At 69.1% G+C, this 55021-nt stretch carries 56 protein-coding genes and 1 tRNA gene (2 of these 57 only partly in view); 23 read left to right on the forward strand and 34 right to left on the reverse strand.

Translation table 11 applies throughout. The annotated features are described in order from the left end of the window. From ACF1A1_RS19765 to ACF1A1_RS19790, 6 genes are all read left to right on the forward strand, one after another. Positions 1-86: the 3' end of a glycoside hydrolase gene (locus ACF1A1_RS19765; RefSeq protein WP_392001375.1), read on the forward strand. The gene continues 1387 nt to the left of window position 1, outside the view; the window shows 86 of its 1473 coding nt (coding positions 1388-1473); its start codon lies beyond the left edge, outside the window; its stop codon occupies positions 84-86. A 378-nt stretch (positions 87-464) separates the two neighbouring features. Next, positions 465-731, forward strand: a complete 267-nt coding sequence (locus tag ACF1A1_RS19770; RefSeq protein WP_392001377.1) for a PadR family transcriptional regulator — start codon at positions 465-467, stop codon at positions 729-731. Between the two features lie 161 nt (positions 732-892). After that, positions 893-1594, forward strand: coding sequence for a hypothetical protein (locus tag ACF1A1_RS19775; RefSeq protein ID WP_392001379.1), 702 nt, complete (start codon positions 893-895; stop codon positions 1592-1594). Between the two features lie 66 nt (positions 1595-1660). Beyond that, entirely contained in the window at positions 1661-2671 is a 1011-nt protein-coding gene (locus ACF1A1_RS19780) for a YecA family protein (protein WP_392001381.1), read from the forward strand. A gap of 216 nt (positions 2672-2887) precedes the next feature. Then, entirely contained in the window at positions 2888-3301 is a 414-nt protein-coding gene (locus ACF1A1_RS19785; RefSeq protein WP_392001601.1) for a very short patch repair endonuclease, read from the forward strand. A 196-nt stretch (positions 3302-3497) separates the two neighbouring features. Beyond that, positions 3498-5507, forward strand: a complete 2010-nt coding sequence (locus tag ACF1A1_RS19790) for a DUF262 domain-containing protein (RefSeq protein WP_392001383.1) — start codon at positions 3498-3500, stop codon at positions 5505-5507. On the opposite strand, the gene ACF1A1_RS19795 is transcribed toward ACF1A1_RS19790, so the two are convergent. Genes ACF1A1_RS19795 through ACF1A1_RS19805 form a run of 3 tightly spaced genes read right to left on the reverse strand, consistent with a single transcriptional unit; the run spans position 5504 to position 9592 of the window. Next, the gene (locus ACF1A1_RS19795; RefSeq protein WP_392001384.1) at positions 5504-6355 is read right to left on the reverse strand and encodes a protein NO VEIN domain-containing protein; all 852 of its coding nucleotides are present in this window, start codon (positions 6353-6355) and stop codon (positions 5504-5506) included. The two genes, ACF1A1_RS19790 and ACF1A1_RS19795, sit on opposite strands and share 4 nt — an antisense overlap. Next, on the reverse strand, positions 6339-8183 hold the full coding sequence (locus ACF1A1_RS19800) for a DEAD/DEAH box helicase (protein WP_392001386.1): 1845 nt from the start codon (positions 8181-8183) through the stop codon (positions 6339-6341). The genes ACF1A1_RS19795 and ACF1A1_RS19800 overlap by 17 nt, the downstream gene beginning before the upstream one ends. Next, on the reverse strand, positions 8183-9592 hold the full coding sequence (locus ACF1A1_RS19805; RefSeq protein ID WP_392001388.1) for a transcriptional regulator: 1410 nt from the start codon (positions 9590-9592) through the stop codon (positions 8183-8185). The genes ACF1A1_RS19800 and ACF1A1_RS19805 overlap by 1 nt, the downstream gene beginning before the upstream one ends. 121 nt (positions 9593-9713) lie before the next feature. Between ACF1A1_RS19805 and ACF1A1_RS19810 the strand changes: the two genes are divergently transcribed. The 4 genes from ACF1A1_RS19810 to ACF1A1_RS19825 all read left to right on the forward strand — a co-directional run bounded on the left by ACF1A1_RS19810 (position 9714) and on the right by ACF1A1_RS19825 (position 13834). Further along, positions 9714-10403 (forward strand): hypothetical protein, encoded by a 690-nt coding sequence (locus ACF1A1_RS19810; RefSeq protein WP_392001389.1) that lies wholly within the window; start codon positions 9714-9716, stop codon positions 10401-10403. A gap of 235 nt (positions 10404-10638) precedes the next feature. Then, positions 10639-11979, forward strand: a complete 1341-nt coding sequence (locus tag ACF1A1_RS19815; RefSeq protein ID WP_392001391.1) for a DNA cytosine methyltransferase — start codon at positions 10639-10641, stop codon at positions 11977-11979. 756 nt (positions 11980-12735) lie between these two features. Next, positions 12736-13434: a hypothetical protein gene (locus ACF1A1_RS19820; RefSeq protein ID WP_392001392.1), complete on the forward strand. Its 699-nt coding sequence runs from the start codon at positions 12736-12738 to the stop codon at positions 13432-13434. Between the two features lie 220 nt (positions 13435-13654). Beyond that, positions 13655-13834 (forward strand): DUF397 domain-containing protein, encoded by a 180-nt coding sequence (locus ACF1A1_RS19825; RefSeq protein ID WP_392001394.1) that lies wholly within the window; start codon positions 13655-13657, stop codon positions 13832-13834. 51 nt (positions 13835-13885) lie between these two features. Here the strand turns inward: ACF1A1_RS19825 and ACF1A1_RS19830 are convergent, their stop codons facing one another. After that, the gene (locus tag ACF1A1_RS19830; RefSeq protein ID WP_392001395.1) at positions 13886-15058 is read right to left on the reverse strand and encodes a serine hydrolase domain-containing protein; all 1173 of its coding nucleotides are present in this window, start codon (positions 15056-15058) and stop codon (positions 13886-13888) included. A gap of 70 nt (positions 15059-15128) precedes the next feature. Further along, positions 15129-16472 (reverse strand): transcriptional regulator, encoded by a 1344-nt coding sequence (locus ACF1A1_RS19835; RefSeq protein WP_392001397.1) that lies wholly within the window; start codon positions 16470-16472, stop codon positions 15129-15131. A 227-nt stretch (positions 16473-16699) separates the two neighbouring features. Between ACF1A1_RS19835 and ACF1A1_RS19840 the strand changes: the two genes are divergently transcribed. From ACF1A1_RS19840 to ACF1A1_RS19850, 3 genes are all read left to right on the forward strand, one after another. Next, entirely contained in the window at positions 16700-16867 is a 168-nt protein-coding gene (locus ACF1A1_RS19840; RefSeq protein ID WP_392001399.1) for a hypothetical protein, read from the forward strand. Between the two features lie 81 nt (positions 16868-16948). Further along, complete coding sequence (locus ACF1A1_RS19845) at positions 16949-18145, forward strand: JmjC domain-containing protein (protein WP_392001401.1); 1197 nt, start codon at positions 16949-16951, stop codon at positions 18143-18145. Next, on the forward strand, positions 18079-18936 hold the full coding sequence (locus tag ACF1A1_RS19850) for an aldo/keto reductase (RefSeq protein ID WP_392001402.1): 858 nt from the start codon (positions 18079-18081) through the stop codon (positions 18934-18936). Before ACF1A1_RS19845 ends, ACF1A1_RS19850 begins: the two co-directional genes overlap by 67 nt. Here the strand turns inward: ACF1A1_RS19850 and ACF1A1_RS19855 are convergent. From ACF1A1_RS19855 to ACF1A1_RS19890, 8 genes are all read right to left on the reverse strand, one after another. Further along, positions 18924-19781 (reverse strand): hypothetical protein, encoded by an 858-nt coding sequence (locus tag ACF1A1_RS19855; RefSeq protein WP_392001403.1) that lies wholly within the window; start codon positions 19779-19781, stop codon positions 18924-18926. The two genes, ACF1A1_RS19850 and ACF1A1_RS19855, sit on opposite strands and share 13 nt — an antisense overlap. 188 nt (positions 19782-19969) lie before the next feature. After that, positions 19970-20806, reverse strand: a complete 837-nt coding sequence (locus tag ACF1A1_RS19860) for a GNAT family N-acetyltransferase (RefSeq protein WP_392001405.1) — start codon at positions 20804-20806, stop codon at positions 19970-19972. Next, a complete protein-coding gene (locus tag ACF1A1_RS19865) occupies positions 20803-21357 on the reverse strand; it encodes a hypothetical protein (protein ID WP_392001406.1) in 555 nt (184 codons plus the stop codon). Before ACF1A1_RS19865 ends, ACF1A1_RS19860 begins: the two co-directional genes overlap by 4 nt. Positions 21358-21409: 52 nt before the next feature. After that, positions 21410-22216: an alpha/beta fold hydrolase gene (locus ACF1A1_RS19870; protein WP_392001407.1), complete on the reverse strand. Its 807-nt coding sequence runs from the start codon at positions 22214-22216 to the stop codon at positions 21410-21412. Positions 22217-22354: 138 nt separating this feature from the next. Continuing rightward, positions 22355-22873: a DUF2267 domain-containing protein gene (locus tag ACF1A1_RS19875; RefSeq protein ID WP_392001408.1), complete on the reverse strand. Its 519-nt coding sequence runs from the start codon at positions 22871-22873 to the stop codon at positions 22355-22357. Between the two features lie 335 nt (positions 22874-23208). After that, positions 23209-23634, reverse strand: coding sequence for an Hsp20/alpha crystallin family protein (locus ACF1A1_RS19880; protein ID WP_392001409.1), 426 nt, complete (start codon positions 23632-23634; stop codon positions 23209-23211). Positions 23635-23890: 256 nt separating this feature from the next. Beyond that, a complete protein-coding gene (locus tag ACF1A1_RS19885; protein WP_392001411.1) occupies positions 23891-24691 on the reverse strand; it encodes a hypothetical protein in 801 nt (266 codons plus the stop codon). A gap of 173 nt (positions 24692-24864) precedes the next feature. Continuing rightward, positions 24865-25818, reverse strand: coding sequence for a GlxA family transcriptional regulator (locus ACF1A1_RS19890; RefSeq protein ID WP_392001412.1), 954 nt, complete (start codon positions 25816-25818; stop codon positions 24865-24867). Between the two features lie 319 nt (positions 25819-26137). Between ACF1A1_RS19890 and ACF1A1_RS19895 the strand changes: the two genes are divergently transcribed. Then, entirely contained in the window at positions 26138-26587 is a 450-nt protein-coding gene (locus ACF1A1_RS19895) for a hypothetical protein (RefSeq protein WP_392001413.1), read from the forward strand. 98 nt (positions 26588-26685) lie between these two features. After that, on the forward strand, positions 26686-28191 hold the full coding sequence (locus tag ACF1A1_RS19900; protein WP_392001414.1) for an alginate lyase family protein: 1506 nt from the start codon (positions 26686-26688) through the stop codon (positions 28189-28191). A gap of 130 nt (positions 28192-28321) precedes the next feature. On the opposite strand, the gene ACF1A1_RS19905 is transcribed toward ACF1A1_RS19900, so the two are convergent. Both ACF1A1_RS19905 and ACF1A1_RS19910 read right to left on the reverse strand, forming a co-directional pair. Then, complete coding sequence (locus ACF1A1_RS19905; protein WP_392001416.1) at positions 28322-29920, reverse strand: MFS transporter; 1599 nt, start codon at positions 29918-29920, stop codon at positions 28322-28324. 553 nt (positions 29921-30473) lie between these two features. Further along, positions 30474-31784 (reverse strand): DUF445 domain-containing protein, encoded by a 1311-nt coding sequence (locus tag ACF1A1_RS19910; protein ID WP_392001418.1) that lies wholly within the window; start codon positions 31782-31784, stop codon positions 30474-30476. Between the two features lie 178 nt (positions 31785-31962). Between ACF1A1_RS19910 and ACF1A1_RS19915 the strand changes: the two genes are divergently transcribed. Next, positions 31963-33321: an SGNH/GDSL hydrolase family protein gene (locus tag ACF1A1_RS19915; RefSeq protein WP_392001420.1), complete on the forward strand. Its 1359-nt coding sequence runs from the start codon at positions 31963-31965 to the stop codon at positions 33319-33321. A 31-nt stretch (positions 33322-33352) separates the two neighbouring features. Here the strand turns inward: ACF1A1_RS19915 and ACF1A1_RS19920 are convergent, their stop codons facing one another. Genes ACF1A1_RS19920 through ACF1A1_RS19935 form a run of 4 tightly spaced genes read right to left on the reverse strand, consistent with a single transcriptional unit; the run spans position 33353 to position 36824 of the window. Next, complete coding sequence (locus tag ACF1A1_RS19920; protein ID WP_392001422.1) at positions 33353-34126, reverse strand: DUF1707 domain-containing protein; 774 nt, start codon at positions 34124-34126, stop codon at positions 33353-33355. A gap of 10 nt (positions 34127-34136) precedes the next feature. Beyond that, positions 34137-35156, reverse strand: a complete 1020-nt coding sequence (locus tag ACF1A1_RS19925; protein WP_392001423.1) for an ATP-binding cassette domain-containing protein — start codon at positions 35154-35156, stop codon at positions 34137-34139. 8 nt (positions 35157-35164) lie between these two features. Beyond that, complete coding sequence (locus ACF1A1_RS19930) at positions 35165-36031, reverse strand: ABC transporter permease (RefSeq protein ID WP_392001425.1); 867 nt, start codon at positions 36029-36031, stop codon at positions 35165-35167. Further along, positions 36024-36824 (reverse strand): ABC transporter permease, encoded by an 801-nt coding sequence (locus ACF1A1_RS19935; RefSeq protein ID WP_392001426.1) that lies wholly within the window; start codon positions 36822-36824, stop codon positions 36024-36026. The genes ACF1A1_RS19930 and ACF1A1_RS19935 overlap by 8 nt, the downstream gene beginning before the upstream one ends. A 214-nt stretch (positions 36825-37038) precedes the next feature. Here ACF1A1_RS19935 and ACF1A1_RS19940 point away from each other — a divergent pair, with 214 nt between their 5' ends. Further along, positions 37039-39438, forward strand: coding sequence for a transglycosylase domain-containing protein (locus ACF1A1_RS19940; protein WP_392001427.1), 2400 nt, complete (start codon positions 37039-37041; stop codon positions 39436-39438). Between the two features lie 67 nt (positions 39439-39505). Here ACF1A1_RS19940 and ACF1A1_RS19945 read toward each other — a convergent pair whose 3' ends face one another. Continuing rightward, a complete protein-coding gene (locus tag ACF1A1_RS19945; RefSeq protein WP_202510315.1) occupies positions 39506-39808 on the reverse strand; it encodes a co-chaperone GroES in 303 nt (100 codons plus the stop codon). A 97-nt stretch (positions 39809-39905) separates the two neighbouring features. Then, positions 39906-40235, reverse strand: coding sequence for a DUF3618 domain-containing protein (locus ACF1A1_RS19950; RefSeq protein ID WP_392001429.1), 330 nt, complete (start codon positions 40233-40235; stop codon positions 39906-39908). A gap of 113 nt (positions 40236-40348) precedes the next feature. Here ACF1A1_RS19950 and bcp point away from each other — a divergent pair, with 113 nt between their 5' ends. After that, positions 40349-40816 carry a thioredoxin-dependent thiol peroxidase gene (bcp, locus tag ACF1A1_RS19955; RefSeq protein WP_392001431.1) on the forward strand — a complete coding sequence of 156 codons (468 nt, stop codon included), beginning with the start codon at positions 40349-40351 and terminating at the stop codon, positions 40814-40816. A 214-nt stretch (positions 40817-41030) separates the two neighbouring features. Further along, a tRNA-Leu gene (locus ACF1A1_RS19960) sits at positions 41031-41113 on the forward strand. Between the two features lie 47 nt (positions 41114-41160). Here the strand turns inward: ACF1A1_RS19960 and rdgB are convergent. From rdgB to ACF1A1_RS19980, 4 genes are all read right to left on the reverse strand, one after another. After that, complete coding sequence (rdgB, locus tag ACF1A1_RS19965) at positions 41161-41763, reverse strand: RdgB/HAM1 family non-canonical purine NTP pyrophosphatase (protein WP_392001432.1); 603 nt, start codon at positions 41761-41763, stop codon at positions 41161-41163. A gap of 34 nt (positions 41764-41797) precedes the next feature. Next, positions 41798-42199, reverse strand: a complete 402-nt coding sequence (locus ACF1A1_RS19970; RefSeq protein WP_392001434.1) for a hypothetical protein — start codon at positions 42197-42199, stop codon at positions 41798-41800. A gap of 150 nt (positions 42200-42349) precedes the next feature. Then, positions 42350-43087 (reverse strand): ribonuclease PH, encoded by a 738-nt coding sequence (rph, locus tag ACF1A1_RS19975; RefSeq protein ID WP_392001435.1) that lies wholly within the window; start codon positions 43085-43087, stop codon positions 42350-42352. A 90-nt stretch (positions 43088-43177) separates the two neighbouring features. Continuing rightward, on the reverse strand, positions 43178-43492 hold the full coding sequence (locus ACF1A1_RS19980; protein WP_392001437.1) for a glucose PTS transporter subunit EIIB: 315 nt from the start codon (positions 43490-43492) through the stop codon (positions 43178-43180). 98 nt (positions 43493-43590) lie between these two features. Between ACF1A1_RS19980 and ACF1A1_RS19985 the strand changes: the two genes are divergently transcribed. Together ACF1A1_RS19985 and ACF1A1_RS19990 are read left to right on the forward strand one after the other, a co-directional pair. Next, the gene (locus ACF1A1_RS19985; RefSeq protein ID WP_392001439.1) at positions 43591-44892 is read left to right on the forward strand and encodes a PTS transporter subunit EIIC; all 1302 of its coding nucleotides are present in this window, start codon (positions 43591-43593) and stop codon (positions 44890-44892) included. 152 nt (positions 44893-45044) lie between these two features. Further along, the gene (locus tag ACF1A1_RS19990; protein ID WP_392001440.1) at positions 45045-46298 is read left to right on the forward strand and encodes a PTS transporter subunit EIIC; all 1254 of its coding nucleotides are present in this window, start codon (positions 45045-45047) and stop codon (positions 46296-46298) included. Positions 46299-46380: 82 nt separating this feature from the next. Here ACF1A1_RS19990 and ACF1A1_RS19995 read toward each other — a convergent pair whose 3' ends face one another. Continuing rightward, positions 46381-47133: an MBL fold metallo-hydrolase gene (locus ACF1A1_RS19995; protein WP_392001442.1), complete on the reverse strand. Its 753-nt coding sequence runs from the start codon at positions 47131-47133 to the stop codon at positions 46381-46383. A 251-nt stretch (positions 47134-47384) separates the two neighbouring features. Between ACF1A1_RS19995 and ACF1A1_RS20000 the strand changes: the two genes are divergently transcribed. Beyond that, positions 47385-47843 carry a type II toxin-antitoxin system PemK/MazF family toxin gene (locus tag ACF1A1_RS20000; RefSeq protein WP_392001444.1) on the forward strand — a complete coding sequence of 153 codons (459 nt, stop codon included), beginning with the start codon at positions 47385-47387 and terminating at the stop codon, positions 47841-47843. A 4-nt stretch (positions 47844-47847) separates the two neighbouring features. Here ACF1A1_RS20000 and ACF1A1_RS20005 read toward each other — a convergent pair whose 3' ends face one another. The 8 genes from ACF1A1_RS20005 to clpS all read right to left on the reverse strand — a co-directional run bounded on the left by ACF1A1_RS20005 (position 47848) and on the right by clpS (position 53831). Continuing rightward, the gene (locus ACF1A1_RS20005; protein ID WP_392001445.1) at positions 47848-48798 is read right to left on the reverse strand and encodes a PLP-dependent cysteine synthase family protein; all 951 of its coding nucleotides are present in this window, start codon (positions 48796-48798) and stop codon (positions 47848-47850) included. A 17-nt stretch (positions 48799-48815) separates the two neighbouring features. Continuing rightward, positions 48816-49094: a MoaD/ThiS family protein gene (locus ACF1A1_RS20010; RefSeq protein WP_392001447.1), complete on the reverse strand. Its 279-nt coding sequence runs from the start codon at positions 49092-49094 to the stop codon at positions 48816-48818. 113 nt (positions 49095-49207) lie between these two features. After that, a complete protein-coding gene (locus ACF1A1_RS20015; protein ID WP_392001449.1) occupies positions 49208-49303 on the reverse strand; it encodes a putative leader peptide in 96 nt (31 codons plus the stop codon). A gap of 139 nt (positions 49304-49442) precedes the next feature. Further along, complete coding sequence (locus ACF1A1_RS20020) at positions 49443-50480, reverse strand: LacI family DNA-binding transcriptional regulator (RefSeq protein WP_392001450.1); 1038 nt, start codon at positions 50478-50480, stop codon at positions 49443-49445. Between the two features lie 23 nt (positions 50481-50503). Beyond that, positions 50504-50926 (reverse strand): Mov34/MPN/PAD-1 family protein, encoded by a 423-nt coding sequence (locus tag ACF1A1_RS20025; RefSeq protein WP_392001451.1) that lies wholly within the window; start codon positions 50924-50926, stop codon positions 50504-50506. Positions 50927-51062: 136 nt separating this feature from the next. Then, on the reverse strand, positions 51063-52487 hold the full coding sequence (locus ACF1A1_RS20030) for an amino acid permease (RefSeq protein ID WP_392001452.1): 1425 nt from the start codon (positions 52485-52487) through the stop codon (positions 51063-51065). A gap of 412 nt (positions 52488-52899) precedes the next feature. Next, on the reverse strand, positions 52900-53502 hold the full coding sequence (locus ACF1A1_RS20035) for a DUF2017 domain-containing protein (RefSeq protein WP_392001453.1): 603 nt from the start codon (positions 53500-53502) through the stop codon (positions 52900-52902). A gap of 11 nt (positions 53503-53513) precedes the next feature. Further along, entirely contained in the window at positions 53514-53831 is a 318-nt protein-coding gene (clpS, locus tag ACF1A1_RS20040) for an ATP-dependent Clp protease adapter ClpS (RefSeq protein ID WP_365462008.1), read from the reverse strand. A gap of 57 nt (positions 53832-53888) precedes the next feature. Between clpS and ACF1A1_RS20045 the strand changes: the two genes are divergently transcribed. Then, positions 53889-55021 carry the 5' portion of a nicotinate phosphoribosyltransferase gene (locus ACF1A1_RS20045; protein WP_392001455.1) on the forward strand. 214 nt of this gene lie beyond the right edge of the window, so 1133 of the gene's 1347 nt are visible here — the first part of the coding sequence; its start codon is at positions 53889-53891; its stop codon lies off the right edge, out of view.

Consider the following 55021-nt stretch of genomic DNA (forward strand, 5'->3'; position numbering starts at 1 on the left):
ACACCTTCCTGAGCGGAAAGTCGGTGGCGGTGCCGTTCGCGGCGAAGTCGGTGCAGACGTTGCAGGTGGACGGCGTGACGATCTGAGGGGCAGCGGGCAGCGGGCAGCGGTCACGGGTTGGGGGCGGGGGTCGGGGGCAGGGGTCGGCGGTCGGCGGTCGGCGGTCGGGGGCAGGGGTCGGCGGTCGGGTCGCGGGTTGTGGGGGCAGGAGTCAGCGGTCAGCCGTCTGCTCCCCCACGGGAAGCCGGTCAGGGGCCGGCCCTGCATGCCGTGCCGCGCACGGGCATGCAGGGCCCCGACACGGCTCCCGACACCGCCCCTCGCACCCCGCACCCCGCACCCCGCACCCCGCGGAGCGAACGCACCCGACTGTCGTACTCGACATACGCTCGGCAGGCTGCTTCACTCGTGACATGGCATCAATTCGCCTTACTCGACCCACACTTGAAGTGATCAAAGTGTTGGTGACGTCCACCGCCGACGATCCCGCGTGGGGCCTGAAGATCTGCGAACAGACGCACCTCGGGTCCGGGACCGTGTACCCGATCCTCGAGCGCCTGGTCGACGCCGGATGGGTCACGCGGTACGAGGAGACGGGCAAGCACCCTGGGCGGCCCAAGAGGTTCTATTACGAACTCACCGGCGTCGGCCGGCAGGCGGCCCGCCAGGCACAGGAGCGCAAGCCCCGATTCTTCGGGCTGCCGACGCGAGCCGAGGGGGGCAGGGCGTGAGCGCGGACGAGAGTCGCGAGAGGACCGCTGGTCCCGGTGGGCCTGCTCATCCTGATGACGTTGGTGGCCCTGATGACCTTGGTGGCCCTGATGACCCTGGTGGTGCTGGTGGCCCTGGTGGCCCTGGACTGCCGACGATCACCGCCGTACTGGCACCGGTCATGGCCGGCACAGCGGCAGCGATCTTCCTTCTCGTCGGCTACCTCCTGAAGATGTTCGACCCCGAATCCGTCCTGGCCCAGAACATGCTCACCACCGGCTGGCTGTTCGGTGCCTTTACGGCGGCCGCGATCATGCTCGCCGCCGCAGGTCTGTTGATCACCGCCCTGCGCCGAACCCCGCCGGAAGCGCAAACGGAAGGGGAAGCGGAAGCGGAACCGGGACCGGGGTCCCAGGTCTCCGGCCGGACGGTCCGCCCGAGCGGCAGGGCCGCCCACCGCACCCTGGACTTCGCCTCCTTCGTCGCCGGCGAGCGCAGGGCACACCTCCGGGAGGAGTGGGCCGCGATCCTCGCCGGAGATCCCGGAAACGGCGTCGTCCTGTCGCCGCGCCGCAGGATGCTCTACGCCCTCGGCTTCCTCCGGGCAGCCCTCCGCCTGCGTCTGCGGGACCTCACCGCACCCCTGTGGTGGCCGGTCGACTGGCTGCTGTCGGCAGAGTCACGGACGAACGGATTCATCGCGGCAACCGTCGGCGCCCAAGTCGTGTACATCCAGCACGAGGACGGTCTGCACGCCCTCCTCACCGAGGGCTGGGGCTGGTGCGCCGGGTGCGGCATCGCGCTCCGGCTCTTCTTCGCCTGGTTGCGCAGAGTGCGCGGTATCGAACTCGCCGCGACGCGCGGCGACGCCGACGACCGCTAGCTGCTGCGGGGTCGCTGACCTGCGTATACCTCTTCTTTGTCACCGCTCGGCAGTACGGTGTCACCTATGCGCCCCGACACGCCTGCCGAGAACGTCGACCACACCGCCGAAGCGGCACGCCTGGAGCGGACCGCCGGCCTGTATCCGGAGGACGCGGAGGCCCTGCTGCTGCAGGCCGCGGCCCATCTGGAACTGTCCGGCGACCGCCCCGCCGCGACCGCGCTCTACGACCGCCTGCTGTCCTCTTCTCCGGACGGACTGGAGAACCCGCACCTGGTCCGGGCCCTCAAGGCTTCCAACCTCTGGGAGTACGGCCACGAGGCGGAGGCCCGCGCGATCATCACGGGCATCCGCACGGCCGCCCCGCGCGACGCGGCCCCCTGGGTGATCGTCGCGGAGTCCCTGGAGTCCCACGACGAGCTGGAGGCGGCGCAGGAGACGTTCACGGAGGCGGTGCGCCTGCTGCTGACGGACGTACCGGAACCCCCGTACTCCACCCACCCGCTGCTGTTCGGCCGCCACCGGGTGCGCAGGATGCTGGGCGCGGCGCACGACGAGTGGGACGCCCTGGCGGACGCGCTGCACTCGTCGCCGGTCTCCCTGGACGAGCTGCACGACCCGAAGCGGATCTGGTCCCTGGGCTCGGACAACCCGCTGGAGCTGGAGGCGGAGATCTACCGTCTGCGCGCCGAGCTGGGAGCGTACCGGGAGGCCCTCTCCCGCCCCTTCCCGGTGGCCGTCCTGCACTGGCCGGCGGGGGAACTGGCGGAGCTGGTGGCCGCGTATCCGACGCTTGCGGAGGAGTACCCGTCCCACGAGACCCACCTCGCGACGATAGAGGAGGCGCTGCGGGAGCTGGCGACCTCCGGAACGCCGAACCTGGGAATCGTGACGGGCACCGTCCCCTCCTATGAGGCCTTCGCGGCCTCGGAGGGCACGTCTCCGGCAGACGCGGCACTACTGCCGCAGTATGCGACGACTTTGGCAGCGCGGGGACGAGCAGTGGCTTGGCCGCCGCAGAGGGGGGCGGGGTGTTGGTGTGGGTCGGGGCGGGCGTATGAGGGGTGTCACGGCTAGCACGCTTAACCTGCCGATCGCCAGATGCGGGCACGGCCCCGCCCCGGGATCCCGTCCGGCACCTCTGCCGGGCGGCGGCTGGCCACTTTCCCCTCAGACCAGATGCCCCACGCTTCGTACTCTGATTCCAGTACTAGGCTCAGCGGTGTGTCCGAAGATCCCGAGTGGGAAGCGCCAGAAGGTTCCTGGGCTTCGTCGGCAGCCCGCCGTCGCAACATGCAGGCGATCCGCAGCCGTGACACAAAGCCCGAGAAGCTGATCCGACGGCTCGTTCATGCCCAGGGCCTGCGCTACCGCGTTGCTGCTCGCCCCTTGCCAGACCTGCGACGGACAGCCGACATGGTCTTCCGTCCAGTGAAGGTGGCGGTCTTCATCGACGGCTGTTACTGGCACGGATGCCCTGAGCATTACATCCCGCCGAGGACGAACCCGGCCTACTGGTCAGAGAAGGTTCTGCGCAACATGGAGCGCGATCGGGACACTGACCAGCGGCTTAGGGATGCGGGGTGGCTAGTTCTCCGCTTCTGGGAGCACGAGTCGGCAGAGGAGTGCTCGCTCGCTGTTTGCAGGGCGGTGACCGATCGGAAGGCCAAGCTCGCTAAGCCCTCGGATGAGGGCGACGAGGCCTAGGCAGTCCCCTGAGGTCAGGGCGCCTCTCTCACGCGGGGCAGGAGTCCAGGCCAAGGCCCTTCTCCCTGACTTACGCTATGTCCAGCGAGTGCAGCGGCATAAGCAGCTTCTGTGGGGGAGGCGACTGGCTGGGCTCGCATCGAGGCATAGCGGGTGCGGCAGACTCACCGCGACCGCGCGGAACACTGGGGGCAAGGTGGCGGTCGAGCGCACAAACCGCGACGTCCGAACACTGATCACGCAAATCACGGCCGGGGAGATCATGCTCCCTGAGATCCAGCGTGGATACGTCTGGAAGGCGTCGCAGGTCGCCAGGCTCATCGAGTCGCTGTACCGCGGTTACCCAGCCGGCTCCCTTCTCTTCTGGAAGACGGGCCAGGCCGCTGAGACCCGTGGAGCGGCGATCGGCATGCCCCAGGCCCTGCCCAGCGTCATGCCCCTTTACCTGCTCGACGGCCAGCAGAGGCTCACCTCGCTCTTCCGCGTCCTCACCGATCACCCGGACGCTCAGGTTGTCTTCAACATCGAGACAGAGGCCTTCCAGAACCAGAGCGCCGCCACCCGGCGCAACAGAAAGTGGATCAAGGTTTACGACGTCGTCGGGCCGGACGCCGACGTGTTCGCGATCCACGGCGAACTGAAAGAAGCCGGGCTTGCCATCCCGGACCCCGAAATCGGACGGCGTCTGAGCGCTCTCCAGAAGATCACCCAGCGGGACTTCCACATGGAAGTACTGCACGACTTCGAGTACGAGGAAGTCGCCGACATCTTCGTCCGCGTAAATAGCGGTGGCCGAGCGCTCAAGACCACAGATCTCGCACTTGCGACGCTGTCCGCGCGTACGCCCGGCTTCCTGGGACAGCTGGAAGCCGAATCGGCCCACTGGGCCAAACGCGGTTACGGGGCTCTCGATGTCAACTTCCTCATCAAAGCCCTGACGTTGAGTCTGTCGACCACAGGTAGGCGTCTGGCTTCTGTAGCCAAGCTAACCGCGGCTAGCCAGGAGGTGGTCGAAGCAGGTTGGGAAAAGGTCCGACGAGGGCTGGCCCGTGTCGTACCTCTCCTTGAGGAGCGGCTTCTCATCCCGACAACGGCACTCGTTCCGTCGCTCGCCGCGCTCCACCCGCTCATCCTCTACTACGGACGGCGTCCAGAAGGTGCTGAGATCGCCGACGAAGTGGAGAACGGGCTTCTGTACTGGTTCCTGGCCGCTACCGCGCGCAACCGGTACGGCGGCGCCTCAGACACCGCGCTGACACAGGACATCAGGATGCTCGACGCTGACGATCCTGTTACTGCGCTGCTTTCTAATCTCGGAATTCGCGAAGGCGGCATTTCAGTAACCGCCGGAGACCTCGCCGGGCGCAATCACCAGAGCCCCTACCTGATGTTCTGCTATCTCGCAGTAGCACACTCCAGCGCCACCGACTGGTGGGACGGCGGCCCGATCTCCGGAGGCGTGGACCGGTCCGGAAAACCGCAGTACAGCCTTGTGCATCCGGCCACGAAACTGCGCAACCACAGTGCCAAGTACTCATCCACGGAGATCAACGAACTCGCGAACGTCGTGTTCGTCTCCGAGCAGACGGCGAAAAACATCATCGGTAGCCGTACCCCGGCTGCCTACCTGCAGAGTGTCGGCGCGAGCGATCGTGCCGCGCATGTAATCCCCGATGACCCCGCCGTACTTGAGCCAGAGGGGTACCGGGAGTTTCTGGCCGCCCGGAGAGCTCTTCTAGCGGAACGGATAACGGCGCTTCTCGATCAATTTCGCCCTGGCTTCCTGACGGAGGACACCGCGGTAGCCGAGACCCGTACACCACAGTCCCTCGTCTTCACCGCGTACGCCGGAGCCGGCCGGAGCGTGCTGGCAGCGGAGGCTGTAGCCCACGGCCAGAACTGGATCGGGTGGATCGGCCCCTCAGACTTCGAAGCAGCGCTCGACGCTGCGGCGACAGGCCTTGCCAGCGATGTACTGGTCGGGGACGAGCCAGCACCGCTGCGCATCGATGACGAGAACAGCGTGACCTTCGGTCTTGGACCGTTTATCATCCGGGGTTCCCTCGACCAGTGGCGCACCGCAGTTAAGGATGCCTTGGAGGACGCGCTGCCCTTGACAGAATGTCCGGAGCCCAGCGACGACCAATGGCCTGCAGAGCCGGAAGAATTCCTGCTCTCGGAGGCTGGAGTGCAGAAGTCGGCCTAAGACACAGACACCCCCCTGAGCACTTCGGGCGCAGTTTCGGCGAGCATCGGCCCTACGCTCGGGATGCCTGGCACGGGTACCTCAGGGGGTATGTCGAGGCGGCACGACTCCCAACGACCGCGTGCACTGCGGTCCGATGGTACGTGGCCCGCTATCCAGTTCTTTGGCACTGCGGCCACTGTCCTGACTTTCAGCTCAGGAGTGAGGCGAACCGTCACGAGTTCCCAAGCCGGATCACGAAGCATCGTCTCGTATTCATTGCGCGAGATATAAACAGTGAGCCGGCCCACACGCACAGTGGTCTTCACTTCTAGATGCGCGGAGTGCTGATGAGCGTCCACGAAGATGTCGTAGCCGTAGCCGTCGGACCATGCCGCCACATGCTCCACCCGGCCTTCCGCTGACTCGGACAACAGTTCAAAAAGCGCCAGCTCACCCGCCGAACCGATGCGGGAGCGTTCCTCGGTGTCCACCTTTCCCCATACGGTACTGACTTGCGCATAGGCCTCTTCTGGAGCGAGGCCAAGCGTCTCTGCCGCGCGCAGGGCGTCTTCGGGAAGTTCATCGGGGTTACGGATGAGCAGGTCGGCGTCCCGAAGCCATGGAGCTCCGCTATGGGCCATCGCCGCGTCAAACACCCTGCAGTTCAGGGGAACGCCGCTGCTCGCCTCGCCCAGGAGGCCGGTTTCCTGGATCCAGGCGTACGCTGCGTCGTACTGCGTTGGCGTGATGTCACTGAAATCGCTATGCGTAGTAAAAAGCGCACGAACCCGCGTCGATCCGCTGGCTGGAAGCCTTTCCAGCCAGCGGACCGCCGCACGCAGGACTGGCTCAGGCGGCACGGGCACGGAGGTGACCCATCAACGCTTGAAGATCCCGCTGGTCCAGGTCGCCGCCCATCGCCGGTTCTTCCTCAAGGTCGGCCAGTTGCTGGACGGCGGGATCATCGAGGATGCCACCCATAAATTTGAGTTTGTCGCTGAGTCGTTGATCAACGATCTCGTCGATCGTGCCCTTCGAGGCGAGCACCGTGATCCTTGTCTCCGTCTCTGGAGCGAGGCCTAGGCGGTGGATGCGGTCGAGGCTCTGGAGGAAGCGGCCGGCCGCGAAGTCACGGTCCACGTAGACGGCGTCGTGGCAGTGATGATGGAGACTAATTCCCTCGCCGAGAGTCCCCGGATTAGACAAGAGGACCATGCAGTCGGAGTCATGCCGGAACCGCTTGATGGCGGCTTCGCGGTCGGTGTCACTCATCGCGCCGTAGACCAGGGCGGGCGAGAACTCACTGAGCATGCGCTCCAGCGTGTTGAGGCTCCGCACGAAAGTCGACCAGACGAGCGTCTTGCGTCCCTGAGCAGCGTTGTGGCTGACGATCGCCAGGACCTCGCGGTACTTCGGCGACATCTCGTAACTCGGAAGATCACGCATCAGCTCGAAGAGCGGCGTGCCCTCAGGCACGGAGAGCGGAGGTACCTGGTAGGAGAGCGGCTCATGACGTGTGGTGCCTACGGCGAGCAGCGCCGGGCTGGTAGCCGCCATCAGCATGTAAACGACGACCTTACCCAGAGCTAGGAAGTCACCCTCCGAACCAGCAGCACGGGCTGAGAACCGCCCGACGAGCGCCTCATAGACCTCCTGGTGGAGGGGCGGCATAGGAACCGGCGTCAGGTTCGTGGAAACCGGGGGCAGTCCAAGTTCAGATTTGGTGGTGCGGGTGAACAGGGGGCGCAGAACCTGACTCGCCTCGGCGAGGTCCCCGCCGGCCACGGCCTGGATCACTTTCTGGCGCCCGTGGCCGGGCCATACGAAGCCGAAGAGGTTCTCCAGGTCCTTAACCCCATTCGGTGCCGGCGTCCCGGTAAGGATCAGACGGTGTCTGCTGCGGGGGCCGAGGGCCAGGCAAGCAGCGCCGTCCGTGCCGTCGGCTCCGCGCTTCATGCGGTGAGCTTCATCGAGCAGCAGCATGGACGGCCGTGCAGCAAGCCATTGCCCCAGTTCGTTGACGACCCCGTCTTGACGCAGCCGCTCGTAGTTGACGATAAGCGCGTCCGCAGCCGGATCGGCGTCCTTGGAGAACACCTCCATACTCAAGGGCTCATTCAGGCACTGCTGGTTCTCATACTTCCATGACTCGTAGCAAGACTTCGGGCCAACGATCAGCAGCCGTTCAATGCCCTTGGTGCGCCGCAGAGTATGGAAGACCGCGAGGCCTACACGGGTCTTTCCGGCGCCGGGCACTGAAAAATTGGCTCCGTGGCGCAGCGACAGCAGCTTCGCGATGTCACGCCGCTGGAACTCGGTGAGATCCCCTACCCAGCCAGGGCCGAGGAGGTCACGAACTGCCTCAGGGTCAACTTCCCCGTCCGGAACAGCCGCCGCGTCAAGGCGTCTGGCAACCGTCTGCGCGTCAGCGGCGGAGTCTCTTGCCAGGGCCGCCAGCTGAGGGTCCCAGGTGACACTTTTGGGTTCAGGCCACGTGGCAAGCGCCACCAGGTTCGTGAGGAGGTCATCGATTTCGACCTCCATAGTCCCCGGAGAGCGCTGCACACTGCTCTGGAAACGAAGGGCGAGGCGCCGCAGCTCGCTCTCGTAACCGGCGCCGGCTCGAAGTCGCGCTCGCGTCACGCCCTCGCCGAATCCGACCTCCAGGCTGGGCGACGAAGTCTGCTGCGCCATCAGTTCTCCCGCGTCGCGTCAAGCAGCCACGCAACCCCATCGCCAGGAGAAGCGAAGGTCCGTCCCGCCTGCTTCGCGAGCCGGGCAAGACTGGCCTTCAAAGTAAGCAACGCATCGTCAAACGCGTCCTCGTCGAGCGCGCGCTTGGCTTTGGCTTCGGCGAACTCCGCAGCGCACTGGTTGACGTAGTCTGCGGCGTCGGTGAGGCGCGCCGGGACAGCCACTTGGCGTTTCTGGAGCTCGGCGTTCGCCCCGGCCATTTTCACGGCAACGTCGAAGGTCTTGCGCGCCGACTTGATGAGCGCGTCGGCCTGCGTCACTGCCGCGGCGCCCAGCTTGTCACCAGCTTGCGCCGTCGCCTTAGCCTGGAGCAGAGCATCCGTAAGCGCGCGAGTCGTCTTCACCGCCGCGGTCGCGTCCGGGATCGCTACGTCTTCGAGCCCGGGAATCGACACGGCAGCGGACTCCTGGGCCGCAGGCCTTAGGTCATCAGGCAGGCGCTCTTCGAGATACCGGCTGTGGAAGTCGGCTTCCGCAAGACGCACGGTCGTCTTCGCGTAGTTCAGGACCACCATGGCCAGCCGCGATTCCTTGAGCTGCTCGGCAGCGTCCGGGTCGGTCTTGGCGAGCTTGGTGTAGTCGCGGTGAAGTTCGCGGAGCTTCTCCTGGTGGTCCTCGAAGTCGACTAGCCGCAGCACGGCGCCGTTCTCGGTCTGGCTGCGATCAATCGCATCGTTGATCAACTGGTAGACCCAGCGGTCCTGCTGAAGAGTGGTCTTCTTGATGTTGAAGTCGCGGGCAACGTCCTCCTCGCGGCGGCCGTCCGCAAGCTCGTCTTCGATCGCAATCAGGCGGTTGATGTACGAGTACTCGCGGCGCCTGTCACGGCGCAACTGCAGTGCCAGCTCGACGCTGTTGATGTCCCGGCGGGACGTATCCGCCGGGAGCACACCCACCCGGATGTCCCTGATGCCCAGGTCCTTCAGCGCGGCACATCGGGTGTTCCCATCGACCAGGATGCCGTCCGGACTGATGATCCCGGGCTCCCGCTGACCCACGTCGTCCAGCTCGTCCTGCAGCGCCACGTAGTCCGGGTCGGTCTGGTTAGGGTTCGAGGGCCGACAGCGCAGCAGGTCATGCAGATACGTTTGTGCGGCTTCACTCCACGGCTCTTCCTCCAGAACCCGATTACGCTCAGGGTCCAGGGAGCGCTGTGCGCGAATACGGTGGGTGTCGGGGTTGAAGTAGAGCATGTCGACCGGCATGGAGATCACATGCAAGTGCTTCTGCTCACCGCGCCACTCCACGGTGACTTTCGCACCGTCCTCGGCCATGGCCTGCTTGAGCCGCTCGTCCACCAGCGAGCGAATCTTCTCACCCTCGGGCGGAACGCCGAACTTCACAGCCATAACCAGAGCCTCCCCAGCAACCAGACGCAGCGTGCCCCAGCATCATGGCAGGTCCGGCTGACAGGCGGTGTGCCGATAATCCACAATCAACGTCTCGATCAGTTGGAGAACGGAGCACGAAGTGACGCTGCCTGCTTGGAACGACCCTGAGCTCAAGGCCGGAACCATGGTCCGCGGGGCGCTCTGGCTCATCCAAGTGGTCGGCGAGGGGAACACCTTCAACAAGGAGCAGATCCGCGAGGCGTTCCCCGGCATCTCTCAAGCAGACCGGCGCATACGCGATCTCCGTGACTACGGCTGGGTCATGCTCACCAGCGCCGAGGACGCGACCTTGACGGCTGAGGACCAGCGCTTCGAGAAGGCCGGCGTCCCGGTCTGGGACCCCACGGCCCGGCGGGCCGCCACACCGCAGAAGGCAGTCTCCAACAAGGAGAAGCAGGCTGTCATGGCCCGGGATCACTACATGTGCACTATCTGCGGTATCTCCGGAGGGGAGTCCTACCACGACGACTCCAACCAGACCGCCGTGCTCTCCGTCACCCGGCGCCAGACGATCCTGCCCGATGGCAGCGAGGCAACCTTGCTGGTGACGGAGTGCAAGCGCTGCCGCTCCGGCTCCGACGGGAGGACCGCACGCGTCGACGAAGCCCTGGCCGAGATCAAGAACCTGGACCCTGGAGACCAGCGCCGTATCCTGCGATGGATGGAACGGGGACGACGAGGCACCACGCCGCTGGAACGGGCGTGGAACACCTACCGGCGGCTGCCGGCCGATGCCCGGGATGAGCTGCGGTCGGCCATCCGGGACTGATGAATCGGACACCGCCAGCATCCCGCGCGAAGACCAGCGTCCAGGAGTGTCAGTTGAGAGCCGTAGACTTCACTGTCCTGTCCGGCTCTCCATGCCGATCGGGTCCTGGCTGACAGCCTGAGGCTAGGGTGCTGTCGGTTGGCGTGGAGCTGGAAGCCTGTTATGTCTGCGGGGCTGAGTACTAACGCAGTGCCCCTTGCGCTGGTTCAGTCAGCGCATCTGGAAGGAGATCGCAATGTCGGCGGCGGAGCACAAGCAGAGACTCGAAGTCGTCGAGATCTGCGCCGGCGCCGGCGGTCAGTCCTTCGGGCTCCACCGCGCTGGCTTCACCCATCGGCTCGCCGTTGAGCTGGACATCCATGCAGCTCATACGCTGGAGCAGAACCTCCGCCGCGTACTCAAAGAGGACGGCGTGGACGTGCCAGACGACCTCGTAAGGGTCGGCGATGTGGCAGATCCTCACGTATGGGACCCAGATGCTCTGAAGCGGGAGGGTATCGCCCTGCTCGCGGGCGGTGTGCCCTGTCCGCCGTTCAGCATTGCGGGCAAGCAACTGGGCTCAAGTGACGAGCGCGATCTGTTCGCCTGGGCTATCGAGCTATGCGGCCGGATGAGGCCTAAGGCTCTACTCCTGGAAAATGTTCGCGGGCTCAGCGCAAATCGATTCTCTGGCTACAGGCAGGCTGTCCTTGACAAGCTCCACGAGCTTGGCTACATCGCCTTCTGGAAGTTGCTTCACGCCTCACATTTTGGCGTCCCCCAGTTGCGTCCTCGTTTTGTCCTGGTCGCACTTCTTCCCGAATACGCGAAATACTTCGAGTGGCCCCAGGAACGCCCTGGAGAAGCTCCTACAGTGGGCGAAGTGCTCGAGGACCTTATGGGCGAGAACGGCTGGGGCGAGGACGAGGTCGCTGCCTGGGTGAAGAGGGCCAACGGCATCGCCCCCACGATCGTCGGCGGTTCGAAGAAGCATGGTGGAGCCGACCTCGGCCCGACACGGGCGAAGAGAGCCTGGGCCGAGCTGGGAGTCGACGCCATGGGCGTCGCCAATGAGGCACCCAAGGCAGACTTCAAGCCCGTCAACGGTGCCACAGGTCCGAAACTGACAACCAAGATGGTCGCCAGGCTCCAGGGCTGGGACGGAGAGTTTGCCGACTGGGAATTTCTGGGACTTAAGACCTCGGTCTACCGTCAAATCGGCAACGCCTTTCCCCCGCCCGTCGCCAAGGCGCTCGGCGAATCCATCAGGGACGCGCTCCTTCAGAAGGGTGAACCACACCCCCTCGTCGAGACCTCCAGTACAGTCCATGACCCCGTGTACAAACTGCTGCGGCAGCAATCCCGACCACTTACCGCTGACCAGATCATTACGAAACTCGCTAAAACTGGTACGTCCATGGATCAGCCGGAAGTCGAGCGGCGCCTGAACCACTTGGGCCATGACTTCGAATTGCAGAAGACGGAGCGCAAGTCCGGTGAACTCGCCTACAGCCTGGGCCAGTTCAAAGCATTCGTCGGCCAGGACGACCATCAACGCCATGACTTGTTCACACAGTACCGGGCAAAGATCAGCTAAGGCTGTTGTCAGCGATTGCACTTTCCGGCCTTCCCCCGAGGCGAAAGGCCCTGGCACAGGACACCGAACGGCGTCACGTGCTCACACCGCCTGAAACTGTGACGCGAGCCTGGCACCTACCGCTCTCCACAAAGCGGTCGCTCAATTGCTACTGTCATGTTAGGTGCCCGCGAGGTAACAGCGGTGTGGCGCCAGGAACGACCAGAGGCCCCGCCCTCCCGCGGCTGCGACCCGCGGAACGCAAGGACGGGGTTCTGGCTTCGGTGGTGTGGGCCCCGGCTGATCGCTCAGCTGGGGTCCACGCACGTCAGGACCACGGGCAGTGCTCGTAGGCCCATGCGATCACGAGGAACGCCTCGCATGCCGCTGAGACACGCGCGGACGAAACGTGCGGTCGCACGCAGTCCTTCCACCGATCTCCAAGCCAGCGCACCAGCTTCAAGACCGGATCTCCCTTCTGGCCCGAGGGCCATAAACGCGGGAATCGTCCCGCGGTCGTGGAGGCCGCCTGCCCGTACCTCCAGCTGGAAGGCACGATCTGCGGATCCGAAGGGAGCGGGTCCCGACGGGGAAGAACATCGAGCATGCTCATCACGAGTGGTCCCGCCCGTGGCCTCCTTTCCAGCAGTAAGGTTTCTGCCGGACGCTGCCGAAGACCGACGGCCCGACTTTCTGTAGCGCCGACGGTACACTAGTTCAAGCCGTCACCGCTATGAGTGATGACGGCAGCCCACCGAGCCAGCCAGGAGGCAAGCGATGGCGGACGAACGCCCTGTGCGGCGGTCATCGAAGGTCAAGGTCGCCGAGTTTCTGGCAGCCGTGGGTCAGGGCAACGTCTTCACGAAGCTCCAGCTCTTCGAGGGCGTACCCGGCGTTGCTCAGGCAGATCGACGTATGCGTGACCTACGGGAGCTGGGCTGGAAGATCGACAACTACAAGACCGACCCACGACTCCAGCCCGACGAGTACCGGCTGACGGAGATCGGAACCCGCATCGATCTCGGAGAACAGCCGAAGGAGGCCACCCGTCCGCGGATCTCTGCCAGTCGCCGACGGGAGGCCCTGGAAAGGGCCGGCTTCGCCTGCCAAACGTGTGGCATGCGGGCTGGTGAGCCCTATCCGGACGAAGATCAGAGGGCGGTGCTGAGCGTCCATCTCATCGACGCGACCCCGCCTGTAGACACTGAGCTGCCTAACCTCCGCGTGGAGTGCCAGCGGTGCCATGCAGGAAACAGAGGCAGCGGAGCGGGGCTTGCTACACCGCAGGATGTGCTGACGCGGGCGTCCAGGCTTGGCAGCCGTGAAGAGAAGCGCCGACTGTACCGGCTCATGCAGTCCGGTCGGCCAGACCGAGACGAGGTCGACCTGATCTTTGGCGAATGGCTTCGGCTGGGTCGCGACGACAGGGTGGAAGTCATGCTGAAGCTTGCAGGGGCACTAATCGAGGAAGACTGATTCCCAGGGGACTCGTTCAGGCGGACCATCACCTGTAGGCCCCGCAGCACGTGCGCTGCAGGGCCAACTCGCTTACGGAAGTTCAGGCGGCACCCGCGTCAGCCTCGTAGTGCATCTGGGCACGGCCGAGGAAGTCGTCCGGATCATGGCCACGGGCGGCAGTCCAGTGCAGGAGGCCGGCGATCAACTCGATCTCCACCGCGCCCGCAAGGAGCTGTGAATGTCCGTCGGCCCTCAGCTCGCGTCCGAGCCCGTCTGGTTCAAGTCGTCGTACAGCGGCGGGAACGCTACCGAGTATGTGGAGGCCGCGTTCGTGCCGAAGGGAGTGCTGGTGCGGGATTCCAAGGTGCCGGAGGGCCCCCGGTCACCCTGTCGACCGAGGCCTGGTGCAAGTTCGTGACTGCTTCGCTTCGGTGATGTGTGAGGAGCGCTTTCGGAAGGCGGAAGCCGCTTACGCCAACGACCTTCGTACTGCCTCGACCAGGCAGGACGCGCGCACATCGTTGGGGCCCCCGATGATGTTGTTCATCACGTAGCCGAAGGCGATGCCGTATTCCGGGTCGGCGAAACCGAGCGAGCCGCCTCGGCCAGTGTGGCCGAAGGAGTCCGGCCCGATCATCCGGTTGGTCTCGGTGGGCAGCATGTATCCGGAGCTGAAACGGCTCGGCGTCACCATCACCTGGTCCAGCCCGCCGGCCTGCTCCTTCGTCGCCGCTGCCAAGGTTTCCGGGGTGAACAGGCGCACACCGTCCACCTCGCCGATCAGCGCGGCGTACATGCGCGCCAGTGCGCGCGCGGTGCCGATGCCGTTGGAGGCCGGGAGTTCCGCGGCCTGGACCTCAGGCGAGTTGAAGTCGATCTCGGCTGGGGCGGTGACCCGGAACGCTCTGTTGCTGAACGAGTTGGGGTCGCGCCAGGCAGCGACCAGCTCGCGGAGCTCCGGAGGGATCTCCTCCGGCGGTACGGCAGTGAGGTCGACCTCCGGCTGCTGATACACCATCCGGCTGACCCGGTCGCCTTCACTCGCCGGCAACCCGATGAAGAAGTCCAGGCCCAGCAGGTCGGCGATCTCCTCGGCGAAGAAGCTGCCCGGCGTGCGGCCGGACGCCCGGCGGATCACCTCGCCGACCAGCCAGCCCCAGGTCCGGCCGTGATAACCGTGCGCGGTGCCGGGGGTCCACAGGGGACGTTGAGCGGCCAGCGCGGCCACCATCGGCTGCCAGGTGAGCGCATCGGCCAGTGGCACCGGTTCATCCAGCGCGACCAAGCCAGCCTGGTGCGACAACAGCCAGCGCACCGGGATGTCCGCCTTGCCGTTCGCAGCGAACTCCGGCCAGTACTTGGCCACAGTCGCGTCCAGGTCCAGCACGCCTCGCTGGGTCAGCAGATGCGCTGCGGTGGCGGTCGCGCCCTTGGTCGCCGAGTAGACCAGTTGGAGCGTGTCCCGCTCCCATGGACGACCGGTGTCGGGGTCGGCTTCCCCACCCCACAGGTCCACAACCGGCCGGCCATCCCGGTATACGCACACTGCAGCACCGATGTCGCCGTGCTGATCGAAGTTCGCCGCGAACGCCTCGCGCACTGGCTCGAAGCCGGCCTCAACCTCACCGTCGATCGTCGTCATGCGGCCCATCGTGGCATTTCGGCCGCCCGCACCGAGAGCGCTTCTTCGGCGCGCGCAATCCGCGCATCGATCAGTCTGCGGCGGGCAGCGCTTGAAGCCGCTCACGGAATTCGCGGACTGACGCCACGGAGTCGTGCGGTTTAAGCTGCTCGGAGAACTCCTTCAGACGGTCCAGGGCCCGCACGGAGCTGACCTTGTCTTCGAGAAGCTCAGCGCCGACGTTCGCGGCGTGGAGCGCTCCGTCCAGGTCGTTACCAGCGAGGCGGGCTTCGGCCAGACGGCTGGATCGCACGGCCTTGTCCCGGGGTGCGGCCTTCATGACAGAGGTCTCCAGCGACCTCGTGGCGCGCTCCACCTGGCCCGAGCGCAACAGGACCTTGCCCTCGGTCGACTTCAGTTGCGCCTCACCGAACCAGTCGAGCCAGTCCGGGTTTTCCTGCACCGTATGGCGTTCCCATAGGGAAGCGGCACGGTTCAGGGCTGCCCCAGCCTTCTGGTGGTCTCCGTCGCGGGACAGCGCTTCGGCCTTGTGCAGGTAGAGGAAGGATTGGGTGTAGGGCGACAGTGTTCGGGGAGCGTTATCGATGGCGGTCGAGATGAGAGCGACTCGCTCGCCGGTCCGTCCGGCCTCGGAAACGTGCACTCCCATCTCCGCCAGGACGAAGGCACCGAATGCGTCGTCTCCAGCGGTGCGGGCGCTGCGCAGGGCACCGACGTAGTACCGCTGCCCGGCGGACCGCAACCCTGCGTCGTAGGCCATCCAGCCGGTCAGATGCGACACCCGGGCCGCCAGCGTGTACAGGCGGATGCGGATCTTGTCCGTGTAGCGGCCGGCGTTGAGGAGGCCGGTGATCAGGGCCAGGTCGCCGCGGGCCTGCTCCAGGAGCCTGGCACCCCCGAGTTGGTCATCGAGCGTGCGGAGCGTGCTGATGCGCTGCTCGATCGTCGAGACCATGGTGTCGGTGACGCGATCTCCGTTGAGTGCCGAGGCGAAGGCGGAGGGCGCCTCGGCCCAACTCGCTGCGAGCCCCGTCAAGGCGGCACCGGTAATGGTGAGAAACCCCCGGCGGTCCGTGCGGCCACTTCCCACCAGATCAGCCAGTGCCTCAACGGTACCGGCCTCGGTCCAGGGAGCAGTGAGCCCGGTGACTTCCCATACGGGGAGCCACCGCGGCCATCCCTCCGCCTGAACCTGTTCACGCGGAACGCACAGCAAGTCGGCGAGGACGCGCTGAGCGTCGGCATCCGGCTCCTGACCCTGCTCCCACTTCCACACGGTCGTGCGGTTGGTGGCCAGCCGGATCCCGAGCAACACCCCATGCTCCTGCATGAGTCGGGCGAATTCGGCCTTCCCCCATCCACGCAGCTGGCGAACGAAGGTCAGAGGATGGACTGCTAACGGCTGACCAGGCACGTGGTCACTCCCGTCTGTCCCTGAGGTCGTAGTCCGGAGGCTACTCCCGGTATGGGCATGCGGCAGGACACCTGCCTCAGGAGAAACCCCTCAGAAACGTTCCGGACCTGTAGGGCACAGCCCTTGACTGAGCATCAGTCGAGGAGTGGCCCAGAGACGCAGAGTGACTGACCCTTCAGGCTGCTCCCTAGTTCCTTTGAGAGTCCATAAGTGGAAAGGAGGACGAGGTGGCAGAGAGTGCGACGTCATCGCAGGCCCAAAGCGGCCTTCTGGTGGCGGTGGAAGAGCTGACCGCCGTCCACGACCGGTACGACAGCCTCCGGTCCGACAACGCCGGCAGTTCCGGCGACGCGCCATGGCCGGGCGGTGACGGCAACCTGCACGACAGCGAGTAGCGGCAGACAGCGGGGGCCGGCACGGTCCGCCGTCTCGGTCCCCGCTGTGTCTGCACACGTCGATCTCATCAGGAGGCAGTGATGGAACACCGGTTGATCGGCGCCATCGAAGCGGCGCTCGGCTGGAGTGGTGCGGAAGACCTCGGCAAGGGCTTCGTACGGGGTAGCACGGACGATCCGGCGCTGATGTCCCGCATCCTGAGCCCGAACCGCATGCTCGACATCGCCATGCGCAGGAGCTTGAACCGCCCGCAGTTCCGGGTCTTTCGTGAGAGCGAGGAGGTTCATCCGGCCGTCTACTTCACCGACAGCGTCAGCCCGCGCGGCCAGAGCATTCCCATGGTCAACATGCACAGCCTTGGGAGGCTCTTGCGTGAGGGAGCAACTGTCATCCTCGACCAGGCCAACGTCTTCGACCCGACGATGGAAGTCACGTGCCGGGCGTTGCAGTGGTGGTCGCACGAGCGGGTGCAGGTCAACGCCTACCTGACCACGAACGAAGCATCCGGCTTCCCACTGCACTGGGACGACCACGATGTGCTGATCGTGCAGCTCGCAGGAGAGAAGGAGTGGGAGGTGCGCGGAGCTTCACGGGCAGTGCCCATGTACCGCGACGCCGATCCCAACATCACACCGAGCAACGACATCATCTGGTCGGGGATCATGAAAGCCGGCGATGTGATGCACATTCCCCGAGGCTACTGGCATCGGGCGACCCGCGACGGCCATGGATCAGGGAAGAGTCTTCACGTCACGTTCGGCATCACCAAGCGCACGGGGGCGAGCTGGCTCGCCTGGTTGGGCGACTGGTGCCGCGAGAACGAGATCTTCCGACATGACCTGGACCGCCGGCAGGGGGCTGGCACCGGGGTTCTGACCGATGCCGCGAATCGGCTGATCGCCGAGCGGTCCCCTGCCGACTTCCTGGCCGCGTACGAGCAGGCGATGCCGCTTACCAGGCAGGTGCCCTTCCTCGACGTCTTCGGACACCTCGACGCCGTGGTGTGCACCACCCACTTCCCTCCCCGGATCCGTGAGAACGAGAAGACGGTCGATGTGCTGGCCTCCGGGAAGAAGCTCACGTTCAGGCCGACGGCTCTGCCCGCACTGCGACTGCTGCTGAGCGGCCGACCGGTCAGCCTGAACCGGGCGGTGCCGGTCGTCGGGTCCGAGGTGGTGGAGACCGCCGAAGTGCTGGTGGAGGAGGAAATGTGCGCGTCGCTGACCCCCGAGTTGCTCTCGGGCTACACCGGTCTCGTCACGAACGGTGTCTCCTGACTCGCGCGTTGGACCTAGGCGTCACCGTCATCGACACCAGCACCAACTACCTCGGCTTCCTTTCGCATGAGACCTTGTCGAGGACAGCCGGCGATCTGATGCCGAAGTTCACGATCTCCACGAAGGTCGGCTATTTCCGGAGACCGGGCCGGGCGGAGCACTCACTCGACCCTCTTCGGCTGCGTGCGGCCATAGAACAGACTGTTCGGGACCTCGGGCGGGAGCCGGACCTGGTGTTCCTGCACAACCCGGAACACTCGCTGCACGAGACTGCTCGTCACAGCAGGGACGCACTGGCCCGCGCTTGTACCGCCCTTGAGGACGCCACGGCCAGAGGGCTGTGCGGCGCCTGGGGCATCGCGTCCTGGGATCCAACGAGGCTGTCAGGTCTGATCCAAACGTCCGTGCCAAGGCCGTCCGTGCTCATGGTTCGCGCCGGCCTGCTGGTCGGCGCCAGAACGCTCGATGCCGCGGACGCCCTTTCTGCAGCCTGGCGCTTGGACGACGGCATGGTGTGGGGCATGAGTCCCTTCGGAGGCAGTACGAACACGCCGGTGTGGGACCGGGTCGACCCCCGCGTCTTTCTCCGAGACGGTGCGAATTCCTCACGAGTACAGGCGGCCTTCCGGGCCGCTTACCTCCTGCCACAGGTAGGCACGGTTGCCGTGGGTACCAATGAACCCACCCACCTGAGCGAACTGATCAGCGCCCTGGCCTGTGAGGTCGACGAGCGGGCGATCGACGAGTACCGGAGCCTCCTCAGAGACCATGTGCGAAGTCAGCCCGCGTGAAGCTCCGCGGCAACCTGCTCCGCCATACGACGCGCAGGTTCCAGTCGCGGGTCCTCCGGGTGCGCATCCGGGCCGAGAATCTTCGAGCACGTGAAAAGTGTCATCAGTTTGCCGTCCCGGCTTTCGAAGTCGTGACGCCGCTCCCGCCGGACGCGATCGGCCAGAGCCGGGACAGCGAGCGAGCTTCCCCACAGTGTCGCGGAGTCCAGCCCTCGCGGCGCATTCCCCCAGTCCTCCCAGTCGAAGAGACAGAGCGTCGGCGCCGTCATGTTGGCCCAGTTCAGATCCGCGTGAGCCGGCGCCCACTGTTCGACGGTCGTGTCGAAGTCGCCCGGGACTACGGTCTGGATGGTCTCGGTGACGAGAGTCTGTGTGATGGGGACGGTGTCCGGCGTGGCGAGGCGCCTGGTGTGCTGAGCCGCGAGCGCGTCCAGCGAAGTGTTGAGCGCCCGCCACCACGCATCGGTCAGCTTCGGGTCTTCGCTCAGTACGGCGGTGCCGACGGGTACTCCGGGCAGAAGCTCAGTCTCGTCGGCCCGCCACATCACAGGTTCGTCAGCGTCCCGCCAGACCACACATCCCCGCCATGCCGGCTGAGCGATGTTCGCCAGGCGCGCGGCGCATTCGGTGCCGTTCCACCCTTGGTCGCCGATCTTGTCCAGCGAGCGGCGTTCCACCCGCACCCAGGTGTCGCGGTCTGTCCGGGCTCCCACCGAGCGGCGCTTGCGCACCACCGTGTCCGGGGCGAAGCGCACCTGGAGGGACCGCTCGACACGATCAAGGATCTCGTCAACCGGCTGAACTCGTAGATCAACCGCGACACCAGGGGAGACCGAGAGCGTCATGAAGGCGACCGTAGCAGCGAGCCAGGCCGTGGCGCGCGGAGCCTTTCAGGTCGAAGTTCCGGGGCCTTCCGGGTGGGAGGGATCGTCAAGTTCTCTGAACGGGGTCCGGATCTGGTCTGTGGGAGGCACGGGCGTGCCCGCCTCTCGTCCGGTCCTGCGACCGGCTGCCTCGCCTCCGGCGGACGAAGTCACTGTCCCCTGGCCGGCTGGTTGGCGATCAGTAGCGTTGTGTCGGTTGGGCGGAAGCCCAGGCCGGCGTAGAGGCGGGCGACGCGTTCCTCGGCGTAGGCGAGGAAGACGGTGTGGACGTCGTGGGTGCGGGCGTGGGTGGCGAGGGCTGTGGTGACGGCGGCGGCGAGGCCCTGGCGGCGGGCTGTGGGGAGGGTGCAGACGCCGCCGATTTCGGTGGTGCCGTGGCAGGGGTGGTAGTGGCCCGCGGCCAAGGGGGTGTCGTCCTGGGTGAAGGCGGCGATCAGGACTTTGTGGCCGGCGCGGAGGGACGGGCGGGTCGTTTCCGGGGTGCCGTCGGCCGTCAGTTTCCCGGTCGCCGTCGCGAGTTCGCGGGGGCCTGCCGTGGTGTCGGGGGTGAAGGACAGGGTCGGGAGGGCCAGGACGGCGGGGAGGGCGGGGTCGTCCGCGGTCACGGTTCGGAGGGTGATGCCCTCGGGGAGGGGCTGTGGGGGGAGTTGGTGGTTCCGGGGCAGGGTCATCAGGGGGCGTTCCGCCACCGGGAGGCCTGCCGCTTCGACGCGTGCGCGCAGTGTCGGTGTCACCTCCGCCAGCCACTCGAAGGACTCCGGTACGCCCAGCTCGCGCTGTCGGGTGCGGACCCGGGCGATGTCGGTGGCGGTGACCGTCGCGGAGTCCGAGGCCGGGCGGGCGTGGCTCGGGCCGCCGTAGTAGGGGGTGCCCGGCTCCCTTCGTACGAAGAGGCGCAGGGAGCCGTGGTCCTCGGCTTCGGCGAAGAGCAGCGGCACGGTGGCGTAGTACTGCTCTATTCGGTCGCGCGGCGACTTGTCGATCATGTGGCACATCCCGTCACAGGGGTATTGCAGGGGGCATCACGGGAGACACGGCCGGCCCGTGGTCGTTCGGCTGGGGCAGGGTCCTCGTCCGGTGCCGGCCGGACGCGCCTCGCTGCCGCGTTCCGGATCCTCCTCGTGCGGCCGTGCTCGGCCAGGAAGGCGAGGGCGGGCGTCGGGATGTCCGGGGTCTCGGTCAGCTTGAGGTGGAGCCAGTTCGAGGCGTCCGCCAGGGCGGTGGGGGCCCAGGGGTGGGAGAGGGCGATGGCTCGTAGGAGGGTCCACTCGTGGAGGCGGGTGGTCAGGAAGGGGTCGTCGGTCGTGGCCTGGAGCATCGACCGGGACCAGGGCTCGTAGGCGGGTGTCCGGTGGAGGGCCGCCGCACGGTGGTCCAGGTGGTGGAGGACCGCCGAGCGGGCCATCGTCCGGTCCGGGTCGGTGAGGACGGCGCGGACCAGGCGCCCTTCGTCGGCGGGGGCCACCTGGCGGAGGGCCTGGAGGTACTCGGCGTAACGCGCGTGCTCGGGTGGCTCGTCCGAGGGGGCGGAGGTCATGGGGTGCCTTCGGTTTCGGCGACGGCAACGGCGTTGGCGTTGGCGTCGTTGATCACTCGGCGTTCCGGAGGAACGACGTGACCGACTGGTGGAGTGCCCGCGGTTGGTCCAGGTGCACGTCGTGGCCCGCGTCCGGTACGACCGCCACCTGTGTGTCGGACGGGCGGCGGGAGCGCATCTCCGTCATCTCCGCCGCCGGCATCGTCCCCTTCTCGCCCCGCACGAGGAGCGTCGGACAGCTCACCCTCGCCCACTCCGCCCAGTAGTCCCGCGTGGCCGGCTCGGCCACCGCCGCGATCATCGTGTCGCGGTCCACGCGCGCGTGGCCGCCGTCCTCCCGCCAGTCCAGGCCGTCGGCCCAGCTCTCGTGGCCGAGGAAGGCCGTCGCCGCGCGGCGGGAGGGGAAGGGGACCGGCCAGCTGTCCAGCCAGCCGGCGATCTGCGCGGGCAGCTCCGCGTTGCGGCCCGCCGGGCCCGCCTCCACCAGGATCAGGGACGTGACCAGGGACGGGTGGGCCGCCGCCGTCAGCAGGGCCGTCAGGCCGCCCAGGGACTGGCCCAGGAGGACGGCCGGCGCCAGGGACAGCTCCTGGAGCACGGTTACGGCGTCCCGTACGGCCGCCGCCCCGGTCATGTCGGCGGGGGTGCGGGTGCTCGCGCCGTGGCCGCGGGCGTCGTAGCGCACCACGCGGTGGCCGTCGGCCAGGAGACGGGCGGCCAGGTCGTCCCATTCGGCCAGATGGCCCGCCAGGCCGTGGAGGAGGAGGACGGGGGGTGCCGTGGCGTGCGCCGGGGTGTCGTCCCGGCAGGCGAGGCGGATGCCGTCGGGGGTGGTGAGGAACTCGGTCGACGTGGTCAACTCGGCTGCCTGTCCTGGTCGCTCGGGCGGACGAACCCCGACAGCCTCTCCCCTCCCCCACCGCCGCCGCCAGCGAATTGCCGTACGGCGGCGGGGCGGTGGCCCGGTGCCGGTCGGGTCGGGTCGGGTCAGGTCAGGTCAGGGTCGACCAGGTCGAATTCGCTGGGATGGGACCGCCGGGGTCAGTTCCGCCTTGCCGAACAACAGGGCGTAGCCCGGTGGGAGTTGGGCCAGGACGCGGTCGATCAGGTCCTCGCCGGTCAGCTTCGGCAGGACGCTGAGGACGGAGCTGACGTCCCAGCGGGCCGTGGCCGGGGTGGCGCCCTCGATGCGGGCGGCGATCGTGTCGACGAACTCCGGTGCCGACTGCGGGCGGGTCACCGGGATCTGCGACGCGATCACTCCGGCCGCCTCCCTGGGGAGCGCGCGGGCCAGGGCCACGCGCTCGTCGCCGGTGACGTGGCCGCCGAGGGCGGACAGGACGATACGGGTGACGCGTTCCGCCTCCGCGGTGGTCGGGTACTGGCCCGTCTCCTTCACCGACGCGATCAGTTCGGTCCAGCCGTCGTCATCGGGCACCCGCATCCGCTGCGGGCCGGGGATCACGGTCCTCGCCGTGTGCGTGTACGACGAGTGGTCGGTCGTCGTCGCGGTCATCCTTCGGGCTCCTCCTCTGGGTCCGGTGCGCCTGGGTCCGTGCGGCTGGATGCGTGCGGCCGGATGCGTGCGGCTGGGTCCCATGTGCATGGGCCCGGGGTGCATGGGTCCGATGTGCCTGGATCCGGTGGGGCTGGATTCGGTGGGGTTGGGTCCGGGGGCTGGGTCCGGTGGGGCTGGGTTCGGTGGGGCTGGATCCGGTGCAGTGCTTCTGGGGGAGGGGGATGGTGGTGGGTGGGCAGGGATTGGCGCGTCCCGCGCCCCCTGGAGACACCGGGGCGCGGGACGCGCGGGGGAGGCGTTCACTCGCTCAACTGGTCATCCGGCGCGGGCGCTCAGCCGCTGAGCTGCTTGCGTTCCTCGCCGCCGCCCGAGATCTGGATGCGGCGCGGCTTGGCCTGTTCGGCCACGGGGATGCGCAGGGTCAGGACGCCGGCCTCGTACGAGGCGTCGATACGGTCCGTGTCGAGGGTGTCGCCGAGGAAGAGCTGGCGGGTGAAGGTGCCCGTCGGGCGCTCGGCGACCAGCAGTTCCGCGCCCTCGGGGGCGGGGGAACGGCGCTCGCAGCGGATGTTGAGGACGTTGCGTTCCACGTCCAGCTCGATCGTCTCGGGGTCGATGCCGGGGAGGTCGAAGTGGACGAGGAACTCGTCCCCGGACCGGTAGGCGTCCATCGCCATCGCGGCGGGGCGGTTGGTGGCACCGAGGACCTGTTGCGTGAGTCGGTCCAGTTCACGGAACGGGTCGGTTCGCATGAGCATCACAGTCCACTCCTCTCGTCAGGCGCTGTCTGTGCGATGCCCTACGGCTACTTATATAACTCCGAGGAGGAAACTTGACAACCCCCGACTCAGGTTCGGGGTAACGCCTGGTCGGGGCACTAGCCTCGAGGCAGTCTCCGGCAGCTTTCGAAGACGGACGAAGAAGCCGCGACGGCGACGAGACGAAGATCGAGACGAAGTACAAGGCACCACCCACCGAGGGCGCCGGCTCACCGAGGGCGCCGCCCGCCGAGGGCTACCTCCCCAAGGCCGACCGCAGCGTCACCCCGTACAGCCGTCGCAGCCGCCGTATCTCCCACACCGACAGGGCCGTCACCGACAGGGGGCCGCCCAGCAGGAAGGTGTAGAGGACCAGCGGCGGGGCGGCGACCTCCGGGTCGTCGAGCATGGCCAGGCCGAAGGGGGACCAGACCAGGAGCGGGGAGAGCAGCGGCGGCAGCAGTTCGTGGACGTCGCCCACGCGGAAGCTCGAGTTGACGCCGTAGACGACGAGCAGCAGCGTGAGGGGCACTCCGAGGAGGAGGCCGACGAGGCAGGCCAGGCCGCCGATGAGGAACAGCAGCATCACCAGCAGGCCGACGAGGATGCCGTGGTAGCCGATGTCGGCCGTGGAGACGACGTCCCCCTTCAGGCACGCCACCATGAACCAGCACGCCCCGAAGCTCAGCAGGATCGCGCCGACGGTGAGCAGCGGGCCGCGCAGGCGTCGGGCGTACACGCCGGTGAGCGGGGATCGGGCCGCGCAGATGAAGGCCGTCACGGCGAGGAACGCGGTCGTGAACATGATCACGCCGGCGAAGAGCAGGTCCTCCAGCTTGCCCAGGACGAACTGCTCGCGGCCCTCGGTGATCGGGTAGGCCATCACCAGCCACACCGTCGCCACCAGTCCGACGCCCGTACGGGCCCACTGCAGGCCTCGTACGACCGGGTCGTCGATGCGGTCGGGCCGGGACGGCGCGGCGAGGCGCGTGGCCATGGCGTGCGGGTTGGGCATGGAGCGGAAGGGCGCGGACGTGGTCCGGCCTGTGGTGTTCACGCGTGCGTCTCCCCCGAGTACGTGTTCGCGGTTCACGCGTTCGCGTGCGCCACGGCGCGACACCTTATCGGATCTTTACCGCCGTAGTGATCATGCTCAGGGCTCCGTAGTGATCACGTTCGAGGCTGCGGGCAGCCGTCACGCTCGGGGTTCCGCAGTGATCACGCCCGCGATCACGCTCGGGTCCGGAACGCCCGCCGGTACGCCTGCGGGCTCGTCCCCACCACCCGGCGGAACCGTTCCCGGAAGGCCGTCGGCGAGCCGAACCCCGTCTGGGCCGCGATCCGTTCCACCGGGTACGCCGTCGTCTCCAGCAGGTACTGCGCCCGCCGCACCCGCGCCCGGTGCAGCCACTGGAGGGGAGTCGTGCCGGCCTGTTCGCGGAAGCGGCGGTTGAGGGTGCGGGTGCTCATGCCCGCGTGGGCGGCGATCTCGTCCAGGGTGAGGTCGCGGTGGCAGTGCTCCTCCAGCCAGCGCAGCACCGGTTCGAGGGTGGCCCCGGCGGGGGCCGGTGGCAGGTCGTGGACGATGAACTGGGCCTGGCCGCCCTCCCGTTCGAGCGGCATGACGGACATCCGGGCGGCCTGCGCGGCGACGGCCGAGCCGTGGTCCTTGCGGATCATGTGCAGGCACATGTCCATGGCCGCGGCGGCCCCGGCCGAGGTGAGGAACTGGCCGTTGTCGACGTACAGCACGTTCGGGTCGACCGTCACCTTCGGGTACCGCTCGGCCAGGTCACGGGCCGCGATCCAGTGGGTGGTCGCGCGCAGCCCGTCCAGCAGGCCCGTCGCGGCGAAGAGGAAGGCGCCGACGCAGATCGAGGCGATGCGCGTGCCGTTCGCCGCCGCCTCGCACAGGGCCTCCGTGACGCCGGCCGGCAACGGGTCGGGCGGGTCCTCGACACCGGGCAGGACGATCGTGTCCGCTTCCGCGAGGGCCTCCAGGCCGTACGGCGCCCGCACCGTGAACGCCCCCGCGCTCACCTCGCCCGACGGCGACGCGGAACACACCCGCACCCGGTACGCCTCCCGCCCGTCGGGCAGCCGCGCCCAGCCGAAGGCGTCGATCGGTGCGGACAGGTCGAAGGGCACGACCCGGTCGAGGGCCAGTACGGCGACGGTGTGCATGGCGAGAGCGTAGGCAGACGACGGGTTACGGCCAACCCCGCCTGGGTCCCGTCCGCCCACGACCGCACGTCCGGCCGACGCCGACCAGCAGGTCCGGACGGGCCCCTCAAAAGGTCCCGGCCACCCCGACCAGCCGGTCCAGCCACCCCGACCAGCGGGCCGACCACCCCGACCAGCGGGCCCCAACCCAACGGCCCGGCCACCCCCGACCAGCACGTCCGGGCACCCCGACCACCAGCTCCCGCCCCTGGCGAGAATCCGTCGACCTCTGGCACTCCCGCCACTTCTGCGCGGTCCGCGGCCCGCCTACCGTCACCCCGTGACCAAGTTCCTCCTCGCCGTCCACGTCCTCGCCGCGATCGTCGCCGTCGGTCCCGTCACCGTCGCGGCCAGCATGTTCCCGCCCGCCGCCCGCCGCGCCCTGGCCGCGCCCGACGACACCCGCGCCGCCGAGACCGTACGACTGCTGCACCGCATCTGCCGGGTGTACGCGGCCGTCGGCATCGCCGTCCCCGTCTTCGGGTTCTTCACGGCGAGCGCAATGGGCGTGATGGGCGACGCCTGGCTGATCGTGTCGACCGTGCTGACCTTCCTGGCGGCGATCGTCCTGGTCGTCCTCGTCCTGCCCCGCCAGGAGACCCTCGTCGAGGGCACCGGGACCCGTGAGGCGACGGTGCAACTGGCCATGTTCACCGGGGTGTTCAACCTGCTGTGGGCGGTGGTGACCGTTCTGATGATCGTCCGGCCGGGATCGACGACCGGAGCGTAGACGGCTCTTCCGTCGCCCGGTTTTCGTTATCGTGCCGGGCCCTGCCGCGTCTCCCTCGCATGCACTCGACTCGACCTCGACAGATCAGCCGCCGGAGCATGCTGAAGGCCGCGTCCGCGGCGGCCGGGGCCACCGCCGTGGCCACGGGTGCCACCGCCCTGGGCGTCGGCACCACCGGGACCGCTGCCGCCGCCGGCGGCTACGCGCACCCCGGGCTCCTGCACACCCGCGCCGACCTGGAGCGCATGGCCGCCAAGGTGAAGGCCGGCGCCGCGCCTCACACCGCCGGGTACGCCAAGCTGACCGCCAACCGCCACGCGCAGAGCGGCTGGACGGCCAACCCACAGGAGACCGTCTACCGGGGCGGAGGCAGCCCGCAGAACTACGTCACCCTCTACAACGACGTGCACGCCGCCTACCAGAACGCCCTGCGCTACCACGTCGGCGGCGACAGCGCGCACGCCGACACCGCCGTCGCGATCCTCAACGCCTGGTCGGCGAAGCTGACGTCGCTCGAAGGATCCGCCGACCGGTTCCTCGCGGCCGGTCTGTACGGCTACCAGATCGCCAACGCGGCCGAACTCGTCCGGGACCGCGACGACTTCGAACTCGACCGCTTCCGGAAGATGCTGACCACCGTCTTCGCCCCGCTCAGCGAGAGCTTCCTGACGGACCACAACAACGCGGTCGTCACCAACTACTGGCCCAACTGGGACCTCACCGCCCTCGCCTGCGTCCTCGCCACCGGCATCTTCTGCGACGACGAGGCGCGGGTGGAGCGGGCCGTCGAGTACTTCAAGAACGGCGCCGGCCTCGGCTCGGTCAAGAACGCCATCCCCGTCGTCCACGACGACGGCCTCGCCGAATGGCTGGAGGCCGGCCGCGACCAGGGGCACGCCCTGCTCGGCGTCGGCCTCATGGGCACCGTCTGCGAGATGGCCTGGAACCAGGGCATCGACCTGTACGGCTACGACGACAGTCGTTTCCTCAAGGGCGCCCAGTACGTCGCCAAGTGGAGCCTGGGCGGGGACGTCGCCTACACCGCCAACACCCGCAAGAAGGGCGCGATCGGCGGCTGGTCGGGCACGGAGACCGCCTCCGACGCGGCCGCCGTCGACCCGGCCATGACCCGCCCGATCTGGGCGATGATCGCCAACCACTACACCAAGCGCCGGGGCCTGTCCGCCTCCTACCTCACCCGCATCGCCGCCAAGGCCGCGCCGGAGGGCGGCGGCGGGGACTACGGCCCCAACAGCGGCGGCTTCGACCAACTCGGCTTCGGCACGCTGGCGTTCACGCGCGACAAGGCGGCGGACACCTCGGCCGGTGCGGGCGGCCGGCCGTCGGCGAGCGCCTCGACGCCGACGCCCGCCTCCGGCGCGAAGGGTTCGCCGGCGAGCCCGTCTGCCTCCGGGACCGGATCCGCCGCCTCCGTGGCCGGGGCGGCGCCCAGCCCGGCCGGCGGGAGGAGCGGCGACCTCGCCTCCACCGGTTCCACCGAGGTCGTCGCCTGGACCGCCGCCACCGGTATCACCGCCCTCGCGGGCGGACTGCTGTTGCTGCGGCGGAGGGGCCGGGCGGGAGGCGGGGCCCACAGCAAGTAGGGGGAAGGGGCGCGGCGTTGGGGCCCCACCCCGGTCCCAGCCTCGGGCTCCGCCTTGGGCCCCCGCCCTGGTCCCCGCCTCGGGCGTTGGGGCCCCCGCCCCGGGTCCCCGCCCCGGGGAGTCGGGGGCGTTACGCCGTGGCCGTCGTCGGCCCCTGAGGCCCCTGAGGCCCCGGACCCTGGGGGCCCTGCGGCCCCTGGGTGCCGTGTCCCCCAGACCCCCGTGTCCCCCCGGCCGTCACCTTCGTCCGCGCCTTCGTCGCCGCCGCCGTCAGCGGCTTGGCGATGTCCTCCAGGGAGCGCCGCTCCGCCCGTACGGCGAGCAGCGCGGCGACCAGGCCGGCCGCGCACATCAGGGTGGCGCCGATCTGGAAGGCGAGGACCGTGTCGCCGACCTTGCCCGTGCCGGTGAGGTCGGCGAACAGCAGGGGGCCGCTGATGCCGCCGGCGGCGGTGCCGAGGGCGTAGAAGAAGGCGATGGACATCGCCCGGGTCTCCATCGGGAAGACCTCGGAGACCGTGAGGTACGCGCTGGAGGCGCCCGCCGACGCGAAGAACAGCACCGCGCACCAGCAGGCGGTGAGGGTGCCCGCGCTCAGCGAGCCGCTGTCGAACAGCCAGGCCGTGCCGAACAGCAGCAGGCCGGACAGCAGGTACGTCGACGAGATCATCACCCGGCGGCCGACCGTGTCGAACAGCTTGCCCAGCAGCAGCGGGCCGCAGAAGTTGCCGAGGGCGATGACGGCGAAGTAGTAGCCGGTGTTGCCGCTCGGCACGTCGAAGAAGGTCGTCAGGATCGCGCCGAAGCCGAAGGTGATCGCGTTGTAGAGGAAGGCCTGGCCGATGAAGAGGGAGAAGCCGAGGATCGCCCGTCGGCGGTAGTCGGAGAAGACGGTGCGGCCGATCTCGACGAAGGACACGCTGCGGCGCTGGTGGATGGTGATCTCACCCTGGGCGGGCGGGAGCGGCTCGCCCCTCTCGGCCTCGATGCGCCGTTCGATGGAGGAGACGATCCGTTCCGCCTCGCCGTCGCGGCCGTGGATCAGCAGCCAGCGCGGGCTCTCCGGGACGTGGCGTCGTACGAGGAGGATCACCAGGGCGAGGACGGCGCCGAGCGCGAACGTCAGCCGCCACCCCATGTCCTTCGGGAAGACGTCCGTGTTCAGCGCGACGATCGACAGCAGCGAACCGCCGACCGCGCCCAGCCAGAAGCTGCCGTTGATCATCAGGTCGACGCGGCCCCGGTACTCCGCCGGGATCAGTTCGTCGATCGCCGAGTTGATCGCCGCGTACTCGCCGCCGATGCCGAAGCCGGTGAGGAAGCGGAAGAGCAGGAACCACCAGGTGTCGAAGGAGAACGCGGTGAGGGCGGTGGCCGCGAGATACACCGCGAGCGTGATCATGAAGAGTTTTTTACGGCCCCAGCGGTCGGTCAGCCGGCCCCAGAAGAGGGCGCCGAGGCAGGCGCCCGCCACGTACAGCGCGGCCGCGATGCCGGTGACCTCCCCGGAGGAGATCGGCAGGCCGCTGCCGGGCTCCGACAGGCGGCTCGCGATGTTGCCGACGACCGTGACTTCGAGGCCGTCGAGGATCCACACGGTGCCGAGACCGATCACGATCGTCCAGTGCCAGCGCGACCAGGGGAGACGGTCGAGGCGGGCGGGGATGCTGCTGGTGATGGTCCGACCGGTCCCAGCGGGTTCGCTGCCGCTGGCCTCTGCGGTGGTCATGGGCTCCCTCCTCGTCGAGCGGAAACCTCGATCGGGTGCCCGGGCGCTGCCGCTTTACGCCCCCGGGCAGGTGAGGTGCCCCTCACCGAGGTGGGGTGCCCGTCGCCGAGGTGGGGTGCCCGTCGCCGAGGTGGGGTGCCCGTCGCCGAGAAGTGCGGTCCGCCGGCGCGGGACCTGGTGGGGGCTGCCGCCCCCAGGCCCCCGCTTCGGCCCTGAACGGGCCTCGTCCTCAAACGCCGGACGGGCTGGATCACCCGCGCCGGCGCCGAGGAACCGACACCCCGGGGTGAGAAAGTCGGCGTCCGGGGCATGAGAAGGCCCGCGCCGCGGGCGTCAGGAAGCCCCGGTGCCACGGCTGTCAGGAAGCAGACGCCCCGGGCGTCAGAGGGCCGGCGCCCCGGGCGTCAGAGGGCCGGCGCCCCAGGCGTCAGGAAGCCGGCACCCCTGGGCGTCAGAAGGCCGGCGTCAAGGCGCACAGGCGCCGGAAAGCCGGCCCGCCGCGCCGCGCCGCCGCGCCGCGACCGCGCCCCCCTACGCCCGCCCCCCTACGCCCCTACGCCCCCAGCCACCGCGCCACCGTATAGATCAACAACCCCGCCAGCGAACCCACCACCGTGCCGTTGATCCGGATGAACTGGAGGTCGCGGCCGATGTGGGCCTCGATCTTGCGGGTGGTGTGCTCGGCGTCCCAGCCGGCCACCGTGTCGGTGATGAGGGAGGTGATCTCCTTGCGGTACGTCGTCACGACGTGCACCGCCGCGCCCTCGACCCAGCTGTCGACCTTCTCCTGGACCTTGGGCTCGGTGGCCATGCGCGAGCCGAGGGAGAGCAGGGCGGCCCGCACCCGCAGCCGCAGCTCGCTGCGCTCGTCCTCCGCCGCCGCGACGATCATGGATCGTACGGCGGACCAGGCGGAGGCGATGAGGTCCTGGACCTCGCCACGGCCCAGCACCTCGCCCTTGAGCCGCTCGACCCGCGCGCGCGTGTCGGTGTCGGACTGGAGGTCGGAGGCGAAGTCGGCGAGGAACCGGTCGAGGGCGCCCCGCGCCGGGTGGGTCGGCATGTCCCGCATTTCCGCGCAGAACCGCAGCAGCTCCTTGTAGACGCGCTCGCCGACCTTGCGGTCGACGAACTTCGGCGTCCAGCCGGGCGCGCCGCCCTGGACCGCGTCCATCACGGAGTCGGAGTGCAGCACCAGCCAGTCGTGGGCCCGGGAGACCACCAGGTCGACGGCCCGCCGGTGACCGCCGTCCGCGACGATCTTCTCCAGCATCTTCCCCATGCCGGGCGCGATCTCCTGCGCGTCGGCCCGCCGCGTGATCGCCTCGCCGACCACCGCCTGGACGTCCGAGTCACGCAGCACCGTCAGCGCGCCCCGCAGGGCCGTCGCCAGCTCCGCCGTCACCCGGTCCGCGTGCTCCGGCTCCGCCAGCCAGGCGCCCAGCCGGCTGCCGATGCCGACCGCGCGCAGCCGCTGCCGTACGACGTCCCTGGACAGGAAGTTCTCCCCGACGAACTCACCGAGGGAGATGCCCAGCTGGTCCTTCTTGGTGGGGATGATCGCCGTGTGCGGGATGGGCAGGCCCAGCGGGTGCCGGAAGAGCGCGGTGACGGCGAACCAGTCGGCGAGCGCGCCGACCATGCCGGCCTCCGCGGCCGCCGCCACGTACCCCGCCCAGGCTCCGGCTCCCTGGTGGGAGGCCCACTCGGCGACGACGTACACCACGGCCACGAACAGCAGCAGCCCGGTCGCGGTGAGCTTCATGCGCCGCACCCCGCGCCGGCGCTCCTCGTCGGCGGCACTGAAGACCGTCATGGCGCGCGCCGCGGCGACGCCTTTTTCTTCCGTTTCCGTATGATCCATCCGCTCCACCCGTTCCGGATCCCCCACGTCACCCACGCAAACATTGTCCCTACTTGACCGACTCCTGGAACGGAACAGGAGTTCCCCACGTCTGTCAGGTGGGGGAGTTCAACGGCGACCTCCTGTGCATGAAGGTCCGGAGCCTCGCCGCTCCCTCGCCCGAGGAGAACACACCCGCATGACCAAGCCTCACGACGGGGTCGTGGGGGTTTCCCCCACCCGGCACGGCGCCCTGTTGTCCGCGATCCTCGCCGTGATCGTGACCTTCTCGGCAGTCATCTACCTCGGGGTCGGTGCCGGACACGGCCGCAGCGACGACACCCTCGCCGTGCCCGGCTCGGCGCACAACCCCGCCGCTCCCGTCTCGACGGGCGTCTGGGTCGGCACCTGGGCCGCCGCCCCCGTCGGCAGCGAGCCCCTCACCGAGACCGGCGGCATGGCGGGGCGCACGGTGCGCAACGTCGTCCACACCAGCGTCGGCGGGACCAGCGCCCGCATCACCCTGTCCAACCTCTACGGCACCCAGCCGCTGACCGTCACCGCCGCCACGATCGCCGTCGCGTCGGGCGCCGGCCCGTCCGCCGAGGCCGACACCCTGCGCCGGCTCACCTTCAACGGCGTGCCGACACTCGTCGTCCGGCCCGGCGGGCAGGCCGTCAGCGACGCCGTCGCCCTGGCCGTCCCGGCGGACTCCGACATCCTGGTCAGCACCTACACTCCCGTCTCCTCCGGTCCGGTCACGTACCACCGGCACGCCCGGCAGACCAGCTACGTCGCCGACGGCGAGCACACCGAGGACGTGACGGGGACCGCGTACACCGGGCAGAGCACGTACTGGCGCTACCTCACCGCGCTCGACGTCCTCAGCAACGAGGCCGACGGCACCGTCGTCGCCTTCGGCGACTCCATCACCGACGGCGTCACCTCCACCGCCGGCGCCAACCGCCGCTGGCCCGACGTGCTCTCCGACCGGCTGCGCGCCGCCGTCGCCTCCGGCGCGGACGCGCCGCGCTACGGCGTCGTCAACGAGGGCATCAGCGGCAACCAGGTCCTCGCCGACGGGCGGGGCCGCCCCGCGAACAACCCGAGCGGCCTCAACCGCTTCGAACGGGACGTCCTCGACCGCCCGAACGTGAAGGTCGTCGTCATCGACCTCGGCGTCAACGACATCCTGCGCAACCGCACCCTCGCCGACCCCGACGCCGTCGTCGACGGCCTGCGCACCCTCGTCGACCGCGCGCACTCCCGCGGCATCAAGGTCGTCGGCACCACCCTCATGCCGTTCCGCGGCCACCGCGGCTACACCGACGCCCGCGAGGACGTACGCCGCCGGATCAACGAGATGATCCGCTCGGGCACGGTCTTCGACGAACTCGCCGACGTCGACAAGGCCCTGCGCGACCCGTACGACCCGCGCCGCCTGCGGTCGGACTACGACTCGGGCGACCACCTGCACCCCAGCGACCACGGGTACCGGCGGATGGCGGAGGTCATCGAACCGGGTCAGTTGACGGGATCGGCACCGGCCCGGCTGTGAAGCCGGTCCGGGCTCGGGCGACCGCCGGCGGTCAGTCCTCGTGGCGGCGCTCGCGACGCTGTTCCCGGCGCTCCTCCCGGTGCTCCCGCCGCAGATCCCCGTGGCCCTCCAGCATCCGCCGGTGGGCCCGGTGGATGTCGTCGCGGAAGGAGGTGTGCGGTTCCTGCGCCACGGCCCTGCGGTCCCGCTTCTCCTCCCGCCGCGCGGCCCGTGTCCGCTTGCGCTCGATCCCGACCCCGCCCCAGAAGGCGAACCCGGTCACCACCACGCGCGGCGCCCCCGGCTCCCCCGGAACGCCCGTCTCCCGCTGGTCGAAGCCGCCCATCACGCCGATCCCGCGGACGACGACCTCGACGCCCGGCGGCACCACGATCTGCACCCCGCCCATGATCGCGACACAGTTGATCTCGACCTCCCCGGCGGCGAAGTCCGCCTCGCGCAGGTCGAGTTCGCCGCCGCCCCAGAAGGCGAAGCAGGTGAAGCGCCGGGGCACCGTCCAGTGCCCCCTGCGCTGGAAGCCGGACATCACGGCCACGGCCCGCCTCGACGACCCCTCTCCGCCGACGATCCGCCCGGTGCCGTCCCCGCCCGCCCGCGTCTCCTTCTCCAGGGAGACCGCGACCGGCAGGTCCCGGGTGATCGGCGCCAGCTCGCCGTACGTCCGCGCCCGGTACGTCGCGTCCAGCCGCTCCTCGAACTCCGCCATGTCGAGCCGGCCCTCGGCGAGGGCGTCCCGCAGGACCTCGGCGACCCGCTCGCGATCGGCGTCGGAGGCGCGGAGGTCCGGGACTGCGTCGTCGGTCATACACGGCAGCCTACGAGTTACCGGCGCCCGGTACCACGGTCTCCCGTTCGGCGTACATCTTCGCGATCACCGCCTCGATGTCCGGCTCCCGCACCGACAGGTCCACCAGCGGATACTCCGCCGCGATCCGCGCCACCAGCGGAGCCGCCGACTCCGACGCCGGGAAGGCCAGCCACTGCCGCGGACCGTCCACCCGTACCACCCGGGCCGACGGGCCCGCCTCGATCGGCGGCAGCTCCCGTTCCAGGTCCACCACCAGCGTCCGCTCGCTCTCGCCCGCCTCGTGCAGGCCGTCGAGGGAACCGTCGTGGACCAGGCGGCCCTGGTCGATGACCATCACCCGGGAGCACAGCTGCTCGATGTCCTGGAGGTCATGGGTGGTGAGCAGGACCGTGGTGCCGCGCTCGGCGTTCAGCTCGCGCAGGAACTCCCGCACCCGCGCCTTGGAGACCACGTCCAGGCCGATCGTCGGCTCGTCGAGGTAGAGCACCTCGGGATCGTGCAGGAGGGCGGCCGCGATGTCACCGCGCATCCGCTGCCCCAGCGACAGCTGCCGTACGGGCACGTCCAGCAGCGCGGACAGGTCCAGGAGTTCGACCAGACGGTCGAGGTTCTCGCGGTAACGGGCGTCCGGGATGCGGTACATGCGGTGCATCAGCCGGTAGGAGTCGATCAGCGGGAGGTCCCACCACAGCGTCGTGCGCTGCCCGAACACCACCCCTATACGGTGCGCCAGGCGCGTCCGCTCCCGGGACGGGTCGATGCCCGCCACCCGCAGCCGGCCGCCGCTCGGGGTCAGGATCCCCGTCAACATCTTGATCGTCGTCGACTTCCCGGCGCCGTTCGGCCCGATGTAGCCGACCATCTCGCCGCGCGCCACGGTGAAGGAGATCGCGTCGACCGCCCGCACCCGCCGCGTCTCCCGCTTCAGGAAGCCGGCCCGCTTGCGCACGTCGAAGACCTTCTCCACCCGGTCGAGCTCGATGAACGACGTCTCCGCCTCCGATGCCCCGCCGACCACCGCGTCCATGACCTCCCCTAACTTCCCGTACTCCGGTACGACCGCAGCCCCGCCCGCCAGGCCAGCCCCGCCAGCGCACAGCACGCCACCGCCACCAGCGGCGGCGTGAACGCCGCCCACTCCGGCAGCCCCAGCGGATACGGCCGCCCCAGCACATAGGCGGCGGGCACCCAGTTGACGAAGGCCAACGGCATCACGAACGTCACCCCGCGCACCAGGTCCTTGCCGAACACGGTCGGCGGGTATTGCAACAGCGTCTGACCGCCGTAGGTGAACGCGGCCTGCGCCTCCGACGCGTCCTGCGTCACGAACTGGAACGCGGCGCCCGCCACGAACACCGCGCAGAAGATCCCGGCTCCGCTGGCCAGCATCACCGGCAGCAGCAGCACCTTGAGCGGCGTCCACTCGACGTCCATCGCGGCCAGCGCGTAGCCCAGCACCAGCACGGCCTGGGTGATCCGGCCGACGCGGCGCAGCGCGAACCGGTCCGCGGCGACCTGGGCGAGCACCGGCGCGGGCCGCACCAGGAGCGTGTCGAGCGTGCCGTCGCGCACCCGCTGGCCCAGCCGGCCCGTCGAACCGATCGCCAGGTCGGCGAAGCCGAAGGACAGCGCGGCCAGGCCGTAGAGGAAGGCGATCTCGGGCAGCGTGTAGCCGCCGAGCACGTCGACCCGGGAGAACATCAGCAAGATCGCGACAAAGTCGAGGCCGGTCACCACGATCCCGCCCAACGCGGTCATCACGAAGGACAGCCGGTAGGCCAGGGTCGAGCGGATCCACATCCCGGCGATCAGCCGGTAGGCCCGCAGCCCCTCCAGCACCCTGCCGCCGCGGCCGGCCTCCCCCTCCACGACCTTCCCACCGGTCCCGACGGTGTCAGCCACCCTGCACCACCACCCGCCGGGTCGCCGCCGCCTGCACCAGCCGGCCCGCCGTCAGCAGCACCACCGCCCAGACCATCTGAAAGGCGTACGTACGCCACGGATCGGCCTCCCCCATCAGGACGTCCGCCGGCATCTGGAGCATCGCCGCCCACGGCAGCGCGCGCACCACCTCGCCGAGCATCCCCGGGAAGACGTTCAGCGGCAGCACCATCCCCGTGCAGAACATGCCGGTGACTATCAGCATCTGCAACGCGCCCGTGCCGTCCAGCAGCCAGAACCCGCTCAGCGCGACCAGATACCGGATCGCGAAACTGACGACCATCGCGAGCGCCACCGCGACCACGAAGTGCGCCCACAGCAGCGGATCGCCCGGAACGGCCGTCGGGAAGACCAGCATCCCGAACCCGAACGGGATCACCCCGCGCCCCAGCAACTGGAACAGCGACCGCCCCAGGTCACCCGCCAGCCACCACAGTTGGAGGTCGGCCGGCCGGTACAGGTCGATCGCCACGTCACCGGTGCGGACGCGTTCCATCAGCTCGGACTCGAACCCGCCGCCCTGCAACGCCAGCGTCGCGAACAGCGCCTGCCCCAGCCACACGTAGGTGACCGCCTGCGCCTGGTCGTAGCCCCCGAGCTGCGGCCGCTCGTCCCACAACGCCAGGTAGGTGTAGCAGAGGATCAGGCCGAAAACGGTGTTGGTGAACACCCCCGCGGCCGTGGCCGCCCGATAGGTCGCGTACCTTCGGAAACCCCCCGCTGCGACGGCCGCGTACAACCGCGCGGAACCCACGGCAACCGTCCTCCCAGACTCGCGGACACCGAAGCGCAGGAGCCTAGTCCGCCGGTACGGTCGCGTGCCACGCGATTTCCGGGCACGAAGCGTCCCGCAACGCGTGCCGATTGTCGGGAACGGAACGCTTGGTGCGAGAGTCTTCAACAGGGGGCGCAGAAGGCGTACGAGGCGTACGGGAACGTGCGACGCGACACAGGAGTCCGAGCAACACATGAGCGACGAGCCGCAGCCGAAGCAGCCGACCGAGGCCTGGGCCGCATCCAGGGAGCCCGAAGCGGCCGAACCGGCAGCCGGCAAGAAGCCCAGGCGCCCCAAGCGCACCGGCTGGCGCCGCCTCCTGCCGACCTGGCGGATGGTGCTCGGCACCCTCGTCCTCGGTGGCCTGCTCCTCGTCGGCCTGTTCTACCTCGGCTACTCGACGGTCAAGATCCCCCCGGCCAACGCCCTCGCCACCAAGCAGAGCAACGTCTACCTGTACGCCGACGGCACCGAGATCGCCCGCGACGGCGCGGTCAACCGGGAGAACGTCGGCCTCGCCCAGATCTCCAAGGCCGCCCAGCACGCCGTCCTGGCCGCCGAGGACCGCGACTTCTACACCGAGTCCGCCGTCGACCCCAAGGCCATGATCCGCGCCGGCTGGAACACCGCCATGGGCAAGGGCAAGCAGTCCGGCTCCACGATCACCCAGCAGTACGTCAAGAACTACTACCTCGGGCAGGAACAGACCGTCACCCGCAAGGTGAAGGAGTTCTTCATCGCGATCAAGCTGGACCGCAACCAGTCCAAGGCGCGGATCCTCGAGGGCTACCTCAACACCAGCTACTTCGGCCGCAACGCCTACGGCATGCAGGCCGCCGCCCAGGCCTACTACGGCATCGACGCCGCCGAACTCACCGCCGCCCAGGGCGCGTACCTCGCCGCCCTGCTCAACGCGCCCAGCGAGTACGACGTCATCGCCCACCCCGAGAACAAGGCCGCCGCCCAGGCCCGCTGGAACTACGTCCTCGACGGCATGGTCACCAAGGGCTGGCTGAGCGAGTCCGCGCGCAAGGGCATGGCGTTCCCCACGCCCCGCGAGACCAGCGGCACCGACACCGGTATGTCCGGGCAGCGCGGCTACATCGTGCGCGCCCTCAAGGACTACCTGATCCAGAACAAGATCGTCGACGAGGGCCAGCTCGACGCCGGCGGCTACCGGATCACCACCACCCTGGAGAAGAAGAAGCAGGACGCCTTCGTCGACGCCGTCAACGACCAGCTGATGGACAAGCTCGACAAGGACCGCAAGGTCGACACCTACGTCCGCGCGGGCGGCGCCGCCGTCGACCCCAAGACCGGCAAGGTCCTCGCCATGTACGGCGGCGTCGACTACATCAAGCAGTACACCAACAACGCCACCCGCCGGGACTTCCAGGTCGGCTCCACCTTCAAGCCGTTCGTGTTCACCTCGGCCGTCGAGAACGGCTCGGAGACCCAGGACGGCCGCACCATCACCCCCAACACCATCTACGACGGCACCAACCGCCGCCCCGTGCAGGGCTGGAGCGGCGGCTACGACCCGGCGAACGAGGACGACGTCTCCTACGGCGACATCACCGTGCGCGAGGCCACCGACAAGTCGGTGAACTCGGTGTACGCGCAGATGGCCGTCGACGTCGGCCCCGCCAAGGTCAAGCAGACCGCGATCGAGCTGGGCCTGCCCGCCGGCACCCCCGAGCTCCAGCCGTACCCGTCGATCGCGCTCGGCGTGGCCACCGCCAGCGTCCTGGACATGGCGGAGGCGTACGCGACCCTCGCCAACCACGGCCGGCACGGCAACTACACGATGATCGAGAAGATCACCAAGGACGGTTCGGACGTCGTCGAGCTGCCCGCGCGCAAGTCCTCGCAGGTCATCAGCCGCGAGGCCGCCGACACCACCACCTCGGTCCTGCGCAGCGTCGTCCAGAACGGCACCGCGACCGCCGCCCAGGCCGCCGGCCGCCCCGCCGCCGGCAAGACCGGCACCGCCGAGGAGGACACCGCGGCCTGGTTCGCCGGCTACACCCCCGACCTCGCCACGGTCGTCGCCGTGATGGGCCAGGACCCGGTCACCGCCGCCCACAAGTCCCTGTACGGCGCGATGGGCCTGCCCCGGATCAACGGCGGCGGGGCACCCACCGAGATCTGGGCCCAGTTCACCGAGGAGGCGCTGAAGGACACCCCGGTCACCGACTTCAGCCTCCAGCTCCAGGAAGGCTCCGAGGAGACCGCCTACCCCTCCGCCGAACCCCCGCGGGACGAGCCCACCGACAACGGGGACGAGGACGCGACGACCACCGGCGGCCAGGGCACCCGGACCCCGGGGCAGACCCCGGGCCAGACCACCGGCGGCACGACCGGCAGCACCCCCACGACCGGCGGCACGACCACGGGCGGCACGACGACCGGCGGCACCACGGGCGGCACCACCGACGGCGGCGCCACCGGGGACACCACCGACGGCGGCACCACGGGAGACACCGGGGACGGCGGCACCACCACGGACGGCGGCACGACCGACGGCGGCACGACGGGCCAGCCGGGCGGCGGGACCGGCCCGCAGCTCACGACCCGCAGACCCGTGGAGTAGCCCGGGGAGCAGAACGAGAAAGGGGCTGGTGACCGAGGTCACCAGCCCCTTCTCGCTCTTCCGGCTCTCAGAGGTACAGCCCCGTCGAGTCCTCGGCCCCCTCGAACCGGTCCGCGGCCACGGCGTGCAGATCGCGCTCGCGCATCAGCACGTACGCGATGCCCCGCACCTCCACCTCGGCCCGGTCCTCCGGGTCGAACAGGACCCGGTCACCCGCCTCCACGGTCCGTACGTTCTGGCCCACCGCGACGACCTCGGCCCACGCCAGCCGACGACCGACGGCCGCCGTGGCGGGGATCAGGATCCCGCCCCCGGACCGCCGCTCGCCCTCACTGGTGTCCTGCCGCACGAGAACACGGTCGTGCAGCATCCGGATGGGGAGCTTGTCGTGGTGGCTGCTGTGCTCGTCTCTGTTACCGCTCACGCCTTGAACCTACCTGCCTCGACCGGACGGGAACTCCCCCGGGTCAGCCCTTGCGGCGCCGGGTACCCAGGGCCAGCAGCCCCACGACCCCCACCACGACCAGGGCGACCGGTACGACCCGCTCGAGCCGCGGCGCGCCCTCCTCGTCGACGAACTGCGCCTTCACGTCGCTGACGACCCGGTTGACCTGGACGTAGGCCTTCCCGAGTGTGTGGTCGACGTTGGCGACGACCTTGGCCTTGGCGTCCCCGACGATCGTCTTCGGGTGCACTCGCACCCCGATCTCGTCGAGCGTCTCGGCCAGCACTTCACGGCGGCGCCTGATGTCCGCCTCGATCTGCGCCGGGGTTCTGGTGTCCGACGTGTCCGCCACGGTAAGGCCTCCGAAGTCAGCCGATGCCTGTTGCTGCTGCCGATGCTTGTGCTGGACAGTCTGTCAGCTCCACCGGCGCCCGCACCGCCAGGACCCCCGGTTACGCTGGACCGATGAGCGAGCGACTCCAGCCCGGGGACGTGGCCCCCGCCTTCACCCTCCCCGACGCCGACGGCAACGAGGTGTCCCTGTCGGACCACAAGGGCCGCAAGGTCATCGTCTACTTCTACCCGGCGGCCCTGACCCCCGGCTGCACGAAGCAGGCCTGCGACTTCACCGACAACCTGGAACTGCTGACCGGCGCCGGGTACGACGTCATCGGCATCTCCCCCGACAGCCCCGAGAAGCTGGGCAAGTTCCGCGACAAGGAGTCGCTGAAGGTCACCCTGCTGGCCGACCCCGACAAGAAGGTCCTCGACGCCTACGGCGCGTTCGGCGAGAAGAAGAACTACGGCAAGACGTACCTGGGCGTCATCCGCTCGACGATCGTCGTCGACGAGGACGGCAAGGTCGAACGCGCGCTGTACAACGTGCGGGCGACGGGCCACGTGGCCAAGATCATCAAGGACCTGGGGATCTGAGAACCCGACCCCCTGCCGACGAGCGGCCCCCGCCGGGTGACCCGGCGGGGGCCGTTTCACGTTTCGTGCGTGACTGTCGGAGTGGCGGGACGACCGGCGGGAGAACCTGCGGTTGCCCTGTCGGAACTGCCCGCCACAACCAGCACGTGGGTGCCGAGGAGATCGCCGAAGGTCCGCGTGGCCGAGCACACCGCGACCGGTAGCATGTCGCTGCGCGGCCGTGGCGGAATGGCAGACGCGAGGGCCTTAGGAGCCCTTGGGCGAAAGCCCGTGTGGGTTCGAGTCCCACCGGCCGCACGTCGCCCCGCACGTTCACATCGAAGGTGCGGGGCATCTTCGCGAGATCAGCCCACGAGCTCCCGCACCACCGGCACCAGCGCCCGAAACGCCTTCCCCCGATGGCTGATCGCGTTCTTCTCCTCCGCGGTCAGTTCCGCGCAGGTGCGGGTGTCGCCCTCCGGCTGGAGGATCGGGTCGTAGCCGAAGCCGTTGGTGCCCGCCGGTGTGTGGCGCAGGGTGCCCCGGAGTTGGCCCTCGACCACGCGTTCCGTGCCGTCGGGCAGGGCGAGGGCCGCCGCGCAGGCGAAGTGGGCGCCGCGGTGTTCGTCCGCGATGTCGGAGAGCTGGGCGAGCAGCAGTTCCAGGTTGGCGCGGTCGTCGCCGTGCCTGCCCGACCAGCGGGCCGAGAAGATGCCGGGGGCGCCGCCGAGGACGTCGACGCAGAGGCCGGAGTCGTCGGCGACGGCGGGCAGGCCGGTGGCCCGGGCGAGGGCGTGGGCCTTGAGCAGGGCGTTCTCGGCGAAGGTGACGCCGGTTTCCTTGACGTCGGGGACGTCGGGGTAGGCGTCCGCGCCGACGAGGTCGTGGGGCAGGCCTGCGTCGGCGAGGATCGACCTGAGTTCGGTGATCTTTCCGGCGTTGCGGGTGGCGAGGATCAGGCGGGTCATGGCCCCCAGTATCGCGGGGGCCGGCGCCGGGTCGTTACGGGGTGCAGACCTTGGTGAGCTCGCCCGCCGCGTCCGTGACGGGGCTGATGTCGGGGGTCTCGTCGCCGTTCTTGATGGCCGTACGGACGTTGACCACGGCTTCGCGGAGGTCCTGGGTGGCCTTGTTCACATCGGCGTTGTCGGTCTTGTCGCCGATGTCGTTGAGGTTCTTCTCGATCGAGTCGAGGGACTCGTCGAGCTGGGTCGGGTCGTTCGATGCGCTCTCCACGGCCTGCTGGAGTTGGGTGACGCTGTCGGCGATGGCGTCGGCGGTCTGGACGCAGTCCAGCGCCTTGTTGACGGCGTCGCAGCCGGTGGTGACTCCGGCCGTCAGCGCGACGGCCGCGACCGCTGCGGCTATGACGGTACGGCGACGGCGGCGTCGGCTCTCGGCCATGGTGGTGGTCCTTCCCCTTGCTCAGCCCCAAGGGCCCCCGCGTGCTGACGTGGCCGGGCGTACGGCGTCGAAGCCGTACGCCCGTACTCGTAGGGACGCGGGGGCGGGCGGCCTGGTTGCCCGTGCCGGCCGCCCGTCTTGGTGTGTCCTTTACTTTTCGAGGACCGTATCAAGGGCCGTGCGCTGGAGGACAGCCAGTTCCGTACAGCCGGAAACGGCGAGGTCGAGCAGGGCGTTGAGTTCCTCGCGGGCGAACGGCTCGGCCTCGGCGGTGCCCTGGACCTCGACGAAGCGGCCGTCGCCGGTGCAGACGACGTTCATGTCGGTCTCGGCGCGGACGTCCTCCTCGTAGCACAGGTCGAGGAGCGGGACGCCGCCGACGATGCCGACGGAGACGGCCGAGACGGTGCCGGTCAGCGGCTGGCGGCCGGCCTTGATCAGCTTCTTGCGCTGGGCCCAGGAGACGGCGTCGGCGAGTGCCACGTACGCGCCGGTGATGGCGGCGGTGCGAGTGCCGCCGTCGGCCTGGAGGACGTCGCAGTCGAGGACGATCGTGTTCTCGCCGAGCGCCTTGTAGTCGATGACCGCGCGCAGGGAGCGGCCGATGAGGCGGGAGATCTCGTGGGTACGGCCGCCGATCCTGCCCTTGACGGACTCCCGGTCGCCGCGGGTGTTGGTGGCGCGGGGCAGCATCGAGTACTCCGCGGTGACCCAGCCCTCGCCGCTGCCCTTGCGCCAGCGGGGGACGCCTTCGGTGACGGAGGCGGTGCAGAAGACCTTCGTGTCGCCGAAGGAGACGAGGACGGAGCCCTCGGCGTGCTTGCTCCAGCCGCGTTCGAGGGTGACGGGGCGGAGCTGTTCGGGGGTGCGGCCGTCGATTCGAGACATGGCGTTGAGCCTAGTCGTCCATGGAACCGCGGTACCCGTGGCGGGGGCCCCTCCCGCGGCGGGAAGGGGCCCCTGACGGGTGGGTGGGGCTCACATCATGTCTTCGATCTCCGCGGCGATCGGGTCGGCGTCGGTGCCGATGACGACCTGGATGGCGGTGCCCATCTTGACGACGCCGTGGGCGCCGGCGGCCTTCAGGGCGGCGTCGTCGACCAGCGAGGGGTCGGACACCTCGGTGCGGAGTCGGGTGATGCAGCCCTCGATCTCCTCGATGTTGTCGATGCCACCGAGTCCGGCGACGATCTTCTCAGCCTTGCTGGCCATGTCCTTCTCCCTGGAATCCCTGGTGCGACCTGGTACGACCTGGCGTGGACTGCTGTGTCGCAGTATCCACAGTTGGCGCAACTTCGTGAGCGATCGTGCCGGATGTACCGAAAGATGACGTCACAGCAACGAAATCGTCCACGGCTGGTCTACACCACCTGACAGGCGGTCGCCAAACCATGAGTGCCGAGAACGCCGACACCACGGCCGGCTCCGCGCGCGTCCGCTGGAACAACCTGTTCCAGCAACTGCAGAAGATGGGCCGCAGTCTGCAGCTGCCGATCGCCGTGCTCCCGGCCGCCGGCATCCTCATCCGGCTGGGGCAGCCGGACGTGTTCGGCGACGACGGTCTGGGCTGGACGAACGTCTCGAAGGTGATGGCCGGCGCGGGCGGCGCCCTGCTCGACGGCTCGCTGGGCCTGCCCCTGCTGTTCTGTGTGGGTGTGGCCATCGGCATGGCGAGGAAGGCGGACGGTTCGACCGCGCTCGCGGCGGTGACGGGCTTCCTCGTCTACTACAACGTGCTGCGCCAGTTCCCGGAGGACTGTCCCGGCGGGACGCGGACCGCTCCCGGCATCGGCTGCGTGGCGACGGCCGACGACACGGTGACGGCGTTCACCTTCCAGAACCCGGGTGTCTTCGGCGGGATCGTGATGGGGCTGCTGTCCGCCTACTTCTGGCAGCGCTTCCACCGCACGAGGCTGGTCGCCTGGCTCGGCTTCTTCAACGGGCGGCGGCTGGTGCCGATCATCATGGCGTTCGTGGCCATCGTGTTCGCGGCGCTGTGCCTGTGGATCTGGCCGCCGATCGGCGACGGGCTGGAGACCTTCAGCGACTGGCTGAGCGACGCGGGCGCCTGGGGTGCCGGTGTCTTCGGTGTCGCCAACCGGGCGCTGCTGGTGGTGGGCCTGCACCAGTTCCTGAACGTGCCCATCTGGTTCCAGTTCGGCAGCTACACCAGGCCGGACGGCCAGGTGGTGCACGGTGACATCAACATGTTCCTGGCGGGCGACCCGGACGCGGGTCAGTTCACCTCGGGGTTCTTCCCGATCATGATGTTCGCGCTCCCCGCGGCGGCCCTGGCCATCACCCACTGCGCGCGGCCCGCCCGCCGCAAGGAGGTCGGCGGCCTGATGCTGTCGGTGGCGCTGACGTCGTTCGTCACCGGCATCACCGAGCCCATCGAGTACTCGTTCCTGTTCGTGGCGCCGGTGCTGTACGTGGTGCACGCGCTGCTGACGGGTGTGTCGATGGCGGTGACCTGGGGGCTCGGGGTGCACGACGGGTTCAGCTTCTCCGCCGGTCTCATCGACTACGTCATCAACTGGAACCTGGCGACCAGACCGTGGGCGATCATCCCCATCGGTCTGTGCTTCGGCCTCGTCTACTACGTCATCTTCCGTTTCGCGATCACCGCGTTCGACCTGAAGACTCCGGGACGGGAGCCGGAGGAGGAGCGGGAGGACGTCACGAAGGCCTGAACGGCGGGACCCGAGCGGCGCGCCGTGGCCGGAAAAGGACGCTGAGCGTAGCGCTCCGGTTGCAGTTCTGACGGGTTCCTTATATCGACTCCATCGTGTACAACAGGTCTACACCACTGAGTGGTGTAGACCACCACCGATGGAGGAAGTCTATGAGCACCGCCACCGCGCCTACGGCGGCCCCCGCGAAGAAGTGGGGATCCGGCCTGTTCCAGGGCCTGCAGAAGGTCGGCCGCAGCCTGCAGCTCCCGATCGCCGTGCTGCCGGCGGCGGGCATCCTGCTCCGTCTCGGCCAAGACGACGTGTTCGGCAAGGACGGCCTCGGCTGGAACAAGGTCGCGGCCGTGTTCATGACCGCCGGTGACGCCGTCTTCGCCAACCTGCCGCTGCTGTTCTGCGTGGGCATCGCCATCGGCTTCGCCAAGAAGGCCGACGGCTCGACCGCCCTCGCCGCGCTGGTGGGCTTCCTCGTCTACAAGAACGTCCTGACCGCGTTCCCGATCACCGAGGAGAAGATCACCAAGGGTGCGGACGTCGCCGCCACCTACAACGACCCCAAGGTCTTCGGCGGCATCATCATGGGCCTGATAGCCGCGGTCACCTGGCAGCGCTTCCACCGCACCAAGCTCCCCGACTGGCTGGGCTTCTTCAACGGCCGCCGGCTGGTCCCGATCCTGATGGCCTTCATCGGCACCGCCGTCGGCGTCTTCTTCGGCCTGGTGTGGGAGCCCATCGGTGACGTCATCACCAACTTCGGCGAGTGGATGACCGGACTCGGCGCGGTCGGCGCGGGCATCTTCGGCGCCATCAACCGGGCGCTGCTGCCCGTGGGCATGCACCAGTTCGTCAACACGGTGGCCTGGCAGGAGATCGGCTCCTTCAAGGACGCCTCCGGGGCCGTCTGGCACGGTGACCTGCCGCGCTTCTTCCACGGTGACCCGACCGCCGGCCAGTTCATGACGGGCTTCTTCCCGATCATGATGTTCGCGCTCCCGGCCGCCGCTCTCGCCATCACCCACTGCGCCCGCCCCGAGCGCCGCAAGGTCGTCGGCGGCATGATGGTCTCCCTCGCGCTGACCTCGTTCGTCACCGGCATCACCGAGCCGATCGAGTTCGCGTTCATGTTCATCGCGCCGCTGCTGTACGTCATCCACGCGGTCCTGACCGCCATCTCGATGGCCGTCACCTGGGCCCTGGGCGTCCACCACGGGTTCAGCTTCTCGGCCGGCGCGATCGACTACTTCCTCAACTGGAACCTCGCCACCAAGCCCTGGATGATCATCCCGATCGGCCTGGTCTTCGCGGCGATCTACTACGTGACCTTCCGCTTCGCCATCATCAGGTTCAACATCGCCACCCCGGGCCGCGAGCCCGAGGAGGAGGTCGAGGACCTCACGAAGGCCTGAGCCTCTTCAGGCGGCACGCGAAAGGCCCCCGGAGCCCTGAACCGCTCCGGGGGCCTTCGTCACGTTCGGAACGTCCGCGGGGTCAGACGGCGTACGACACCCGCGGCACCGCCAGCTCCACCGGCCCGTCGAACACCGCCCGCGCGTCCGCGAGGTTGACCTGCGGGTCGGTCCACGGGGGGATGTGGGTGAGGACCAGGCGGCGGGCGCCCGCGCGGGCCGCCGTCTCGCCCGCCTCGCGGCCGTTGAGGTGCAGGTCGGGGATGCTCTCCTTGCCGTGCGTGAAGGCGGCCTCGCACAGGAACAGGTCGGCGTCGCGGGCGAGTTCGTCGAGCGCCGCGCTGATGCCCGTGTCGCCGGAGTAGGTCAGTACCTTCCCTCCGTGCTCGACGCGGATGCCGTACGCCTCCACCGGGTGGGCCACGCGTTCCGTGTGGACCGTGAAGGGGCCGATGTCGAAGGTGGAGGGCTTGACCGTGTGGAAGTCGAAGACCTCGCTCATGGAGGAGGCCGAGGGGGTGTCGGCGTAGGCCGTGGTGAGGCGGTGCTCGGTGCCCTCCGGCCCGTAGACCGGGAGGGGGCCGCAGCGTCCGCCGTCGTGCCGGTAGTAGCGCGCCACGAAGTAGGCGCACATGTCGATGCAGTGGTCGGCGTGCAGATGACTCAGGAAGATCGCGTCGAGGTCGTAGAGACCGCAGTGGCGCTGCAGCTCGCCCAGGGCGCCGTTGCCCATGTCGAGAAGCAGCCGGAAGCCGTCGGCCTCGACGAGGTAGCTCGAGCAGGCCGATTCCGCGGACGGGAACGACCCCGAGCAGCCGACGACGGTGAGCTTCATGAAGAGAAACCTCCGCTGGCGGGAACCGAAAGACGGAACACCCGGAAAGATCGTGAAACGAACGGTCGGTCAAGGGGTGACAGGGGTCGTGCGGTCCGTCGAGCGTAAGGCGCAAAACCTCCGGTCGCTCCTCCGCCAGGGGCCGTTGTGGGCGAACTCACCTGTGCTGTCACCGGTTCGGCTGGACGCGGGGCGTGCGCGGCGCGCGGGAGGGCGCGCGCTGTTGGACGCACGCCGGTAACGTCGTCCCCATGGACACGTCCTGGTGGCTGGCGCTCGCGGCGGTGGTACTGCTCGCGCTCGTCGCCACGCTCGTCGACGGCTGGGGACGCGGCCGGCGCCCGGCGGGTCGCAGGTCCCGGCCACCGGGGCGGCCCACCCGGGGCCACGGGGTGGCGGGGCGGCCGCAGCCGGCGGAGATCTGGTGGGCGAACGTGCCCTTCGAGGACGGGCCGGGCGCCAAGGACCGGCCGTGTCTGGTGCTGGTGGTGCGCGGCGACCGGGTCACCGTCGCGAAGATCACCAGCAAGTACCGCGACGAGCGCTCCGGGGTGATCCCGCTGCCGCCGGGCGCCGTCGGTGACACGCAGGGACGCCCGAGTTTCCTGGAGACGGACGAGCTGCGCCAGGTCCGGGTGCGCGACTTCAGGCGCCGGGTGGGGGTGGTGGACCCGGCCCTGTGGGACCAGGTCCGTCACCTGACGACGTGAAGGTCTACGCCCAGAGCTGGCCCTGGAGGGTCTCGATCGCTTCCTCCGTGGTCGCGGCCGTGTAGACCCCGGTCGAGAGGTACTTCCAGCCCCCGTCGGCGACGACGAACACGATGTCGGCGCTCTCCCCCGCCGCCACGGCCTTCTTGCCGACGCCGATCGCGGCGTGCAGCGCGGCGCCCGTGGAGACGCCCGCGAAGATGCCCTCCTGCTGGAGCAGCTCACGGGTGCGGGTGACCGCGTCCGCCGAGCCGACCGAGAAGCGGGTGGTGAGGACGGAGGCGTCGTACAGCTCCGGTACGAAGCCCTCGTCGAGGTTGCGCAGGCCGTACACCAGGTCGTCGTAGCGCGGTTCGGCGGCGACGATCCTGACGTCCGGCTTGTGCTCGCGCAGGAAGCGGCCGACGCCCATCAGGGTGCCGGTGGTGCCGAGGCCGGCCACGAAGTGGGTGACCGACGGCAGGTCGGCGAGGATCTCCGGGCCCGTGGTCGCGTAGTGGGCGCCCGCGTTGTCCGGGTTGCCGTACTGGTAGAGCATCACCCAGTCGGGGTGTTCGGCGGCCAACTCCTTGGCGACGCGTACGGCGGTGTTGGAGCCGCCCGCGGCCGGGGAGGAGATGATCTCCGCACCCCACATGCCGAGCAGGTCGCGGCGCTCCTGCGAGGTGTTCTCGGGCATCACGCACACCATGCGGTAGCCCTTGAGCTTGGCCGCCATGGCGAGGGAGATGCCCGTGTTGCCGCTGGTGGGCTCGAGGATGGTGCAGCCGGGGGTGAGGCGGCCGTCCTTCTCCGCCTGCTCGACCATGTGCAGGGCGGGGCGGTCCTTGACCGAGCCGGTGGGGTTGCGGTCCTCCAGCTTCGCCCAGATGCGGACCTCGGCGGACGGCGACAACCGCGGCAGGCGCACCAGAGGGGTGTTGCCCACCGCGGCCAGCGGGGAGTCGTAGCGCATGGGTGGTCAGCGGCCGATCAGGCCATGCCGCCGGCCACGGCCGGCAGGATCGTCACGGTGTCGCCGTCGGTCAGCTTGGTGTTGATGCCGTCGACGAAACGGACGTCCTCGTCGTTCAGGTACACGTTGACGAAGCGGCGCAGCCGGCCGTCGTCCACGATGCGGGCGTGGATGCCCGCGTGCCGGGTCTCGAGGTCGGCGAACAGGTCGGCGAGGGTGTCACCGTTGCCCTCCACCGCCTTCTGACCGTCGGTGTACTGGCGGAGGATGGTGGGGATGCGGACCTCGATGGCCATGGCTCAGGGCTCCTGTCGGGAGTGGTCAGGTCGGTAAGCGCGCGGCAGCGCCAAGTACAGCAGGGTCGTGCGTCGCGCCGCGGCTCACGGGCCGTACGGCGGCAGGGGCAGCGTCAACAGATGGCGCTGGCGAGCCTGCACAGGTCGACGTGCAGCCGCGCCACGAGCAGCGTGCCCGGCGTCCTGTCGCTCACGTCGTTCAAAACCATGGGCTCATCGTATCGATTCCCGGTCGGGCTCCCCGAGTGTGATCCCATATCGTGGACGAAATGCGGCCGATGAGTGAGACCGGCCTCGTCGGGAGCCGCGTCCCTCGGGCGGGCCGGGACTCATGAGGCAGGCCGGGGCTCAGGCGGACTGTCGCCGGACCAGTCGGGTCGGTACGACCACGGAGGGCGCCCGGGGGCCGTCCTCGAACAGCAGGCGGGCCATCAGGCGGCCCATATCCTCGACGTCCTGGTGGACCGTGGTCAGCGGCGGTTCGGTCGACTCGGCGATGGACGTCAGGTCGTCGAAGCCGACGACGGCCACGTCCTCGGGCACCCGGCGCCCGCGCTCGCGCAGCGTCCGCAGGGCGCCGGCGGCCATGAAGTCGGAGGCGACGAAGACGGCGTCCAGGCCGGGGCAGCGGTCCAGCAGCGCGGCCATGGCGTCGGCGCCGCCCTCCCGGCTGTAGTCGGCCTTCTCGACGAGGTGGGGCGGGGCGTCGGGAAGGACGTCGCGGTAACCGGCGAGGCGGTCGGCGGCGGAGTTCTCCTGGTCGTAGGGGCCGGTGATGGTGGCGATGCGCGTGCGGCCGAGGGAGACGAGGTGCTGGACGGCCTGGCGGGCTCCCCCGCGGTTGTCGCCGTCGACGTAGGCGTGGTCCGCGTGGCGGGTGCGGCCGTCGCGCAGCCGGGGGCGGCCGCCGAAGACGGCGGGGATGTCGAGCCGGTCGATCATCTCGTGGAGCAGGTCGCCGGGGCGCAGCGAGAACAGCACGGCGCCGTCGACGTGTCCGCCGCCGAGGTAGTCGGCCACGCGCGGGTAGTCGTCCGGTTCCTCCAGGAAGAGCAGGACGGCCTGGGCGCCGTGCTCGGCGAGCTGCCGGCGCACCCCCCGTAGCAGGCAGTCGAAGAACGGGTCGAGGAAGAGGCGGCCCTCCGGCGGGCTCGCCACGACCGCGATGGCGTTGGTGCGGTGGGTGACCAGCTGGCGGGCGGCCTGGTTGGGGACGTAGTCCAGCTCGGCGATCACCTCACGGACCCGCTCCACGACCTGCGCGCTCACCCGTGGCTCGCCGTTGATCACCCGTGACACGGTGGATCTCGACACGCCCGACTGGCGTGCCACGTCTTCGAGGGTGGGCCGCCGTCCATTCGTCCGCTGTGTCAACACCTGCTCCATGGAAGGGAGTTGTCGCCGCGAGCTTAGTACGCCTCGACGATCTCCACCTCTTCCTCCGTGACCTCGCCCTCGACGATCCGGAAGGAGCGGAACTGGAACTCGCCGGCGCCGTCGGTGTCGGCGGTGGAGACGAGGACGTAGTGGGCGCCGGGCTCGTTGGCGTAGGAGATGTCGGTGCGGGAGGGGTAGGCCTCGGTGGCGGTGTGGGAGTGGTAGATGACCACCGGCTCCTCGTCGCGGTCGTCCATCTCGCGGTAGAGCTTCAGCAGGTCTCCGGAGTCGAACTCGTAGAACGTGGGCGACATGGCCGCGTTCAGCATCGGGATGAAGCGCTCGGGGCGGCCGGAACCCGCCGGGCCCGCGACGACGCCGCACGCCTCGTCGGGGTGGTCCTTGCGCGCGTGCGCGACGATCTTGTCGACGAGGTCCTGGGTGATGGTCAGCATGGTCGCCAGGATAAGCAAAGGGGCCCTTCCGTACCGAAGGGCGGTACGGAAGGGCCCACATGGCGGACGCCCTGAGCGGCGGCGGCCGCAGGGGGCGCCACGAGAGCTCCCTGCGGCCGGACGTCCCCGGTGTTGGTCAGTGCGTCTTTTCCAGCTCCGCGTCGTGGCGCCGGGTGACCTCGGGATTGCGGGACTTCAGCACGGCCCAGCCGATCGCGAGGGCGGCGGCCCAGCCGGCCATCACGTAGAGGCAGACGCGGGCGTCGGCGTCGTACGCGATGAGGCCCGTGACGAAGAGCAGGAAGGCGATGGCGACGTAACTGCACTTCGAGCCGCCCGGCGCCGGGAAGGCCGAGGCGGGCAGGCGGCCCGCGTCGACCGCGCGGCGGTACAGGACGTGGCTGATCAGGATCATCAGCCAGGTCCAGATGCCGGCCGCGGTGGCGACGGAGGTGACGTAGCCGAAGGCCTTCTCCGGGACGACGTAGTTCAGGACCACGCCGATGCCCATGAAGAGCACGGAGACGAAGATGCCGAAGGCGGGCGTCTTCGTCGACGACAGCTTCCTGAAGGCCGCCGGGGCCTCACCGCTGTCGGCCAGGTTCCGCAGCATGCGGCCGGTGGAGTACATGCCGGAGTTGCAGGAGGACAGGGCGGCGGTCAGCACGACGAAGTTGACGATGCCGGCGCCGGCCGGGATGCCGATCTTGGCGAACGCGGCGACGAAGGGGCTCACGCCCGGCGCGAACTCGGTCCACTTCACCACGCAGAGGATGACCGTGAGGGCGCCGACGTAGAAGAGCGCGATGCGCCACGGGAGCGTGTTGATGGCCTTCGGGAGGGTCTTCTCCGGGTTCTCCGACTCACCGGCGGTGACGCCGACCAGCTCGACGGCGAGGTAGGCGAACATGACGCCCTGGAGGGTCATCAGGGACGAGCCGATGCCCTTGGGGAAGAAGCCGTCGAAGGCCCACAGGTTGGAGACGGCGGCGGTGTCACCGGCGGAGCTGAAGCCGAAGGTGAGGACACCGAGGCCGATGACGATCATGCCGATGAGCGCGGTGACCTTGACCATCGAGAACCAGAACTCCAGCTCACCGAAGAGCTTCACGGAGATCAGGTTGACCCCGAAGAGGATCACCAGGAAGACCAGCGCCGTCACCCACTGGGGAACGGCCGGGAACCAGTAGTTGACGTAGATCGCGGCGGCCGTCAGCTCGGCCATGCCGGTGACGACCCACATCAGCCAGTACGTCCAGCCGGTGAAGTAGCCGAAGAACGGGCCGAGGAACTCGCGCGAGTACTCCGCGAAGGAGCCCGAGACCGGACGGTAGAGCAGGAGCTCGCCGAGCGCCCGCATGATGAAGAAGATGATCACGCCCGCGAGGGCGTACATGAAGATGAGGCTGGGGCCGGCCTTGGCGATGTTCGCCCCGGCTCCCAGGAACAGGCCGACGCCGATGGCGCCGCCGATGGCGATCATCTGGACCTGGCGACTGCCGAGTCCGCGCTCGTACCCCTCTTCGGAGGTCTTCTCCGTGTCGACCTGGGCGGAGGTCATGTGGTGGTGCGCCTTTCTCCATGCCGACCCGGGCCTTCGTCGGCCTCGGATCGGGTCTCGATCCCCCCGGACTGCTGGAGCTGTGCCTGGCCGGCGATCCGCCGGCTCGGTGGCGCACCCGGCCGAACATACGGGTGGTGTTCACCGGGCGGTCGTGAAGATTTACCACGGCCGCACCATTGATCACCGGAGCGGCATGTGGCGCACTCCACAGGGATAGGGGGGCGAATGGGGCACACCGGCGCCAATGCGGCCACCGCGGTGATGCGATCGTTATCCGGACTTGAGCGTCCTCTGAGCGAACACAGAACCGTCACATCTCAGGACGCATGCCGCACCCACAGCGCACTCACGGCCCACTCGGGGCGTATTCGGGCCCACTCGGGGCCCACTCGGGGCCCCCTCGGGCGTCTCAGGGCAGGAGGGTCGTCACGAGGGTCTCCTGGAGGCCGCCCAGCCAGAGGTACGCCATGACCATCGGCTTGCGCGGGTCCTCGTCCGGCAGCCGGTAGAGGAGGTCGGTGTCCTCCTCGTCGGTGATCTCCAGCCGGGAGCCGATCGCCAGACGCAGGTCGTTGAGGGCGCCGAGCCACCGCCGGGACTCCTCGGGCGACAGCTTCAGCACCGCCGCGCCCTCCTCCTCGACGGCGAGCGCGTCCAGGGAACGCACCACCGCGAGGGCGTTCTCGCGCTTGCCGGCCCGCAGGTCGTTCTCGGTGTAGCGGCGGAACTCGGCGGAGTACGCCCGCCGCTCCTCCGCCTCCGCGGATCCCGAAGTCGCCTCCGGGTCGGTGTAGGCGTCGGGGAAGAGCCGCCTGAGGACGGGGTCGGCGGGCGGTTCGCTCGGGCCCTCGGCGAACAGCTCGGCGAGCGGATCGTCGGGGGCGTCCTCGGCGGGGCCGGGGCCGATCAGCTCCAGGAGCTGCACGGCCAGCGACCGGATGATGGAGATCTCGACGTCGTCGAGCGCGACGGCCGCGCCGCCGCCGGGGAGCGGTTCGAAGTGTCCTGGCATCAGTGAGGTGACTACTTCCGGTCCTGCTGGAGGGTGGCCCACAGGCCGTAGCCGTGCATCGCCTGCACGTCGCGTTCCATCTCCTCGCGGGTACCGCTGGAGACGACCGCCCGGCCCTTGTGGTGGACATCGAGCATGAGCTTGGTGGCTTTGTCCTTCGGGTAACCGAAGTACGTCTGGAAGACGTACGTCACGTAGCTCATGAGGTTGACCGGGTCGTTGTGGACGATCGTGACCCAGGGGACGTCCGGCTCGGGTACGGCGAAGACCTCCTCCGCCGACTCGGTGCGTTCGATCTCAAGGGGAGCAGGTGACGTCACACGAACCATGCTGCCACGCATCACCGAAATCGTCACACCGACGAAAAGGGAGTACCATCCTCTGCCATGAACACAGCGGACCTTGGGCTGCCGGTGGATGTTCCCTCGACGGCGCTCTTCACGGACCAGTACGAGTTGACGATGCTGCGGGCCGCCCTGAAGGCGGGTACCGCCGGGCGGCGCAGCGTGTTCGAGGTCTTCACCCGGCGGCTGCCGGAGGGCCGGCGCTACGGCGTGGTGGCGGGCACCGGCCGGGTCCTGGACGCCGTGGAGAACTTCCGGTTCGACGCGGGTGTCCTGGGCTTCCTGCGCGAGCGGAAGATCGTCGACGAGGACACGCTCGACTGGCTCGCCTCGTACCGCTTCTCGGGTGACATCTGGGGCTATCCGGAGGGCGAGGTGTACTTCCCGGGCTCGCCGATCATGCGGGTCGAGGGCTCCTTCGCCGAGTGCGTGCTCCTGGAGACCGTGATCCTGTCCATCCTCAACCACGACTCCGCGATCGCGGCGGCCGCCTCCCGCATGGCCTCGGCGGCCGGGGAGCGCCCGCTGATCGAGATGGGCGCCCGCCGCACCCACGAGCTGGCCGCGGTCGCCGCCTCCCGCGCCGCGTACGTCGGCGGCTTCACCACCACCTCCGACCTGGCCGCCGGCTTCCGCTACGGCATCCCGACCGTCGGCACCTCCGCGCACGCCTTCACCCTCCTGCACGACACCGAGCGCGACGCCTTCCGGGCCCAGGTCGACTCGCTGGGCGGGGACACCACCCTGCTCGTGGACACGTACGACGTCGCCGAGGCCGTCCGTACGGCGGTGGAGATCGCCGGGCCCGAGCTGGGCGCGGTGCGCATCGACTCCGGTGACCTGCTGCTCGTCGCCCACCGGGTGCGCCAGCAGCTGGACGAGCTGGGCGCGACCGACACGAGGATCATCGTGACCTCCGACCTCGACGAGTACGCCATCGCCTCGCTGGCCGCGGCCCCCGTGGACGCGTACGGCGTCGGCACCCAGCTGGTGACCGGCTCCGGGCACCCCACCTGCTCGATGGTCTACAAGCTGGTCGCCCGCGCGGAGTCCGCCGACCCGAAGGCGCCGCTGGTGCCGGTGGCGAAGAAGTCGTCCGGGGGCAAGACCTCCATCGGCGGCCGCAAGTGGGCCGCGCGGCGCCTGGACGAGGACGGGGTGGCGGAGGCCGAGGT

Source organism: Streptomyces sp. NPDC014995 (assembly GCF_043080745.1).
Lineage (GTDB): Bacteria > Actinomycetota > Actinomycetes > Streptomycetales > Streptomycetaceae > Streptomyces.

Excerpts from the sequence above, each read along its gene's own strand:
- ACF1A1_RS19845 (WP_392001401.1), top strand. The coding sequence starts at position 16,949 with ATGGAACACCGGTTGATCGGCGCCATCGAAGCGGCGCTCGGCTGGAGT.
- ACF1A1_RS20025 (WP_392001451.1), bottom strand. The coding sequence starts at position 50,926 with ATGCTGACCATCACCCAGGACCTCGTCGACAAGATCGTCGCGCACGCG.
- ACF1A1_RS19780 (WP_392001381.1), top strand. The coding sequence starts at position 1,661 with ATGCGCCCCGACACGCCTGCCGAGAACGTCGACCACACCGCCGAAGCG.
- ACF1A1_RS19830 (WP_392001395.1), bottom strand. The coding sequence starts at position 15,058 with ATGACGACGATCGACGGTGAGGTTGAGGCCGGCTTCGAGCCAGTGCGC.
- ACF1A1_RS19775 (WP_392001379.1), top strand. The coding sequence starts at position 893 with ATGGCCGGCACAGCGGCAGCGATCTTCCTTCTCGTCGGCTACCTCCTG.
- ACF1A1_RS19820 (WP_392001392.1), top strand. The coding sequence starts at position 12,736 with ATGGCGGACGAACGCCCTGTGCGGCGGTCATCGAAGGTCAAGGTCGCC.
- ACF1A1_RS19890 (WP_392001412.1), bottom strand. The coding sequence starts at position 25,818 with ATGCACACCGTCGCCGTACTGGCCCTCGACCGGGTCGTGCCCTTCGAC.
- ACF1A1_RS20000 (WP_392001444.1), top strand. The coding sequence starts at position 47,385 with ATGGACACGTCCTGGTGGCTGGCGCTCGCGGCGGTGGTACTGCTCGCG.
- ACF1A1_RS19805 (WP_392001388.1), bottom strand. The coding sequence starts at position 9,592 with ATGGCTGTGAAGTTCGGCGTTCCGCCCGAGGGTGAGAAGATTCGCTCG.
- ACF1A1_RS20015 (WP_392001449.1), bottom strand. The coding sequence starts at position 49,303 with ATGGTTTTGAACGACGTGAGCGACAGGACGCCGGGCACGCTGCTCGTG.
- clpS (WP_365462008.1), bottom strand. The coding sequence starts at position 53,831 with ATGGTTCGTGTGACGTCACCTGCTCCCCTTGAGATCGAACGCACCGAG.
- ACF1A1_RS20010 (WP_392001447.1), bottom strand. The coding sequence starts at position 49,094 with ATGGCCATCGAGGTCCGCATCCCCACCATCCTCCGCCAGTACACCGAC.
- ACF1A1_RS19785 (WP_392001601.1), top strand. The coding sequence starts at position 2,888 with ATGCAGGCGATCCGCAGCCGTGACACAAAGCCCGAGAAGCTGATCCGA.
- ACF1A1_RS19880 (WP_392001409.1), bottom strand. The coding sequence starts at position 23,634 with ATGCTCATGCGAACCGACCCGTTCCGTGAACTGGACCGACTCACGCAA.
- ACF1A1_RS19970 (WP_392001434.1), bottom strand. The coding sequence starts at position 42,199 with ATGGCCGAGAGCCGACGCCGCCGTCGCCGTACCGTCATAGCCGCAGCG.
- ACF1A1_RS19985 (WP_392001439.1), top strand. The coding sequence starts at position 43,591 with ATGAGTGCCGAGAACGCCGACACCACGGCCGGCTCCGCGCGCGTCCGC.
- ACF1A1_RS19920 (WP_392001422.1), bottom strand. The coding sequence starts at position 34,126 with ATGACCGACGACGCAGTCCCGGACCTCCGCGCCTCCGACGCCGATCGC.
- ACF1A1_RS19995 (WP_392001442.1), bottom strand. The coding sequence starts at position 47,133 with ATGAAGCTCACCGTCGTCGGCTGCTCGGGGTCGTTCCCGTCCGCGGAA.
- ACF1A1_RS19815 (WP_392001391.1), top strand. The coding sequence starts at position 10,639 with ATGTCGGCGGCGGAGCACAAGCAGAGACTCGAAGTCGTCGAGATCTGC.
- ACF1A1_RS19900 (WP_392001414.1), top strand. The coding sequence starts at position 26,686 with ATGCTGAAGGCCGCGTCCGCGGCGGCCGGGGCCACCGCCGTGGCCACG.
- bcp (WP_392001431.1), top strand. The coding sequence starts at position 40,349 with ATGAGCGAGCGACTCCAGCCCGGGGACGTGGCCCCCGCCTTCACCCTC.
- rph (WP_392001435.1), bottom strand. The coding sequence starts at position 43,087 with ATGTCTCGAATCGACGGCCGCACCCCCGAACAGCTCCGCCCCGTCACC.
- ACF1A1_RS20035 (WP_392001453.1), bottom strand. The coding sequence starts at position 53,502 with ATGCCAGGACACTTCGAACCGCTCCCCGGCGGCGGCGCGGCCGTCGCG.
- ACF1A1_RS19905 (WP_392001416.1), bottom strand. The coding sequence starts at position 29,920 with ATGACCACCGCAGAGGCCAGCGGCAGCGAACCCGCTGGGACCGGTCGG.
- ACF1A1_RS19875 (WP_392001408.1), bottom strand. The coding sequence starts at position 22,873 with ATGACCGCGACGACGACCGACCACTCGTCGTACACGCACACGGCGAGG.
- ACF1A1_RS19945 (WP_202510315.1), bottom strand. The coding sequence starts at position 39,808 with ATGCTGCACGACCGTGTTCTCGTGCGGCAGGACACCAGTGAGGGCGAG.
- ACF1A1_RS19865 (WP_392001406.1), bottom strand. The coding sequence starts at position 21,357 with ATGACCTCCGCCCCCTCGGACGAGCCACCCGAGCACGCGCGTTACGCC.
- ACF1A1_RS19940 (WP_392001427.1), top strand. The coding sequence starts at position 37,039 with ATGAGCGACGAGCCGCAGCCGAAGCAGCCGACCGAGGCCTGGGCCGCA.
- ACF1A1_RS19800 (WP_392001386.1), bottom strand. The coding sequence starts at position 8,183 with ATGGCGCAGCAGACTTCGTCGCCCAGCCTGGAGGTCGGATTCGGCGAG.
- ACF1A1_RS19855 (WP_392001403.1), bottom strand. The coding sequence starts at position 19,781 with ATGACGCTCTCGGTCTCCCCTGGTGTCGCGGTTGATCTACGAGTTCAG.
- ACF1A1_RS19825 (WP_392001394.1), top strand. The coding sequence starts at position 13,655 with ATGTCCGTCGGCCCTCAGCTCGCGTCCGAGCCCGTCTGGTTCAAGTCG.
- ACF1A1_RS19990 (WP_392001440.1), top strand. The coding sequence starts at position 45,045 with ATGAGCACCGCCACCGCGCCTACGGCGGCCCCCGCGAAGAAGTGGGGA.
- ACF1A1_RS19910 (WP_392001418.1), bottom strand. The coding sequence starts at position 31,784 with ATGGATCATACGGAAACGGAAGAAAAAGGCGTCGCCGCGGCGCGCGCC.
- ACF1A1_RS19915 (WP_392001420.1), top strand. The coding sequence starts at position 31,963 with ATGACCAAGCCTCACGACGGGGTCGTGGGGGTTTCCCCCACCCGGCAC.
- ACF1A1_RS19925 (WP_392001423.1), bottom strand. The coding sequence starts at position 35,156 with ATGGACGCGGTGGTCGGCGGGGCATCGGAGGCGGAGACGTCGTTCATC.
- ACF1A1_RS20005 (WP_392001445.1), bottom strand. The coding sequence starts at position 48,798 with ATGCGCTACGACTCCCCGCTGGCCGCGGTGGGCAACACCCCTCTGGTG.
- ACF1A1_RS20020 (WP_392001450.1), bottom strand. The coding sequence starts at position 50,480 with ATGGAGCAGGTGTTGACACAGCGGACGAATGGACGGCGGCCCACCCTC.
- rdgB (WP_392001432.1), bottom strand. The coding sequence starts at position 41,763 with ATGACCCGCCTGATCCTCGCCACCCGCAACGCCGGAAAGATCACCGAA.
- ACF1A1_RS19860 (WP_392001405.1), bottom strand. The coding sequence starts at position 20,806 with ATGATCGACAAGTCGCCGCGCGACCGAATAGAGCAGTACTACGCCACC.
- ACF1A1_RS20030 (WP_392001452.1), bottom strand. The coding sequence starts at position 52,487 with ATGACCTCCGCCCAGGTCGACACGGAGAAGACCTCCGAAGAGGGGTAC.